Here is a 57,671-nt window from a genome sequence, read left to right as displayed (position 1 = left end):
GTCGCACGAGGCGGGCGGGACCTGGGTGCTGGCCTTCGCCATGCCGCGGCACGCCAACGAGACGCTGGCGACGATGCGCACGGCCCGGCGCATCGGGCTGCGCGTCGTGCTGATCACCGACCTCGCCTTCGGGCCGCTGGTGGACGAGGCCGATGTGGCGCTGATCGCGGGCACCGGCTCACGTCTCGTCTTCGACTCGTACGCGGCTCCGGGCGTTCTGTCCGCGGCCCTCCTCCAGGCCATGGCGGACGCCGACCCCCAGCGCACGCAGGTCCGGCTCGAGGGCTACGAGCAGGTCGCCGATCAGCACAACTTCTTCCTCGAGGACTGAATCCTGGGGCTGGACCCGGGACTGGCCCCGGGGCACCAGCCGCCGTCCGCGCCGCGTCGCGCCCGCGTCCGCGCCGCCGTCGAGGAAGCTCGCAGACCAGGCGTTTTCACCTTTATTCATGCATGAAATTTTTCATACCCTTGCTTACTCGACGGTATATATATTTACTGCTCCGGTGGCCCCGGGTTTCCCGGAGCCGCATGCCGGAACCACGGCCCTCACGGGCCACAGAGCCGGACACCGTGGGACGACGCCTCCTCTCGTCGGCCCGGGGTGATCCAACAGGGCGCTCCGTTTCCCCTCGGACGCCCGTCCATCGGCGGCCCCGGTCAACCCCTGGGCCGGGGCCGCCGGAAATCCCCTCGACCAGAGCCCACGCGTACGACATCCGCACGAGATCCCAAAAGGACGACGATGTCCCAGACGACCTACTCGCCGATCAACGCGGACTGGCCGTGCCAGGTCAAGGCTCCCGGCAGCCATGACTGGGAACGAACTGCCGCCCGCTGGCTGCGAGACCTCCTGCCGGCCCGCTACTCCGGCTACTCGCCGCTCACCCGCAACCCGATCCTGCTCGCGCGCCACGCACACTTCCAGGTGCAGCACGAGATGCGGGCAGTGCGGACCGCGTTGCAGACCTGCAGGGCCGAACTGCCGGCCCTCGGAGTGGCCGAGACGATCATCGAGAGCACGATCAGGATGTACGCGATCGAGCTGGAGCAGCTGAACCGCCTGGCCCGCGGCGTCCGGCTGATCACCGAGGCCCTTCAGGCGGGCAGCGCGGTACCGCGCAGACGGTCGCACGTCTAGGGCCCAGGTCCTGTCCGGTCGCTCCGACCGGGTTCGGCCCACGGTTGGCCCAATGGTGCGGTCGGTGGCACGCGGATGCGGACACTGGCCCGACACCCCAGCCGCGGCCGCAGCCGAGGAGCGCGCTTGCAGACGAAGCCCGGGCACGGTCTGACGTCCCTGATGGCGGCGCTGACGCTGACCACGGGCATGGTCGAAGCCGTCAGCCTTCTCGCTCTCGGTCCCGTCTTCACCGCGATGCAGACGGGCAACACGCTCTTCCTCGGTTTCGCGCTCGTGGGCGAGGGCCCGGTGTCCGCCGTGGCAACGTCCGTGTCGCTCGGCGCATTCGCCGTCGGAGCGCTCATCGGCGCACGGATGGAGTCCATGGCCGAGGCCCGCGGCTACCGCTGGTTCGTCCTCGCACTCTTCGCGGAATCGGCGCTCGTCGCGGGCGCCGCCTTCATCGCCTGGGGTCTTGAGCGGACGGCCGGTTCACCGTCCGCGCGGCATATCGCGACTGCGGCCGTGGTGGCGATCGCGATGGGCATGCGCAATGTGACAGCGATGCGTGCGCGCGTACCGGACCTGCCCACCACGCTGGTGACGCGGACGATCACCGCGCTGGTCAGCGGGTCGCCCCTCGGTCACGACACGTCCCTGGGCTACGGCAGCCGTGCCTCCGTCCGCAGGAGCGTCGGCGTGCTGGCGCTGTTCGCGGGCGGCGTTCTGGGTGCGTGGCTGATCCGGCTGGAGTGGCCGCCGACGGGGGTACTGCTTCTGGTGGCCGCCTGGATCCTCGCCATCGCGTCCGCGACGACGGCCACCCCCCGGCGCGCCCAGCCGGTCGGGACGTAGCCCGCGCCGTCAGCCCTGCTTGGCCGGCTCGATGTTCTGGTTCGCGCGGAAGAGATTGTGCGGGTCGTAGGTCCGCTTGATCTCCGCGAGCCTGTCGTAGTGGTCGCGGTAGGTGGCCCTGACCCGCTCCTGGCCCTCGCCCGCGCCGATGAAGTTCACGTACGAGCCGCCCATGGAGTACGGGTGCAGCTCTTCCCAGTAGTCCACGGCCCACTGCCTGATCGCCTCTGCGTTGTCGGGCTCGGGGTCGATGCCGCCGATCACGCCGGACCAGACGGCGTCCCGGTACGCCCACGCGGTGTCGCCGGCGGCGACCCGGCCCGCGGCGCCGTCGACCGGGTAGAGGTGCATGGTCGACAGGTCGGTGGGGAGGTTTTCGCCGTACTTGAGGTGGACGTCCATCGCTTCGTCCGTGATCCGGTCGAAGAAGTCTCCGCGCCAGTACCACTGAAGTCCGGTGGGAATCAGCTCGTCGAACAGGCTCTGGAGCGCGGGGTAGGGCATCGGCGTCGTGAAGTGGAAGGCCGGCCGGCCGGGCTCGTTCACGGCGGTGAGGGCTTCGTCCACCTGGGCCAGGTCCCCCGTCCAGCACCACACCACGCCACACATCTTGTGTCCGTGGAGCTCTTCCGGGAACGGCGGACCGGGAGGCACGGTCAGCAGCGCGAAGAAGCCGTAGAGGTCATCGGCTGCCTGCGGCAGGAACTCGCGGTACCAGCGCAGCACTTCGCGTGTCTGGTCCACCGGCCAGACGGTGATCCCCACACCCACGGTATGCACCGGGTGCAGCCCGAAGGTGAAGGAGGTGACGATGCCGAAGTTCCCGCCACCGCCGCGCAGCGCCCAGAACAGGTCCGGGTGCTCGGTCTTGTTCGCGGTGACGAAGCTGCCGTCCGCGAGCACGACGTCGGCGGAGAGCAGATTGTCCACCGACAGGCCGTACTTGCGGGTGAGGTAGCCGTGACCGCCGCCGAGGGTGAGGCCGCCGACGCCCGTCGTCGACATGATGCCCGCGGGGGTGGCGAGACCGAAGCCGTGAGCGGCGTGGTCGAGGTCGCCGAGCTGTGAGCCACCGCCGACCGAGGCGGTCTGGGTGGCGGGATCGACGCGCACCCAGCGCATGGGAGACAGGTCTACCGTGACCGCGTCGTCCACGAGGCTGAGGCCCGCTCCGCTGTGTCCGCCGCCCTTGACGGCGAGTTCGAGACCGTGGTCGCGGATGAAGTCGACCGCGTTCATGACGTCTGCCGCGTCCGAGCAGCGCAGAAGGGCGGCCGGGCGCCGGTCGATCATCGCGTTGTAGATCTTGCGGGCCTGGTTGTAGTCCGGGTCCGTCGAGTCGATCACCGGACCGCGCAGGGCGGACCGCATCGCTTCCAGGGTTGTGCCGTCCATCGCCGTCTCCCACGCGGGGTGCGGACCGCAGCCCACCCGGCCTCCCGGCCGTTCCGGCCGCAGCCTCCAACGCCTCGCCGCCGCAGTGTCCCCCGTCGGCGGAGTCTTGGCGCCCGGGCACTTCACGGGCCGCAGGCACAATCGGGCGCCGCGGGGCTGATACATCCAGCCTCATGCCGGGCCGGGGACTGCGCAAACGCGGGGCGCGCCGCCCGGTAAATCGGTTGCCCAGCGGGGCGGTCGTCTGCTGGACTCGCGATGACAGCTGATCGACCAAGGAGATGATTATGCGCGGAGCGTTCACGTCCATCCAGAAGGCAATTGACACCTATCTAGAGGACCTGACGCTCAGTGGATGCGTTGAACCTGGGAATTCTGGCGCATGTAGACGCCGGTAAGACAAGCCTGACCGAGCGGCTGCTGCACGCCGCCGGAGTCATCGACGAGATCGGCAGCGTCGACGACGGAAGTACGCAGACCGATTCACTGGCGCTCGAACGACAGCGCGGAATCACGATCAAGTCCGCGGTCGTGTCCTTCGTCGTCGACGACATCACGGTCAATCTGATCGACACACCCGGTCACCCGGACTTCATCGCCGAGGTGGAGCGGGTGCTGAGCGTGCTCGACGGTGCCGTGCTGGTCGTCTCCGCCGTGGAGGGCGTGCAGGCGCAGACGCGTGTGCTGATGCGGACGCTGCAGCGGCTGCGGATCCCGACCCTCATCTTCGTGAACAAGATCGACCGCCGTGGAGCACAGTACGAGCACGCACTGCGCGGCATCGCCGAGAAGCTGAGCCGGGACATCGTCCCGATGGGTTCGGCCGCCGGCCTGGGCACCCGTAGCGCCTCGCCCACGCCGTACACCGCAGCCGACGCGGGTTTTGTCTCCGCGCTGGTCGATCTGCTGTCGGGCCACGACGACGCGCTGCTCGCCGCCTATGTGGACGACGAGACCACCCTCTCGTACGCCCAACTCCGCGGCGAGCTCGCGGCGCAGACGCGGAAGGCGCTCGTGCATCCCGTGTATTTCGGCTCGGCCATCACCGGCGCGGGCGTGGACGCGCTGGTCGCCGGTGTCCGGGAGCTGCTGCCCGCGAGCGAGGGCTACAGCGAGGGCCCGGTCTCGGGCACCGTGTTCAAGATCGAGCGCGGCCCGTCCGGCGAGAAGATCGCGTACGTCTCCATGCTCTCGGGAACCGTCCGCACCCGAGACCGGCTGCGCATCCGCGGCGAAGACGAGGAGAAGGTCACCGCGATCAGCGTCTTCGACCGTGGTGCGGCCGTCCGGCACACCTCGGTCACCGCCGGGCGGATCGCGAAACTCTGGGGGCTCGGGGATATTCGGATCGGCGATGGGATCGGCGACGCGCTGACGCCCGCACCCGAGCAGGCACCCGGGCAGCGGTATTTCGCTCCGCCGACACTGGAAACGGTCGTGGTTCCCTGCCGCGCCTGCGACAAGGGGGCGCTGCATCTCGCGCTGGCTCAGCTCGCCGAACAGGATCCCCTGATCAATCTGCGGCAGGACGATATCCGCCAGGAAGTATCCGTCTCGCTCTACGGAGAGGTGCAGAAGGAAGTCATCCAGGCGACGCTGGCGAACGACTTCGGCATCGACGTCACCTTCCGCGAGACGACGACAATCTGCTTGGAGCGACCCATCGGCACAGGGGCTTGTGCCGAGATCATCGACAAGGAGCCCAATCCGTTTCTCGCCACGGTCGGGCTGCGTGTCGAGCCCGCTCCGATCGACAGCGGTGTGGAATTCCGGCTGGAAGTCGAGCTCGGGTCGATGCCGTACTCCTTCATCAAGGCGGTCGAAGAAACCGTGAAGGAGACGCTGCGGCAAGGGATTTACGGATGGCAGGTCACCGACTGCGCCGTCATCATGACGCACTCCGGTTACTGGGCGCGGCAGAGCCATGCACACGGCACCTTCGACAAGAGCATGTCGAGCACGGCCGGGGACTTCCGCAATCTGACGCCGCTGGTCCTGATGAGCGCACTGCGACAGGCAGGGACCACGGTCTACGAACCGATGCACCGCTTCCGGTTCGAGCTTCCGGCAGACGCGCTCGGGCCGGTTCTGCCCGTGCTGGCTCGGCTGGGTGCCGTTCCGCAGACACCGGTCGTGCGGGGTTCCGCCTGCGTATTGGAGGGTGAGATTCCGGCGGATCGAATGTATGCACTGGAGCAGCAACTGCCGGGACTCACACGCGGCGAGGGCGTACTTGAATACGCCTTCGAACGCTACCAGCCGGTCCGGGGCGCGATCCCGAGCCGGCCGCGGACGGACCACGATCCCCTCAGCCGCAAGGAATATCTGCTGCATGTCGTGCGCCGGGTCGGTGGCAACCGGGAAGGCGCGTAGTCGCACCTCGGCAGGACCATCGCGGGCCCGCGACAGTCTCGTCCGAGCCCGCGCCGCCCGGCGTGCGGGCCGGCCGGGCTCAGTGGTGAAGGATCTTCGAAAGGAAGTCCTTCGCACGGTCGCTGCTCGGATTGGTGAAGAACTCCTCCGGCGTCGTCTCCTCGACGATCCTGCCGTCCGCCATGAAGACGACACGGTTGGCGGCCGAGCGGGCGAAGCCCATCTCGTGAGTGACGACGACCATCGTCATGCCGTCACGGGCGAGTTGCTGCATGACCTCCAGCACCTCGTTGATCATCTCGGGGTCCAGGGCAGACGTCGGCTCGTCGAAGAGCATGACCTTCGGATCCATGGCCAGTGCACGCGCGATCGCGACGCGCTGCTGCTGGCCGCCGGAGAGCTGCGCGGGGTACTTGTCGGCCTGGTTGGCGACCCCCACCCGGTCGAGCAGCGAGCGCGCCTTGTCCTCGGCGGCCTTCTTGTCCTTCTTGCGGACCTTGAGCTGGCCCAGCATCACGTTCTCCAGCACCGTCTTGTGCGCGAAGAGGTTGAAGGACTGGAAGACCATTCCGACGTCGGCGCGGAGCCGGGCGAGCTCCTTGCCCTCGGCGGGCAGCGGCTTGCCGTCGACGGCGATCTCGCCGGAGTCGATGGTCTCCAGGCGGTTGATGGCGCGGCACAGAGTCGACTTCCCGCCGCCGGACGGCCCGATGACGACCACGACCTCGCCGCGGGCGATCGTCAGGTCGATGTTCTGGAGCACGTGCAGCGCGCCGAAGTGCTTGTTGACGTTGCTCAGCGCGATGAGGGCGTCGCTCCTGGCCTGCGTGGCATTTCCCTTGGTCACTGTTGCTCCGCTCATCGGCTTCATACTCCGTCCGCCGCCGGTCGGCCGCATACCGAGCGCCCCAGGGCGTACGCAGCGTTGTGCCTGTTGCCAAGCTACGCGGTCAGGCCGTTGTGATCTGGTACGCCTTCCGCAGTGTCTCGTGGACGGTCCAGGTCGTCCGGTCGCCCTCGCGCAGGACGCATGCGTCGCCCGGGCCGACGTCGAAAGTGGGGCCGCCCTCGACCGCGATGGTTGCCCGGCCGCTGACGACGACGAAGAGCTCGTTCGCCTCGGTGTCGGTCACCACGCCGGGGGTGATCTGCCAGATTCCCCGGATGTTCTTGCCGTCCTCCGACTCCCAGAGCACCTTGCCCGACACCTCGGGGGTGCCCCGGACGATCTGTGCGGGGTCGAGGGGGTCCGGCTCGAGGCCGGCGTCGGGAATGTGTACGGCGAAACTGTTGTACGTCGTCATGATCGCGACGTTAGGCCATGGCGGGTGGCGCGGGGCAGGGACACAGTGCCGCTCTCCCCGTGCTCCGGGACGACAGAACGTTCGTCCCCGGTACGCCGTATTCTCGGACTACAGAGAGTAGGTGCATCTTGACGCCGCTGCCGACGGTTCGCCACGGGCTCCGGCGGGTGACTCGAAGGGGCGTCCGCCATGCTCGCGAAGACGAAGAAGAGATCGGCCGCAGCCGTCGCGATGGTGTTCGTGACGCTCGCCCTCGCCGCCTCCGGGTGCCAGGGCGGCGACGGCAGCACCCCGCCGGACCATGACCGTACGCCGTCCGCGAGCGCGTCCGTCCCGGGCGCGCACGTACTCGCGGTGAAGATCGACAACGTCGTTCCCGCCCGGCCCCCTACGGGGCTCGAGAAGGCTGACATCGTCTACGTCGAGCGGGTCGAGGCGGGCCTGAGCCGGATCCTCGCCGTCTACTCCTCCCAACTTCCGCCCGTCGTCGGCCCTGTGCGCAGTGCCCGTGAATCCGATCTGGAACTGCTGAGGCAGTTCGACCGGCCGACCCTCGCCTTCTCCGGAGCGCAGAGCAAGCTCCTGCCGGTCATCAAGGCAGCCCCGGTGAACGCGGTTCCGCCGGGAAAGGCACCGGGGGACGCGTACTTCCGCAGCCAGGACCGCGCCGCGCCGCACAACCTCTATCTACGACCCGAGCGCGTTCTGCGCGACACCTCCGGCGTGAACGCGGCCAAGTCCGCCGGCTTCACCTTCGGTCCCGAGCCCGCGGGAGGGAATCCGACTGCCAAGTACAGCGTCCGCTATCCGGCCGCACGCTTCGCCTTCACATGGTCGCCACAGAGGGCTCAGTGGCTGGTGGCCATGGACGGCACCCCTTCCCGCACACAGGCGGGGCAGCAGCTGGGGGCCGCCACCGTCGTCGTGCAGTACGTGACCGTGCGCCAGTCGAAGTTCCACGACCGGTCGGGAAACATCTCTCCGTACACCGAGACGGTGGGCTCCGGCACGGCGCTCGTCCTGCGTGACAGCAAGGCGCACAAGGCCGAGTGGAAGCGCCCGACCGCCGAGTCCGGGACGACGTTCACGACACCGGACGGCACGCCCATGGCATTCGCCCAGGGACAGATCTGGATCGTGTACGTGGCTCGCTGATCCTGGCTCGCGACAGGTCTGAGGGCGCGACAGGTCTTCCGTGGCCGGACCGTAATGCTCAAGTTCCGCTCAGATGTGATGACGATGCGAGCACTCAGGCTTATCGTCCTCCCAGCTGTCTTCCCATCGAGAAGGCCGGAGCAATGCACCGATGACGGACATTTCGATGGCCTGAGGGCGCCGTCCCGTCATTCAGCCTCCTCGCGCACTCTGCTCAGTCTGTTGATTTTTGAGGATGTTCCACCATGAAGTCGTGCAAGTCCGCCGCCGTCGCGGCGATCACTGTGCTGTCGGTCGCCCTCACCGCCACCGCCTGCAGCGGCGAGTCCGGTAATGCCTCCGGTGACGAGCCCACCAGCAGCTCGAACGGGAACCACCCGAGGCTGCCCACGTACACGGTCGCCAAGGACGTCAAGATCGACTCCCCGACGCTGAAGAAGGCGCAGCGGGCCGGCAAGCTCATCATCGGCGCGAAGAACGATCAGCCGTTCCTCGGCTTCGAGGAGAAGGACGGCAGGCGGTCCGGCTTCGACATCGAGATCGCCAAGATGGTCGCGGCGGATCTCGGGTTCTCGCCCGACAAGATCGAGTTCAAGACGGTCGACACGAAGAACCGTGAGGCCGCCATCTCCAGCGGCCAGGTCGACCTGTACGTCGGCACGTACACGATCAACGACGAACGCAAGAAGAAGGTGGGCTTCGCCGGCCCGTACTACACGGCCGGCGCCGACCTCCTGGTCCGCAAGAACGACGGCACGATCGGGGGCCCGTACTCCCTGGAGGGCAAGACGGTCTGCTCGGTCAAGGGATCGACCGCCCTCCGGGAGATCAAGAAGCCCGACTACAACACGAAGACGGTCGAGACGTCCAAGTACTTCGAGTGCGTCCAGAAACTGCTCGACAAGAAGGTCGACGCCGTCACCACGGACGACGCCATCCTCATGGGCTACGCCGCCCAGCGCCCGGACAAGCTGAAGGTCGTCGGCAACCCGTTCACCGAGGAGCCCTACGGCATCGGCATGAACAAGGACGACGAGGCGCTGCGTGAAGCGGTGACGGACGCGCTTGAGGCGCACGACGAGAACGGCGACCACAAGAGGGCGTACGCGGCGACGCTGGGCCTTTCCGGCTCGAAGTACGGCGGGGCGCCGGTGGTCGAGCGCTACTGACACCTCATGCCGAACCGGCTTCCTGACCGGAAGCCGGTTCGGCGCGTCGCGGAGCGCGGTAGCGCCCTGCCCCCGGCTGGCCCAGGCTGGAGGGCATGAGACTGCTGCTTCTCGGCGCGACCGGCCCCACCGGCCTCCAGCTGGTCGGTCAGGCCCTTGACCAGGGCCATCACGTCACCGCGCTTGTCCGCAGTCCGGAAAAGCTGCCCCGGGTGGACGGCCGGCTGACCGTGCTCGTCGGTGATGTCGCCGACGAGCAGGAGCTCGCGAGTGCCGCCGTGGGCCAGGACGCCGTGCTGAGCACGATGGGGACGGGGAGGAGCCTCACGTCCGACATCGTCAGCCGCACCGTGGACGCGCTTGTCCCCGCCATGCACGATGCGGGAGTCGACCGCCTGATCTTCCTCTCGGCCTTCGGCGTCAACGAGACCTACGCCCAGGCTTCGCTGCCGCAACGGTTCTTCTACCGCACGATGCTGAGGAAGATCTACCCCGACAAGGGGAAGGCGGACCGCAAGCTCCTCGCCGCCGACCTCGACGTGACCCTCGTCTATCCGGTGACGCTGACGAACCGGCCTTTCACCGGCACCTACCGCGTGGGTGACCATTTCGACTTCAAGGGCATGCCCAAGATCAGCCGGGCGGACGTCGCCCACTTCATGCTCACGCAGCTCACGTTCCCGACCTGGTCCCGGCGCACCGCAATCCTCACCAACTGACGTGGGTCAACCTCCACGGTCGCAGGCTCCGGCACCTCTTTCGAGCACCGGGCAGCGAACACCAGCCGGCGACCGCGACCCGTACCACCGCGCCTGGTCAGAGGCGGAGGCGGCCGCAGTGGATCAGTCCGTCACGAGTACGGCCACGCCCGTGATCCGTCCGGCCGCCAGGTCCGCCAGGGCCCGGTCGGCCCGTCGCATCGGGTAGCGGGTGACCCGCACAGTGGGCCGCAGACGCGCCGCCTCGGCCAGGAAGGAGCGGCCGTCCTCACGGGTGTTGGCGGTGACGCTGCGCACGGTCCGTTCCTGGAAAAGGTGCCGGTCGTAGTCGAGCGGCGGGATCGTACTCAGATGAATCCCGGCGATCGCGAGGGTGCCGCCGCGGTCCAGCGCCGCGAGCGCGACCGGCACCAGGCGCCCGGCAGGGGCGAACAGGATCGCCGCATTCAGGGGTTTCGTGGGCGCGTCCGCTCCGGCCGATGTCGCTCCCAGCTCCAGCGCCAGCCGCTGCGCACCCTGCGAGCGGGTGACGACATGGACCTCGGCGCCCCGGGCGATGGCCAGTTGGGCGGTCAGGTGCGCGGAGGCGCCGAATCCGTAGATGCCGAGCCGGCCACCGGGAGGCAGGTCGGCCCGCTGCAGCGCCCGGTAGCCGATGATGCCCGCGCACAGCAGGGGCGCGGTGTCCTCGTCGCTCCACCCTTCCGGCAGGCGGTAGGCGAAGCGCGCGTCCACGAGCAGGTGGCCGGCGTAGCCGCCGTGGATGTCCCAGCCGGTGTAGCGGGAGTCGGGGCACAGATTCTCCCGTCCGCTTCGGCAGAAGCGGCACTGCCCGCAGGTCTCCGCAAGCCATGCCGCGCCCGCCCGGTCGCCGACGCGGAAATCCTCGGCATCCGGCCCGGTGGCGATGACCTCGCCCACGACCTCGTGACCCGGCGTACACCGTTGCTTATGGGGTGGCAGGTCGCCCTCCGCCAGGTGCAGGTCGGTCCGGCAGACCCCGCAGGTGCGTACGCGCAGCAACAGCTCGCCCGCGCCGGGCGCGGGCGTCTCGCGCTCGACAAGCCGGAGCGGGGCGGACGTGATCGGTCCGGGGTGCTCGACCACCCACGCGGATGTGGCCGCGGGGCTCGGGGATGCCATGATCACCCTCCTGTCCGCGCAACGTACTCTCTCGGCCGTCGAACCCCGGCCGGACGACGACGCAGGCGTGGACTCCTGCTCACTGTGAACCGGCGGCTCACGGCACGATGTTGTGGTTCAGGCGGAACAGATTGCCGGGGTCGTAGCGCCGCTTGATCGCCGTCAGGCGGTCGTAGTTCTGACGGTAGTTGGCCCGGACCCGGTCCTGGTCGTCGCTGTCCATGAAGTTCACGTAGCCGCCCTCCAGGGAGTGAGGCGCGAGCGCCGCGGCGAAGGCCCGCGCCCAGGGGACGTTGGCCTGGCAGTCGGGGCGGGTCATGAGGGTCGGGCTGAGTGCCGTCGCGAAGTCGGCGTCCCGGTAGGTGAACGCGGTCTCCTCGGGGCCCACCCGGTGGCAGGCGCCGTCGATGGGGAAGATCACCGTAGCGCTCTGGATGGTGGGCGTCGTGGCGCCGTACTCGACGTACGCGTCGATGGCTCCGTCCGGCAGACCGTGGCTGAATGTGCCCTTCCAGTAGTGGAACAGACCCGCGGGGAGCAGTTCGTCGAACAGCGTGTTGATCACCGGATACGGCATGCGTTCGACGTACCGCCCCACTACCGGACCGAGGTCGGCGAGACGGGCACGGATCTGGTCGTCCTCGTCCTCGGCGCCGGTCCAGCAGGTGACCACTCCGCAGAGCGGCCGCCCGTGCCAGCGCTCCGGCAGGAACGGCACGGGCGGGCCGAGCGCGACGACGAGCAGAGCACCGAGCTTCTCGTCGGAACCGGCGATCAGCTCGCGGTATCGCCGCATGACGTCGCCGTCGAGGGGATAGAAGGTCGGACCGCCGAGAATGTCGGCCACGGGGTGCAGCCGGTACTCGAAGGACGCGACGACCCCGAAGTTCCCGCCTCCGCCGCGTAGCGCCCACAGCAGGTCGGCGTTCTGTTCCCGGGTACAGGTGCGGAAGGACCCGTCGGCCGTGATCAGGTCGGCCGAGATCACGTTGTCGCAAGCCAGCCCACAGCGCCGGGCCAGATAGCCCATGCCGCCTCCGGTGGTCAGCCCGCCGATACCGGTACTGGACACGACCCCGCCCGTGGTGGCCAGACCGAAGGCATGCGTGGCGTGGTTGACATCGGCCCAGGTGCAGCCGCCCTCGGCCCGGGCCGTACCCGCCTGCGGGTCGACCCGGATCCCGCGCATGCGGCCGAGGTCGAGTACAACTCCGCCGTCGCAGGTGCCGTAGCCGGGGACGCTGTGGCTGCCGCCTCGCACCGCCAGCAGCAGGTTCTGCTCCCGGGCGAAGTCCACGGTGGCGACGATGTCGCCCACGTCGACGGCCCGGACGATGATCGCCGGGCGCTTGTCGTGCATCGCGTTGTAGACCTTGCGGGCCTCGTCGTAGTCGGGGTCGGCAGGCTGGATGATCTCGCCGCGTACGGCCCCCTGCAGCCGCTCCAGAAGCTTGCCGTCGAGGGCTGGTGTGTCGGTGGTCATGACCGCCACCCGCTTTCCACGTCGTCGGGGATCTCAGGGGATGGGTACAGCTCGGTTGTAGGCACGGGGCCGGGCACGTCTCATCGCCGGAACCGCCCATGTCGGCTGTCCCGGGCATGGGCAGAACAGCCCATACGCCGCACCGTGCGGGGGTCATGCGAGGCCGTGTGTGCACGCGTACGCCCCTCGGGCATCGACGCACACCAGGCCATGGCCGCGTCGGTCCACTCGGCTGCGCGTTCCAGGTCGGCGGAGGCCATGCACTGCTGGAGGCCGAGGCAGTAGATCCACCCGGTGGAGAAGGAGCTGAGCTCGCCCGCCATGGCCGAGCACATGGCGTCGTCGAGCAGTGCGAGCCCGCCTGCGATCCGCCCCTTGGCCAGCAGCACGCTCGCCTGCGCCTGGGTGCTCATGGCGAGGAGATCCGGGCTGCCGCAGCGCCGGGCGATACCGGCCATGCGGCGGGCACAGCTCATGGCCTCGTCGAACGCGCCACGCCGCTGCGCCTCTTCTGCCTCCACCCAGGCGAGATAGCACTGCTCGACGCATTCGGGCTCGCCGCTGAGGTGCTGCCGCGCCCGGCGCAGCCAGCCGGCGGCCGCGGCCGTACGTCCTGCGAGCTGAAACTCGTAGAAGCACATCCAGGCGCTGAATCCGGCCCGGCGGGCGGCACCGGCGGCCACATACCCGGAGTAAGCCTTGGTCCGCGCGGCGATCGATTCCTCGACGCGGCTGGTCCACCAGGCGGCGTCGGCAAGTGCGGCGAAGTCGTCCGGGCTCATGCGGTCGTGGCCGAGTTCCCGCAGGGCGGCGTACGCGTCGGCCCAGGCCTCCCGCGCCACGGCATCCATCGCCCGCTCGATCGCCTGATCGACGGCCTGATCTCTGCCGGTGATCTGCTCAGCCACGGCGGCTCCCTTCTCGCTCTCCGCGAGCCGGACCACCCCTCACCAGCATAGGAGCGCGCAGCTCCGAGGGGTGCGGCAGGGACCGGACGGCGCCGCTCCGGGCGGATCGCGCACCTGGCCCGCCGGGGGCCCACCACGGCTCACAGCCGCCGTCCTGTGCGCATATATAGACTTGACGCTGACCGTTTTGGTCTCAGATCACTCTTTGGTGCTCTCCATGGCGACACAAGAGCCCGGCCCGTCGTCCGCCACGCAGCCGGACGATGCCCACCTCCTTCAGCAGGCGCTCGACGCGGTCAGGGTCGGGGCCTGGAACTGGGACATCCGCACCGGCGACCTGACCTGGGACAAAGAGATGCCACTGGTCCTCGGCATCGGCCCGGACGTCTTCGACGGGCGGATCGAGACCTGGCGGAGCCTGATCCACCCCGATGACCTGCCCGTTGTGCTGGCGCAGGCCGAGCATGCCCTGCGGGAAGGCGCCGAGTACAACACCAAACACCGGGTGCGCCGACCGGATGGCACCGTCGGCTGGGTTGCGGTCCGCGGCCGGATCGTCGTCGGCGAGGACGGCGCACCCGCCCACATGGTGGGGCGGCTCTGGGAGACCACCGAGAGCCTGGCCGCCCTGGACTCGGTCGGTCGCGCCCTGCGGCACATGAGCGACGGATTCCTCGCCGTCGACGCCGACTGGAGGGTCCTCTACGTCAACGGACTGGCCGAGCGACTCCTCGGCCCTTCGCGGGAACTCGTCGGCCGGACGCTGTGGGACATCCCGGAAGTCAGTGCGCCCGGCCTCGAATCGGGGTGCCGCCAAGCCGTCGCCGACCGCAGGCCGACGGGGCTGGATCTGCGGTTGCCCGCCGACGGCCGCTGGTATCACCTGCGGCTGATCCCGGTGCCCGACGGACTGACGGTCTATCTGACCGATGTCACCGAGAGACGCCAGTTGGAGGAGGAACGTCTGGCGGCGGAACACGCGGCCGCCGAACGAGCCGCACGCATAGGGGAGCTGACAACGGCGCTCGCCGAGGCACTCACCGCGGAGGACGTGGTGGCCGCGGCCGCCGAGCGGGTGCTGCCCCTGTTCGGCGCGACCGGGCTGATCGTGCAGGCCCGTGAAGGTGGCCGGGTACAGCCCGTCGGGTCGGTCGGATACCCGCGCGCATTCCTCGACCAGCTGGCCAGGGGCGGCATCCCCGCAGGCTCCCTCAGCGAACTCGCGCTGCAGGACGGTATCCCGAGGTTCATCGCCTCGCTGGAGGAGATGGAGGCCGACTACCCGGGGATGAGCGGCCTCCCGAGCATGAGCGGGAAGCAAGCCTGGGCATTCCTGCCGCTGATGGTCTCCGGCCGCGCGGTCGGCGGCTGCGTGGTCTCCTTCGACCGGCCCCGCCGTCTCACCGGGGAGGAGCGCACCCTGCTGGTCGCGCTCAGCGGACTGGTCGCCCAAGCTCTGGAACGGGCCCGGCAGTACGACGCCGAGCACGGCCGGGCACAGGCGTTGCAACGCGGCCTGCTCCCCCGGGCGCTGCCGTCCCTGCCGGCCGTCGCCGCCGCCGCCCGCTATCTGCCGGCCAGCGAGGGCACCCTCGGCGGCGACTGGTACGACGTCATTCCGCTCTCCGCCGACCGCGTCGCGCTGGTCATCGGCGACGTGATGGGCCACGGCCTCCCCGAGGCCGCCACCATGGGCCGACTGCGCACCGCCGTACACACCCTGGCCGGTCTCGAACTGCCTCCCGACGAGTTGTTCTCCCACCTCAACGACCTGGTCAGCGAGCTGGGCGACGATTTCTACGCCACGTGCCTGTACGCCCTCTACGATCCCGCCTCCGGCCTCTGCACGTTCGCCGGTGCCGGACACCCTCCACCGGCTGTCGTCCACCCCGACGGCACGGTGCACTTTCCCGATGTCGCCGCCAACCCTCCGCTCGGCGCGGCCACTCCGCCCTTCGAAACCACGGAGCTGAAGCTGCCAGAGGGAAGTCTCCTGGTGCTCTACACCGACGGTTTCGTGGAATCCGCCCGGCGCGACATCGACAGCGGCATCGAGCAGTTGGCCAAGGCACTCACCGTCGGCCTCGACGGCGCGCGGGACAAGGGACCGGCCGAGGTCCGGGAGGCCTCACCGAGTCCCGAGTGCGGAGCGCCCCACCGCCACTCCGAAGCCGGGCATCTCGACCGGCTCTGCGATTCACTCGTCTCGGCTCTCCTGCCCGCCCAGGAGGAGACCAACGACGATGCCGCTCTGCTCGTTGCCCGCACCCACACTCTCGCGGCAGAGGACATGGCCACCTGGCCCCTGCCCGAGGACCCCGTCGCGGCGAGCCTGGCCCGCGACCATGTCCGGCATCAGCTGGCCGAATGGCAGCTCGACGATCTCGTCATGACCACCGAGCTGATCGCCAGCGAGCTGGTGGGCAATGTGGTGCGGCACGCGAAAGGCCCCGTCCGGCTGCGCCTGCTTCGGAGCCGGACGCTCATCTGCGAGGTCTCGGACGGCAGTCTCACCACGCCCCGGATCCGCCGTGCCCTCGACACCGACGAAGGCGGCCGCGGACTCCAACTGGTGGCCGCACTCAGCCATCGTTGGGGCACTCGTTACACCTCCGACGGCAAGTGCATCTGGACCGAGCAGCCATTGCCCGAAGCCGTGCGGTGACGGCTCAGTGCTGACTGGGGCCTGACATTGCATCATGACAGCCCACTGCTGACACTCAGCCAGCCAACCTGACCCGCACCTCGCTGCACGTGAAGAACCATGCTGGCCGTCCATCGCGCAGAGACACTGGGGCAACGTGATCGACTCCTTTGCAGCCGCAGATCCATGGCTGGCGCACCCGGACGCACAACGCGGCGCCGGGCGTTCAAAGTCGGCTTCACCGTGAGTTATGGACGACTGTGCAGTCCTTCCACCACGCCGCCCAGGCGTTCATACCCGTGGACCTTGCGGCTGACATGGCCTCGCTGTCGCCTCGTTCATCGGCGTCCGCGAATGCGTTCTCGTCATCCGCGTTGTTCTGAAGTTCCCTCGCGATCTTTGGGTCTCGCACAGAACGCGCGGCCTCACTCAGTTGTTGAGCGTACCTTCTCCGCAATTGGATGGATGCGCTGTCGCTGGAGCCGGCAGATGCTGTTGCGTGGTCAGACCACGCTTGTTGCGCCTGCCTGCAGGCCGAGCGTGTCGCGTCAAGCCGGGCCTGCTGGTCAAGATGATCGTGCAACCACCAAGCTCCACCGCTGATGAGGGCGATCACGACCACAACGCCCGGCCCCTTTTTCTTCACCGCCGAGAAGATCTTGCTCCACGGAAGAGTCCCCATACTTCGTGCTGGAGCATAGAAGTGGTTGTTCTGGACGCTGCGGGGTCCGCCTTGAATTGCGGTCGGGCCGTGGAATTCAGTGTGCCCAGGCTCATTCTCTTCGGGGACGCCGTGGCCTAGGTGGTCATGCACTGTGACCGAAGTGGTTGTCCTGGCGGCTGTCGCTGCCGGTCTGGACCGCAGTCGGGCCATGAAAGACGTTGCCCGTGAGGTTCCCTCCGCCATCCCGGTTTCGGGCGGTGCTGCCTTCGACCAGCGCGCGGAGCTCTGCAATCGCAGAGTCGCGCTCAGCGCCTTGCAGGCGATCCAGCAATGCCTCGAAGTGAGCCTGCCAGGCAGCGACCTGGCCGATCTCCGCTGCTTCGTCACACTCGGCTGTCAGCAGAGCCGCAGTCCGGTCCAGTCGTTGCAACTCTACGAGCTCACGCTCGCGACTTCCCCGGGCGATCAGGCGTGCCACACGGTTTCGGAACTCAGCCCATGCATCGGTGCTGGCGACTTGTACCACTGCTGTCCCACCGGCTGCGGCCAGCGCTGCCAACGCCTCCGAGAGCATTCGCCGATCTCCCTTGTCAGTCCCCGTTTGCCAACGACAACGATACTCTCCAACTCCTCACTCCTATAGGCAAGTTCCACGCGCGAGCCCCGCGGAGGGCTTTCTGGAATTTCCACTTCTTTCTGTTCGCACTGCGCGCCGCTTCCCGTGCGTCCGGCATTCGGCATTGGCAGGGCACGAACGCCCCGTCGCTTCAGGTGCCGGCGAATGGTTTGGTGAGTGGGCCGGCGGCGTTGTCCAGCATGTGACGGAGGCGTGCGGCGGTGGGGGCGATCGCGGTGATGAGGACTGCGGGACCTGCCAATGGTACGAGTGTGCCTTGGCCCTTGGCCGGATTGTCGCCGAGTACCTGTGGTGTGGGGGGTGTTGTGGCGAAGAGCGGGTCCACGATGAGGATCTGGCCGGTGACGCGGTAGTTGCCGAGTACGGCGGGGCCGTCCCAGCCGGGGGCGCTGGGGCCGTAGACGCTGTGCTGGTCCAGCAAGGGGCTTCCGTCTCGGCGGACGGTCAGTCGGGTGGCCAGGCGGCCGGGGGGCTCTGCGGCGCGTCCGAGGATCTGTTCTTCGCGCAGGACCAGTCGGGCGGTGGGGGCGAGATTCACGGTGTAGGTCTGGTGCAGGTTGCTGTTGTGGGTGCTGATGAGCGGCTGGGGGAGCCAGTGCACAGCCGCGTGGTCTGCTGCCGTGAGGTTCACGTCGTAAGTGGCGTGGTCGGTGGTGGGGCCGCGCAGGGCGATGGTGGCGGTGGCGGTGGTGATGCTCAGATCGGCGTGGGCTTCGGCGGTGACATCGATGGCCAGCCGGTCTCCGCCTAGGGGCGCGCTCATGGCGCCGATGACGCACACCCGGGCCTGGGTGCCGTGGGGACGCAGTTGGCGCAGGTGGAAGGGGCCGTCGCTGCGCAGCAGGGGAAGGGTGGTGAGGCGGCCATTGAAGGCGGCCCGGATGCGGGCTGTGGCGTGGACGCCCACACCTGCTGGTGACGGCGTCCACGCCGGGCTGGAAGCGGTGGTCATGCCGCAGTGCCGACCGTCGTCCACGCGGTGAGGCGTTCGCCGACCCAGTCGGCCACCGGCCGGATGCCGTCTTGGGCTGTGAGGCTGGTGAAGGCGACGGGCAGGTCGCCGCGCTTCGCCTTGGCATCGGTGGCCATGCGTTTCAGGTCGGAGCCGACGTGGGGAGCGAGGTCGGTCTTGTTGACGACGAGGAGGTCGGCGGTGGTGATGCCGGGGCCGCCCTTGCGGGGGATGTCGTCGCCGCCGGCGACGTCGATGACGAAGATCTGCGCGTCGACGAGGCCCTTGGAGAAGGTGGCGGTGAGGTTGTCGCCACCGGATTCCACCAGGATCAGATCGAGGTGGCCGAGCATCTGTTCCAGTTGCTCGACGGCTTCGAGGTTGGCGGAGATGTCGTCGCGGATGGCGGTGTGCGGGCAGGCGCCGGTCTCGACCGCCTGAATGCGCTCGGGCGGCAGTACGGCGCTGCGGAGCAGGAATTCGGCGTCCTCGCGGGTGTAGATGTCGTTGGTCACCACCGCGATGGACAGCTGGTCGCGCAGGGCCCGGCACAGCGCCGCGACCGTGGCCGTCTTGCCGGAACCGACCGGCCCGCCCAGGCCGATGCGCAGCGCACGGCGGCTGCCGTCGACGCGGGCCGGCTGCGCGGCGCTGTCGGTGTGGCGGTGGGGGAAGACGCCGGCATGGTCGAGGTGCATGAGGGGCTCCGAAAGGGGGGTGCGCGGTGCGGGTGGGTCAGGAGGCGAAGAGGCGTACCGGCCAGGCGGCGTGCTGCTGGGCGGTGATGTCGAGCAGGGGCGCTGAGGCGGCGGGCAGGGCGTCGGTGCCTTCCTGCCACACCCGCGCTGCCGCCTCGGCCGCGAGGTCGGCCACCTGGTCGAGATCACCGGCGAGGGCGGCGAGGACTGCGGTGGCGTCAAGGGGATTGAGGCTCAGCAGGCGCACCGCCGCGGTGGCCGGGCCGCTGGTGTTCTCGTAGCCGACCGCGTAGGCGGCGTCCAGGGGCGTCAGCTGGGCCGCGCGGGCGGCCAGGCCCAGGACAACGGGCTGGTGTGCGCCGTGCGGCCGGTCGCGGGCGAGCTGGTCGAGTTCGGGAGCCGGCCACGCGGCTCGTGCGGCGCGCATCATCTGCCGTCCCAGTCTGCGGGCGACTTCGCGCAGGGCAGGCGCGGGTGTGCGGGCGTCGGCGGCCTCGTCCAGCGCCAGCGGGTCGCAGCCGGCGGCCGCTGCGGCGGCGAGGGCGGACGCGACGAGTCCGGTGGTGTGCAGCCTGCCTTGGCAGAAGTCCTTCAGGGTGGCGGCGTCGTGGACGGTCCCCGAGGCGACCGCGCCCTCTACCCCGCCGGAGTGCGCGTGCCCTCCGGCGGGGAAGCGGCCGTCGGCCAGGACGAGCAGAGCTGCGCGGTTCATCGCGTGACCACTACCTCTCGGATTCTGTCCTGCTGGAGTCGGGCTGCTGCAGGGGCTCAGAACAGGAAGTAGCGCTGAGCCATGGGCAGTTCGGCGGTAGGGGGGTCCCAGTCCACCGGATCCTGATTCACCTGCGTCTTCACGTCGGTCACCTCGGCGCCGCCGATCTTCACTTTGAAGGTGTTCGGGTCGACGAACACCTCAGGCATGGCGTGGTTCTCCCGCATGTTCGTCTTCTTGAGACCGCGGGTGTCAGTGATGGCCCGGAACTGCTTGCCCAGCCCGTGGCGGCCGGCCAGGCCCTGGTCCAGGGCCCGCTGGGTGACGAAGTTGAACGAGTTGGCCTGCGGGGCGCGGCCACGGGCTCCCCACACCGGGCGGGGAAGGACCGGTTGCGGGGTGGGGATTGAGGCGTTGGCATCGCCGACCTGCGCGTAGGCGATCTGTCCGCCCTTGATGACCAGGTGCGGTTTCACACCGAAGAACTTCGGCTCCCACAGCACCAGGTCGGCGAGTTTGCCGACTTCGACGGAGCCGACCTCGTGACCGATGCCCTGGGCGATGGCGGGGTTGATGGTGTACTTGGCGATGTAGCGGCGGACGCGGTGGTTGTCCGAGCCGTTGTCCCCGGCCAGCTCTCCGTAGCGCGCCTTCATCACATGCGCGGTCTGCCACGTCCGGATGATCATCTCGCCGATGCGGCCCATGGCCTGGGCGTCCGAGGACATCATGGAGATGGCTCCCAGATCGTGCAGAAGATCTTCCGCCGCCATGGTGGAGGGGCGGATGCGCGAGTCGGCGAAGGCCAGGTCGGCCGGCAACTGCGGGTTGAGATGATGGCAGACCATCATCATGTCGACGTGCTCCTTGACGGTGTTCAGCGTCAACGGCCGGGTCGGGTTGGTCGAGGCGGGCAGCACGTTGGGCAGGCTCACCATGGTGATCATGTCCGGCGCATGGCCGCCGCCGGCGCCCTCGACGTGGAAGACATGCAGGCAGCGTCCGTCCACCGCGGCGATAGTGTCCTGCACGAAGCCGGCCTCGTTCAGTGAGTCGGCATGCAGAGCAAGCTGGACACCGGTGTCCTGGCACACCCGCAGGCACGCATCGATCACGGCAGGAGTAGCACCCCAGTCCTCGTGGATCTTGAAGCCGAGGACTCCGGCATCCACCTGGTCGTGCATCGAGGCCTGGGACATGGTGCTGCCCTTACCGAGCAGGCCGATGTTCACAGGAAACGCGTCCAGTGCCTCGAACAGGCGCGAGATGTGCCACGAGCCGGGAGTGACGGTGGTGGCGGTGCTGCCCTCCGCCGGGCCGGTGCCGCCGCCGATCAGCGTGGTCACGCCCGCGGCCAGCGCCTCGCCGATCTGCTCCGGACAGATGAAGTGCACATGGGTGTCGACCCCGCCGGCGGTGAGGATACGGCCGTTGCCCGCGATCACCTCCGTCTCCGGGCCGATCACGAAGTCCGTCGCCTGCGCATGACCGTCATGCAGCCGGTCCATCGTCTCGGGGTTGTACGCCTTGCCCAAGGCCATGATCCTGCCGTCGCGGACGGCCACGTCCGCCTTCACCACACCCCAGTGGTCCAGCACCACCGCACCGGTGATGACGGTGTCCGCGGGCGTGCGGGCATAGCCCGCAGCCGGATTGCGCGGCACGCACGACTGGCCCATCGACTCACGGATCACCTTGCCGCCGCCGAAGACGACCTCGTTCCCGCTGTGTGCGGGACCGCCGGACCAGTCCTCCGTGATCTCGATCGACAAATTGGTGTCCGCAAGCCTGATCCGGTCCCCGGCCGTCGGACCGAACAAGTCGGTGTAGTCGACGCGCTCGAGCGGCTCAGCCATTGATCGGCCCCCCGACTTCCTTGCGCAGGCCCATCACGACCCGCTCACCGGCGATCGGCACCAGTTCGACCTCACGTCCCGGCTCCTCCTTACTCACCGGCTCCGGCTCCGGCTCGAAGCGTTCGGAGGTGCCGGCCGGCACATTCAGCCGCTTCCCGAACGCCGCCGCACGATCGAACTGCAACCCGGGGTTGGCCTCGGCGAAGTGATAGTGCGAGCCCACCTGGATGGGACGGTCCGTCGGGTTGTGGACCCACAGCTTCGTCACCTCGAGCCCCTTGTTGAAGGCCACCGGTTGGCCGTTGGGGTGGTCCACCTTCCCCGGGTGGACCACCGGCGGCTTGGTTGCGGCCTCCGGAATGGGACTGTGGATGGTCACGAGCTTGGTGCCATCGGGGAAGGTGGCCTCCACCTGCACGTTCTCGATCATCTCGGCCACGCCGTCCATCAGGTGCTCGCGCTTCAATTGCTCGCGCCCGGAGGTCATGATGTCGTGGACGGTCTGTCCGGCCCGCGCCTCTTCGAAGACGTACGCCGTCAGCAGCGCCACCGCCTCCGGATAGTTCAGCTTCAGTCCGCGATCCTTGCGCCGTTGGGCCACGTCCGCAGCCACACGGATCAGCAGGCGTTCCTGCTCATGGGGGGTCAGATGCATGTCGCCCTTCCTCACTCGGGCCACGCCCGCACGGCACAGGTTCGATGCACTCAGGACTGCACCGGACGCGGCTAGTCGATCATCACCTGACAGGCGGACCGCCCCCATGACGCTCACCGCGCGACAACCCAGAAGAATGATGAAAAATACGGAAGTTGACACCACTCGCGGACATGCCGCACCTCATCAGCCTCAAGACCCGATTGCAGCGACCCGGCACTGTCCGCCGCACGGCACCGCGGAGTGGCTCCGCGCGCCACCGTCACCGGCCAGGTACACGAGGTTCAGCTGGGCCGGCGACAGGCGGGGACACGAAGAGCGGCCGCCCCGATCCATGCCGAATGCCGAAGTTCAACGCTGCGTAGTCAGCACCAAGTCAGCAGGGGAATCAGCACCGAGCCGCCAAACACACGCGAAATAGCGCAACTCCGACAGGCTCCGTCCCAACTCCCATTCGACTCCGACTCAGCCCCCGCACTTCCATCATGGTGGTCGCGCGCACACTGACCCTCCGAACTGTGGTGTCCCACCACATGTGCCCTTGATCTGCGTCTTCCTACGGTGGGGCGACACGCAACGTTCCCGCCACCTGTCCGGAAGTGGTTTCCATGGCCGCCCCCGCAACGGGCGCCACCTGCGTGGCGGTCGATGCCACGGCCGTTCCACCACCAACCCGGAGATCACTGTGCCTGACGACATGAGCGGGCGGCCCAATCCTCGCGATGGCCTACTCCCAGCGCGAAGACAAGCCACGCCGCTTGTGGACCGGGACAGGGAGACGGCGCGGCTGTGCGCAGCCCTCGATGCGTGCGCCCATGGCGGTTCGTCGGTGGTCGAGATCACCGGGGACCCGGGGCTGGGCAAGACCAGGCTGCTGGCGGAGCTCGCCTCGCATGCCCGTGCCGCGGATTTGACTGTGCTGTCGGGCCGGGCCTCGGAGTACGAGCAGGAGCGCCCGTTCGGGGCCGTCGTCGAGTCGCTTCGCACCTGCCTGGAACACGCAGCAATCCGGGCAGAGCCCGCACTGGACGAGGAAACCCTTTCCCTGTTGGACCTGGTGATGGCACGGTCCTCAGAGCCTGTCCATCGCACCTCACAGCTGCTCGACGTCGAACGGTTCCGGCTGTTCGGCGCGGTCAGTCGGCTGTTTGAGTCTGCGGGCGGGGACGGTGGTGTCCTGCTGTGTCTGGACGACCTGCACTGGGCCGATGACGGCACGTTCGAGCTTTTGCACTACCTGCTCCGCAATCCTCCTGCGGTGCCGATTGTCCTGGCCTGTTCGTACCGGCCGAGGCAGGCCCGGCCCCGGCTGCTGGCGTGCTTTGCGCAGTCGGTCGACGGCTACCGGATGGAACGACTTCGGCTCGCCCCCCTCGATCGGTGTGCCGGAGACCTCATTCTCGGCACAGAGTTGGCGGCCGAGCATCGTGACCGGCTGTACGCCGCGAGCGCAGGAAATCCCCTCTACCTGGAAGTGCTTGCGCGGCTGGCGGCCGATTCGCCGACAACGTCGGCGCAAGCCCTGGCTCAGTGCCCAAGCCAGTTCGTCGATCTTCCGGGTTCCCTGCGAGCGGCGCTGGTAAGGGAAGTGGCGCTGCTCAATCCGGAGCAGCTGTCAGTACTGAGGGCGGCCGCCGTGCTCGGTGACCCCTTCGATCCGAACCTGCTGGCGGCGGTGGCAGACCTGGCGCTCGGGCCGGCCCTGGAGGCACTTGACGTACTGGCCGAAATGGATCTGGTCCGCCGTGGCGAACCGTCCGGCCGGATGCTGGAGTTCCGGCATCCGCTGCTGCGGGAGTTGATCTCGGGTGAATCGCCGCCCGGCTGGTGGCTGGCCGCGCATGCCAGGGCCGACCGGGCCCTGCGTGAGGCCGGGGCCGGTCCGGTGGAGCGGGCCCCTTATGTCGCACGGTCGGCCGAGGCCGGCGACGTGGACGCGGTACAGCTGCTGCGCGAGGCTGCCGAGCGCACCATGTACTCGGTGCCGGCGACCGCTGCGTCCTGGCTCACGGCCGCATTGCGGCTGCTGAAGTCTGCGGATGCCGGATCGGGGGAACCAAGGCTCGGCGTGCTGCTGGCGCTTGCCCGCGCGCTGGGGTTGACCGGCGACCTGGTGGGCTTTCGAGCGGCCCTCAAGGAGGCGTTGGGCATGCTGCCGTCCGACCAGCGCAGCCGGTGGGTGGGTGTGGTCGCTTTGCAGGCGAAGGTCGAGCGGATTCTGGGCAGTGTCAGTGAGGCAAGGGCGGTCCTGGAGGCGGAATTGGCCGCATGGCCCCAGAGCAGCGGCGTGGCCAACCCGTTGAGGCTGGAGCTTGCGACCGTGCGCATGATCCAACGGGCGTACGACGAGTCGGCGAGCTACCTGGACACCGCTCTGCAGCACGCGAACGACACCGGCGACCGGGGCACACGAATCGCCGCCGCCGCGTGCCGTGCCCTGGGCGCTGCCTACAACGGGAAGACGGAAGCGTTACGGGCCCACGCCTCGGACGCCGCGGCGGCCGTGGACGACATGGAGGACGGGGAGCTGGTCGCCTTCCTCGATCCGCTGAGCCAGCTCGGCTGGGCCGAGTTGCTCGCCGAACGCTACGACAACGCCGTCCGGCACGTAACCCGCGGAATCCGGATCGCCCGGGACACCGGACAGAGCCATGTCATGCCCTACCTTCTCCTCAGCCATTCGTGGGCACACCGTGCGGTCGGCCAACTTGCGGAGGCGGTCGGCTCGGCGGAGGCCGCGGAAGAGATGGCCTACCTGCTCGGCCAGTCCGATCTGCTCGGATACTCACTGGCGCTGCGCGCGCGAGCCATCATGATCCGTGAGGATCCGGTGACGGCGGCGCCACTCGCCGAACGCGCCCTGAGGACGGTCCGCGCCCGTGGACGGCTGTGGTGCCTGACCGCCGGGGTGCTTTCCGCCATACGTTTCGAGCAGGGGCGCCTGGACGATTGTGTCTCGCTGGTGCAGGACATCATCGATCAACCGCGGCACTCGGGGCCGACGCACTCCATCAAGGCCACCTATTTCAGCACGGCGGCACAGGCAGAGGCGGCGCGCGGTCGGTTGGAAGCGGCGCGTACGTGGGCGCAGCGAGCCGCGGACGCGGCGACGGCGGTGGGACTGCGAGGGCAGCTGGGGCACGCGGCTGTGGCGCAGGCGTGCCTCGTGGGCCACGACGCACAAGCGGCCGTCGAGTTGCTCGGCTCGGCGGTGGCGGACTTCGCCTCCACGGGTCAGGTACTGGTCGAAGGCAGGACCCGGCTGGCGCTTGCTCAGGCGCAGGCCTCGGCCGGGCAGTTCGGCGCAGCGATGGAGAACGTCGGCCAGGTCAAGCAGAGCGCGGTCGCGTACGGTGCCGGCCACCTGCATGTTCAGGCAGTCAACGCGCAGCGCCGGATCGGAGCACTGAGGCCTCGCGCGCGATCTGCGGCCACGTCCGCGCTCTCACCACGCGAGAGCTCCATTGCTGAGCTGGCGACTCAGGGTCTGTCCAACCGGGACATCGCGGAAAAGACGTTCCTGTCAGTGAAGACCGTCGAGGCTCACATGACCCGGATCTTCCGCAAACTCGGTGTTGAATCCCGATGGGCCCTGACCCAAGTCTTCGGGGAACGTCAGCTGGGCGGCACGGAAAGCCGGCCGCACGAGCGGATCGATGGCGCCGGCCGCGGGCGCGGAACCGGCGGACAATGAGGGCGATGCCGTCAACGGACGCAGAGGTGGGCGCGGATCGCGCGTACTCCACGCATTCGATCCGCGCCCGTGCGGCGCAAGTACTCAGGTCACGCCCCGCAGCCGGATGGCACGCGGGCCGTGATCCGGGTCAGAACGCTGCGACGTCCGTTCCTGGGTCAAAACCCGGAGTCAAAGGAGCCCGAGTCGCTGAAGCCCGAGTCAAAGGAGCCCGAGTCGCTGAAGCCCGAGTCAAAGGAGCCCGGGTCGCTGAAGCCCGGGTCGGCGAAGCCCGGGTCGGCGATGGGCTCAAGCACAACTGGGTCCGGCATGACGGGGTCGGTGAAGCCCGGGTCGGTGAAGCCCGGGTCGGTGAAGCCCGGGTCGGTGATGGGCTCGGGCATAACCGGGTCGGTGAAGCCTGGGTCGGCGATGGGTTCAGGCACAATCGGGTCCGGCATGACGGGGTCGGTGAAGCCCGGGTCCGGCATGCCTGGGTCGGTGATGGGCTCGGTCACAACCGGGTCCGGCACAACCGGGTCCGGCACAACCGGGTCAGGCACAACCGGGTCGGTGACGCCCGGATCGGTGACGCCCGGATCGGTGATGGGGTCGGGCAGACCCGGGTCAGGTGTACCGGGATCAGGCAGACCCGGGTCAGGTGTACCGGGGTCAGGCACACCCGGATCCGGTGTACCGGGGTCAGGCACACCCGGATCCGGTGTACCGGGGTCAGGCAGACCCGGATCCGGTGTACCGGGGTCAGGCACACCCGGATCCGGTGTACCCGGATCAGGCGCACCCGGGTCCAGCGGTGCCGGAGGGTTCTCCGGCGCCGGGTCGACGGGGGGAAGCGGGTCCGGCTCCGGGGCCGGCGGGCCGACGAGCCCCTGGTTGCCCAGCTCGTGAATGACGGCCTGGTTCACCGTCGGAGTCAGAGTATTGGCGATGAGTGCCTGGCCGAGATCGTTGGGGTGGTACGAACCCTGAACGTTGAGGAAGTCGAGGCCGTTCAGCCCCTCCTGCGGTGAGAAGAGCTCATGCCCGGACAGTGCCTGTGACACATCCGCGTACGTGACGTTGGCACCGGACTGCTGCGCCGCCAGCTGGGTCGCTTGCTGGTTCAGCGAGTTGATGGTCGACCCGAACTCGTTGACCAGCTGGGCCTCACGGTTGCTGATCAGCATCTCGCTCACCGGGGAGGGAGAGCCGCCGGGGATGGCGTCGGGCATGACCTTCGGGTAGCCGAGGGTGACGATCGTGGCGCCCGGAGCGGCCCGGGAGGCGATGTCCTGGTAAACCGCCGCCTGCTGGCTGAGGTAGGTCCCGTCCTGCAGCGGCCCCATCATGTTCGGGAATTCCTGCTCCGTGGTCGACTCCCTGGAGGTGACCACGGTCCGCGCCAGATTGCCGAACCCCGCGTCGTTGCCGCCGACGCCGACAATCACGATGTTGGCGTCGTTGACCGCGTCGATCTGAGGCGAATGCTCGAACTCTGTTCCCGGCCGTACCGTCTCGTACAACGAGCCGCGGGTCGCTCCCGAGACCGGGACGAACGTCACGTCGAACGTCACATTGGGATTCTCCTGCGCGATCTTGTCGATGGCTCGGAGAGTAGGGGCGGTCGCGGACTGGTGGGCAGGGTCGATCTGGTTCAGGACGGAGCCCTCGGCTCCTGTCACCTGCACAGTCTTGTAGGTACCCGCCGAAGCACCCTCGCCACTGGTGTAGGAGTCACCGATCACTGTGATGCGTACGTGCCCCGGGTCGCCGGGCGCCGCATTGGCTGTACCGGCGAGTGACCCGAGGAGAGCGGAGACTCCGATCGCCTGGCCGCTGACGATCGCTGCGCGACGCACGACCGGGCTGTGGCGTTTCGGTCGGGCGTGGCGCCCTTGACGTTTGGTCACAGAACAGACCTTTCGTGGGGGGTTGGTAGGAGTGGGAAGCCTCGCGGGACACGGTCCGGCCCGGCTCAGGCAGAGTTTCGTCTGCAAACCAGGCCCGTAGCATTGGGGAAGACCCCACAACTTCGGCTGTCACCCATGCCATCGGCCTCGTGGTTGTCCACTCGCCGTCAGGGTTCGCTCGCGGGCCGGGAAGCGCGCCGATGTCCAGCTGGTGCGTGGGGTTCAGGTCAGCACGGAACCAGCACGGGAATCAGCACCGAGCGACCAACCCGTGGCGAATCACGTACTCCGACAGGGCCCCTTCCCCACTCCAATTCGCCCCCTGACCCAGCCCCCCGGCTCCCGTCATGGTGGTCGCGCGCACCCTGACCGGCCCGAACCCGGCCGGCAACCTCACGCGGCACATCCCCGTCACCCAGGCCCTGGCCGGCAAGCGCTCGACGTATCGGACGCTCTGCGCACCGCGGGAGTTTGGAATCAAAGTCAACTGAAAGGCCGTCAGGACTCCTGCCTGAGCTGGTTGGATTCGTTTTCCGATGCTGGGTACGGATGACGGCCAACTTGGCCCTCGGTACGGGAATCAAGTGTTCACCCGCGTTACCGGCCAGTTTCTCGCAGATGGCCCGACGGCGGCCGGTGAAGGATCAAGTGCACGACCTGATCAGGCCGGTTGGCGGCAAGGAACGCCTGACGGGCCGTCGCGAGTTTCCACGAAGGCACTCTGCGGCGCCTCCGACTTATCAACGCGTGTTGATTCCTCAGTAACCTCAAGAAAAGCTCAGGGATCCCTCAGGCAACGCGTAATGGCGGTTAGTGTAAAGGCGGTTGGAGGCTCGCTGATCTCCGAATCGAAGGAAGAGCAGGTCACCCGCTGTCATCAGACGAGAGGTGCGCATGCGAAACCGTCCGCGGCTCGCCGACCTACCCCCCACCGCCCCCGACGGTGTGCGCCGCGACCCCCCCGGGTCGCCCATGACCACCACCCCCGCTTTCGTCCCCGCTCAACTCGTCGGCCGGCGGGCCGTACTCGACACCCTCGACGGACTCGTCAACCGGCTGCAGGACGGTGTCTCTGACATCGTTGTCATCAGCGGCCCCGTAGGCTCCGGCCGCAGCGCCGTCCTTGAACGGGCCGTCGACCGGGCCCGGGCCTCCCGTCTCGCCGTCGGTGTCGCCCGCTGCTCACCGCGCGAGTCCCAGCTCCCCTACGGCGCCATCACCCAACTGCTGGGCACCCTGTGCCGTCCGTCCCGGATCGGTGCCCTCGCCTCCGGTATCGGCCCCACCAGCCGGCCCACGGACACCGTCGCCCGTATGTGCGACACGCTCCTGGCGCTGTCGGGGGGACGGCCCGTGCTGCTGGCCGTTGACGACCTGCACCTCGCCGACCCCCACTCGCTGCGCCGGCTCGTCGACCTCATCCACCGCGCCCGTCAGGGCGCCGTCCTCGCCGTCGTCACCTCCCCCGTGCCCGTCCGACAGGTTCTCGAAGCGGCCGGAGCGCAGCCGGCGGGTCCCTGCCCGGTGCGCACCCTGCGCCTCGCCCCGCTCACCGCCACCGAGGCGCGAGGTCTGGTCGAGTCACGCGTCGGCCACCCCGTGGAGCGGTCCGTGCTCACGGTGGCCGACGTCGCCGGCTGGTCCCCCGCCGTTCTGCACGCCGTGGCCGACCGGATCACCGCCCTCGGCCGCCCCCTGGATACCGATGCCGTGCCGCAGCTCATCGCCGCCGCCCGCACCACCTGGTCCAGCCGCGCCCTGACCGCCGTGCACGGCTTACCCAAGAACGTCGTCGCCCTGTTGCGCGCCACCGCCGTCTGCGGCCACCAGGCGGAGCCGGCCCGGCTCGCGTCCCTGGCCGGCCTCGACGCCACCGCCTTCACCGACGCCGTGGACGCCCTTCGGTCCTGCGGACTCCTCGCCGACACCGACACCCCCCGGCTGCGTCACCCCTGGTTCGCCGACGAGGTAGTGGCGGGCATGACCGGACCCGAGCGAGACCGCCTGCACCGTCGCGCCGCCTCGCTGCACGGGCAGGAGGGCGCCGGCGTCGGCACGGTCGCCGAGTTACTCGGCGACGTCACCGCGCTCGTGCGCCTGTGGACCGCCTCGGACATCGCCGCCGCCCCGCCCCTGCGGCACGCCGCCGACCTCGCCACCGCGACCCTCAGGCACTCGCTGTCCGAGCCGGTGACCGAGACCGAGCGGGCCCGGCGTCTCATCCGGCTGGCCGCCGCCGAGGCCGTCACCGCCCCACAGGCCTCGGACGGCCGACTGCGCCAGGTGATGCTGCGCCACCTCGGCCGCGAGACCTGGCCGCACGTGCTCAGCGCCGCCGATCTGCTGCTCAGCCGCGGCGACGCCGAGACCGCCCGCTGGGTGATCGCCGACGTGCACCAGCGGGCCCTCACCAAGATCCCCGACGACGAGCTGCATCCGCTGCGCGCCCTCGGCCGGCTCGCCCACAAGGAGAAGGGCGGCCTGCCGCTCGTCGCCCCGCCGCCCGTGCACTCCGACCGCCTCGGACACCCGGCCCAGTCCGCCGTGCACGCCTGGACCCTCGCCACCCGCGGCGACGACCGGGCCCGGGCTCTCGACCTCGCCCACGCGGCGCTGGCCGCGCCCGCGTCCGTACCGTTCATGTGTCGCACGGCAGCGGCCCGGGCCATGCTGTGCGCGGACGACGTACCCACCGCCCTCGACCGCCTCGACGCCGTCGCCGCGGACGCCCGCCGCGACAACGCCCTCGCGGCGGCCGCCCAGGCCCTGCTCTGTCGCGCCGAAGCGGATGTGCGCCTCGGTCGTGGCGAGGAGGCGCTGCGCCATCTGACCGCCGCCACGCGGGCCCTCCCGCCCGCCTCGTGGCACAGCCTCCTCGCACCTCGGCTCGCCGCCGCCGAGATCCTCGCCCTCATCCGCTGCGGCCGCGTGGAGGAGGCCCGGCGCGCCTCGGAACGCGCCCCGAGCCGGTCCGAGGGCCACAGCGTCACCACGGCGTTCCTGCTGTACGCGCGCGCCGAACTCGCCCTCATCGACGGGGACGCCGCCCGGGCCCTGCTGTTACTCGAGGAATGTGGCCGCGTGCTGCGCGCCAAGCGCTGGCGCAACCCGATGCTCATCCCGTGGCGCGGAGTCGCGGCCGTCGCCCACCATCTCCTTGGCGCCCCCGGCACGGCGGACGGACTCCTCGCCAAGGAGCGCGATGTCGCGGAGCGTTGGGGAACGGCGATCGCCTTCACGGCGCAGCGTGCCCGCACGCACGAGGCGCTGGCGCTGCACGGCGTCGAGATCCCCTGGACGCAGGACCGTGAAAGGTCCCCTACGGCGCCCGACGGGATCGCCCCGGAGCCGGACCTTCTCACGCCCTCCGAGCGCGACGTGGCCGCCCTCGTCGTCGAGGGTCTGGCCAACCGTGAGATCTCCCGGCGGCTGGGCCTGGCCACCCGCACCGTCGAGCTACGGCTCACGCACGTCTACCGCAAGCTCGGCGTCAAGGGGCGCGTCGCCCTCGTCGCCCACCTGCGAGCCCGGCAGCAGGACGGCTGATCCGTGCTGCTGGAGCGCGAGAAGGAGCTGGCCGTCCTGGACGAGGCGGTGGCCCACGTCCAGTCGGGCACCGGAGTCCTCGTCCTCGTCGAGGGCGGCGCCGGCACCGGCACCACGGCACTGCTCAACCAGCTGGCCGACCGGGCGACGACGGCCGGTGCCCTGGTACTGCGCTCCACCGGCACCCCCGGCGAACGCACCGTTTCCTTCGGTGTGCTGCGCCATCTCGTGCTCCCGCTGGTCGCCGAACGCGACCTGCTCGCCCCGCCGCCGGCCGCCGCGCCGCCCGTCGCCACCGGCACGGGCCACTGGGGGCCAGGCGTCGAGAGCGGCGCCGCCGTCCGCGCCGACACGCTCCACTGGCTGCACATCCTGTTCGCCGGCCTGAGCGCCGAGCGCACCGTGGTGCTCGCCGTCGACGACCTGGGCTGGGTCGACGACGCCTCGCTGGAGGCGCTCGCCCACCTCGCCGCCCGCCTCGACGGACTGCGCCTGCTGCTGGCCGTGGTCCGCAAGGACGGCCTCGGCGCGCGGAGTCCGCTCGTCAGCGAGATCGCCGCCGCCGCCACGCACCGGGTCCGGGCCCGCGGCCTGTCGCGCCGGGCCACGGCAAAGCTGGCGGCCCGCCACTTCGGGCCGGGCTGCCCGCACGAGTTCGGCCGGACCTGTCACGACGTCACCGGGGGCCGGCCCAAGGACCTGAGGGCGCTGTGCGGCCGGGCCCGGCTCAGGCGGCTGGGCGCACCCCACTGGGACACACAGCGGCTGCGCGCGCTCGGCGAGTCCCTGCGCCGTGAGCGGCTGCTGTCGCTGCTGCGCCGCGAACCCGTCCTGGACGCCTTCCTCAAAGCGATGGCCGTGCTCCCCGACCACGTCGGCGACGATCTCGTCGCGCGGCTCGCGGGGCTGAGCCCGGTGCAGTGCGAGCAGGCCCGCGAGGCCCTCGCCCACGCGTGGCCGCCGGCGGACGTCCAGGGCGAGGCCGCCCACACACGCGCGACCCGCGCTGTCGTCCTGCAGGCCATGGGGGACGAGGAGAGCTCGCGCCGCCACCGGGAGGCGTCCGCCGTGCTCGACGCGTTCGGTGCCGGACCGGAGGAGGTCGCCCTGCCGCTGCTGCACGTCGACCGGCTCGGCGACCCGTGGGAGATCCACCAGTTGCGCGCCGCGGCGGCGGCCGCCCGGCGCCGGGGCGCGCCCGAGACCGCCGTGCGCTATCTCAGCCGTGCCCTGGTCGATGTGTCCGCCGCCAGCCATGTCCGCGCCGAGTTGCTGTACGAACTCGGGGTCACCGAGCTGGACCTGAGGTCCCCGGTCGCGGGCCGCCATTTCGTGCAGGCCGCGCGGCTCATGCCCCGGCTGCGGCGCCGCGCCGAGGTCGTCTCCAGCACGCCGATGGACATCGTGCGCAGCGATCCCGAGGTCGCCGCCCTCGTCCGGGAGACGGCCGCCCGTCTCGGCACGCCGCGCGAGGCCGACCGGCAGGGCGGGTACCTCGCGATGCGACTGGAGGCCAGGGCCCGGTACGCCGGCCTTGAGGATCCCGGCCTGGTGACGTCGGCGGCGCGTCGGCTGCGCGAACTCGGCGAGCAGCACTGCGGCGCCTCGTCGGCCGAACGTGAACTGCGCACCGTCCTCGTGTTCACGGCGGCCATGGGCGGACAGACCGACCACGGCACCGTGGCCGGCATGGCCCGGCAGGTCCTGGAGGAGGAGCCCACGCACACCGCGCTGTCCGGCCTGGTGCTCGAACTGCTGCCTCCGGTGCTCTACTGCACGGACAGCCCGCACATTGCCGCGTCCTGGCTGGACGCCGCGCACCTGCACGCCGCGCAGGAGGGAAACCGCGCGATGCTGTCCCGGATCGAGGCGATGCGCGGTCTGACCCAGGCGGCGCGAGGCGAGGTCGGTCTGGCCCGGGAGCACGGCGGCCGCGCACTCGCGCTGGGTGAGGGCACGGCGACCGGGGACAGGGTGCACGCCACCCTCCTCCTGGGCTTCGTCGCGCTCGAACTGGGCGACGGCGAACTCGCCGGGCAGGTGCTCGACCCCGCCGAACCCCCCACCGACCTGCGGCTGTTCACCCTGCACGGGGCGCTCAACGGCATGCTGGCGGAGGCACGGGGAGATCTGCCGGTGGCGCTCGCGCACTATCTGGACTGCGGGCGCGTCATGGAACGCGCCGGCTGGGTGAATCCAGCGTTCGCCCACTGGCAGGTGCGGGCCGCGCTGGTCCAGCACCGGATGGGCCGGTCCGCGCAGGCCCTCGCGGTGGCGCGAACCCATCACGAACACGCCCTTCGCTGGGGAGCGCCGACCGCCCTGAGCCGCTCGCTGCGCCTGCTCGGCGTCGTCACCGACGGCGCGCCGGGCGTCGCGTTGCTGCGGCAGGCCGTCGACACCGTCAAAACGCAGGGCAGCCGCCTGGAGTTGGCCCATGCCCTCACCGAATTGGGCAGGCGCCTGCAACGGGAGTCGGTCCCGGAGGGCAACCGAGTATTCAGGCGTGGGCGCCGAATGGCCGCCGAATTACTGGACGCGCCGGCCGACACGGGGCACGGCACCACGGCCCGCCCGGCGCGCGCGGTCGCGGCCGGACTCACCCCGGCCGAGACGAGGGTGGCGGAACACGCGGCACGCGGTCTCAGCAATAGGGAGATCGCGGCGGAACTAGAAACGAGTCTACGGGCCGTGGAAAGACACCTCACCAGCTCCTACCGCAAATTCTCTATTACTGGCCGGGAACAACTGGCGGAAGCCATGGGAATGGACGGAACCCGCTAGCCTGCCCAGCACGGCCCACCCATGCACGCTGAGCTGCGCAGAATTTTGTTCTTTGTGTTCACGGCATACGGTGACACAAAGTCCGCACATTCTTCACGAGCTTCGCAGCCGCACACTTCAGCAGCCCGCTCCGGAGCCGGGCACCCACACTGACGTGTGCAAGTCCTGACTTCAACGTCACCCGAGGGTGAACATTCGCAGGCTACCGAACGGTACTCGGAAAGCCCCGGCATACGGGACCGCAATGCGCACCGAACCACCGCCGGTGGGCACCGCAGTCTTAGCGGTAAATAGGGACCAGTGAACCTTGTTTGCCTTGACATGCATTTTCATTCGCTGGCAATGTCATGAGGAAGGAACACTCCCTGCCGCGGGATGCACCACTGGTCATGATCACTGAGAGAGAGTGGCCCACCCCCCATGAAGAACGCCTGCCTGAAATCCACAGAGATCCACCCCGACGCACCGCGAAACTGGTCTCCGGAACCATATCGCGACAGCCATTTGGCGCTTTTCGAGCAGTCCCTCGCCTGCTTAGCGAACCTTGATCTGGAGTTCCGGATAATCGAGGCCAACCGATCCTTCGCCCGCCAATTCGATTGGCACCCCGGGCACGGTAGGGGAAAGGACTTCTGTGAACTCCTGCACCCCAGTGTGCAGGGCAAGCTGAAGAACGAGCTGAGCCGGCTGGCGGACGGGCAGAGCCCTCGGTTCGCCGACCACTTGGTGGCGGTGGGCGCGCACGACGCCGTATTTTGCGGCGAGATGACCGGAATCGCCGTACGCAGTGGAGTCGGCCGGGTCGATCGCATCCTGGTGCTGGTCGACCCGGAGGAATCCGCGAACGGTCCGCAGATCGCCAACGCACGGCGCAAGCTGTTCAGTCCGATGCACGCCCGCATTCTGGAAGGTGTGGCATCAGGTGAGTCGACGGTCCAGCTGGCCACGAAACTCTTTCTCAGCCGCGGCGGAGTGGAATACCACGTCTCCTCGCTGCTGCGGAAGATGAAGGTGACCAACCGGCCGGCGCTGATATCGAGGAGCTATTCCCTGGGTGTCTTCGCCGTCGGTCAGTGGCCGCCGCGGGTGCGCCCGGAGTTCGTGTCCGACTGACCATGGTCATCCGAACCCCTCGAAGGCCCTACCGTTCCCTGCGGTGGGGCCTTCGGCGTTGTGCGTCGGACCTCCCGGCGGTTCAGGCCCCGGCCGCGCGGGCGGCGTCGAGCTCCGTGTCGATCTCGGCGTACACCTCGTTCAGATCCCCGGTGAGGCAGAAGTGGCCGCCGGAGAAGACCCGCATGCGGAGAGCGCCCTCGGTGTGGTCCCGCCAGGCCTCCGCCCTCCGCCAGGGTCGTGCACAGGTCGGCCTCGCCCGACAGGGCGGTCAGCGCGGCGCGCACCCGGCGCCCGGGCGGGCAGGTGTAGGTCTCGATGGCCCGGTAGTCGCCCAGTACCGCGCCCATGCTGTGGCCGAAGAACACCGTGGGCTTCTCGCTCAGCTCGCGGATCTCCTCCCACAGCAGATCCGCCAGCTTCCCGATGTCCTCGACGCACGGTTCCAGACGCCGGTCCTGGCGCCCCGGGTACTGGAGCGCGACCACGTCGGCCTCCGGGGCGAAGCGCATCGACACCAGGTGGAAGAAGCCGGCCGAACCGCCCGCGTGCGGAAGGCAGATGAGCCGTACGGCGTCAGCCGACGGGTCTGGGTTCGCCGGCGAGGACCGCGGCCAGTTCGCGGCGCCCTCGGATGCCGAGCTTGCGGTAAACGCTCGTGAGGTGGAACTCCACAGTGCGCTGGGTGAGGAACAGGGCCTCGGCGATCTCCCGGTTGGTGGCGCCGGCGACGGCCCGCTCGGCGACCTGGCGTTCGCTTCCGCTGAGGGCGTCGGTGGGTGACTCGGTGCCGCGGCGCAGCCGGCCGCCGGCCGCGCCGAGGGCGGGCACGGCCTGGTCGAGGAGAAGTCGGTCGCCACAGAGTACGGCGATGTCGATGGAGCGGCGCAGTCGTTCGCGGGCGCTCTCGGCGTCGCCGCGCTCCAGCAGCCGCCGGCCGAGCAGGTACTCGGCGCGGGCGTGCTCCAGGCGGCCGGGGCTGTTGTCGAGGAGCCGGGCGGCCTCGGTCAGTTCGTCGATGCCGCTGTCGCCCGGGGTCAGGACACCGCCGGCGAGGGCCAGCATGCCCCGCGCCCGGGACGTGCCCCAGCGCCGCACGGCCGGGGCCACGCGGTCGACGACGTCGCGTCCCTCGCCGTGCCGGCCCAGTTCGGCGAGCAGTCGCGCGGCGTCGTACCACCAGGGGGCGAGGACGGGGTTGCAGATGCCCGCCTCGGCGAGGCTGTCACCGCACCGCACGAGGTGGTCGAGGGCTCCCTCCAAGTCGCCGAGGGCGGCACGGGTCCGGGCCCGGCTCATCATGTAGGTGTGCGACTCCAGCGCGAACTGGTCCAGGCGGGGCCGCCGGATCAGGTCGAGCACCTCCTCGGCGCGGCGGGCGTCCCCACGCAGGACGAGGACGTCGGCGAGGGTGCAGTGCGGTCCGACGGCGCTCTTCACATGCAGGTCGCGGTGGACGAGGTCGAAGGCGAGCTGCGCGTCCGCCAGCGCCAGTGAGATGTTGCCGGTCCACATGTGCACCTGGGCCCGGGTGGTGGAGGCGAGGGCGCTGTTCCAGGCCTGGCCGCGTTTCTGGGCGTGCTCCAGCAGGGCGGTGAGCACGAACTCGACGGGCTTGATCTCATCGGCGAGATAGAGGGTGAGGGTGGCGCCCAGGGCGCCCCAGCCGCCCAGCGAGACGTCCCCGACCCGCAGGACCCGCTCGGCCATCGGGACCAGCTCGGCGGCGGGGCGGCCCTCCAGGGTGCCGAGCGCGCACAGCATACCGAGCAGCAGGCGCTCCTCGGCGGTCTCGCCGGGCGGCGCCACATGGTCGCGGAACCGCTCGCTGACGCGGCGCACGGTGGACTTCTCGTCGAGCCCGGAGACCAGTGCCATCGCCTCGACGACGGTGCGCAGCGCCTGTTCCTCCGGGGAGTCGCCGAGGTCGGACTCGACCATGGGCAGCGTTTCGCCCACCAACTCGAAGGCGCGCAGCGAGTTCTGGGCGCCGAGAGAGGTGATGACGTACTGCAGGACGAGGCGGCAGCGCAGACGCGGGTCGGTGGCGAGGGACAGCGCGTGTTCCAGCCGGCTGAGCGCGGTGGGGTGGTCGGTGTGGGCGAGGACCCGGGCCGAGGCGGACAGCAGTTCGATGTCGTCGAGGTCGTGCCGCAGGGCGCGGGAGAGGTACTGGCCGGCGGTGGCGGGGGCGCCGCGCTGCTCGGCGCCGAGGGCGGCGGAGCGTAGGACGGTGACCATCCAGGGCTCAGGCACCTCGGGCAGGTGCATCAGCTGGACGGCGACCTGGTCGCTGGGGCGCCCGGAGTCGTTGAGCAGGCGGGCGGCGCGCTCGCGCAGCGCGAGAATTTCCCCGGCGGGTGTGCCGTCGAGGACGGCCTGGCGCATGAGGTCGTGGCGGTAGGCGAGAGAGTCGGGGTGCAGCAGTCCGGCGGCGCGCAGGGCGTCGACGGCGCCGGCGGCGGGGCCGGGGGTGGTGCCGGCGAGGGCGGCGGCGGCTTCGATGTCGTCGGACTCCAGAACGGCGAGGGCCTTCGCCATGGCAAGCCGTTCGGGAGTGAGCCGGTCGAGGTGGAAACGAGCCACCGCGCCGTGCCCGAGGACGTCTCCGAGCGCGGCGGCGCCGAGTCCGGCGACCGGAGCGGACTCCCTCAGCTCGTGCACCACGAGTTGGACCAGGAACGGGGTGCCGCCGGTGAGCTCCATGCAGCGTTCGACGAGGGACGGGTCGGGCGTGATGGCGAGGGCCGCGGCGAGCATGTCGCGTACGGCGTCGTCCGTGAGCGGCTCGACGTCGACGGTGAGGCAGGATGCGACGTCCGCCATCTCGTCCAGCATGTCGGGACGCGCGTGCTCGACCTCGGAGCGCAGGGTGAGGAGCAGGGCGACCGGCAGGCCCTCGGCCCGGCGCAGCAGGAAGCCGAGCCAGCGCAGCGATGCCTCGTCGCACCACTGGAGGTCGTCGACGGCGAGGATCAGGGGCCGTTCGGCGGCGAGGGAGGCGGTGAGCCAGTACAGGCCGTGCATGACGCCGTACATGTCGGCCGGTTGGCCGTCGGCGGCGCCGTCCGCCGAGAGGGCCGGGAGGGCGAGTGCGGCACTGTCGGCGAGTGTGGCGCTCCCGGCGAACAGGGGGTGGCTCGCGGGGTCGCCGTCGGTGAGGCCGAGCGGGGCGAACAGTCCGCGCACGGCCTCGTAGGCGGCGCCACCGCTCTCCTGGCACTTGACGGTGAGGACGCGGGCGCCGGCGCCCAGTTCGGCGAGCGCGGCGGACATCAGCCGGGTCTTTCCGATGCCGGCGGCTCCGCGAAGCAGGACCGCGCGCCCGTCGCCCGTGCCGCGCAGATGCTCGCGGATCAGGGCGAGTTCCAGATCTCGGCCGACGAGCTTAGGCTCGTCCTCCGCCTTCAGGCCGGGAGTTAAGGCCACCGCTCCTCCTGTTACTGCCCCGCCACGCAGAGGAGTTGGCGGAATGGCACGAATCGAACAACTCGGTCTTGTCTGATCATACGCATCAACAGGGGCGTTCCTCGATTGTGCGCGATCCCATCGCGAGCGCTCTGCAACGGCCTTCACGCGTTCCCGATCGCCAACACGCAACCGGTTCCGCAAGCCTCGCCGCCGGTCAGCGGGGCCCACGCCGACAACCCGGCCCGGTGCGGTCCGTGTCCGCCGCGGAGAAGGCGAAGAGGACTCACCTCTAGATGTGGCGCACTCCACAAAGACGGCTTCGCCGGGAGACGCCGAACTCTCGGGAATTCGTGGGTCGGCCCGCAGTTCGCGGCGCGCCGTATGCAGACCCTGGGGGCCACGCGTGGCCGCCGCGGCGCGGGCACTCACCGAGGACTTCGCCGGCCTGGAACAACCCGCCGATCTGCACCGCAACTTCGCGCTGGCGTACTCGCTGAGCATCCTGCACGAGCTGATCGGCGTGCCCGCCGAAGAGCGGGAGCGCGCGGCCCAACTGCTCGCCGACATCGGCCGGGGCGGGACGGACGGGGCGGCCGCGCCGGGGCCGGGCCCGCTGTTCGCACTGTTCGGCGCGCTCGCCGAGACCGAGCGCGCCGCACCGCAGGACGACGTACTGTCCCGGCTCGTCACCGCCGGTCCCCACGGACCGGGCCGCCGCGCTCGCCGCGACGCTGCTGATGGCGGGACTGGTTCGCCACCCTCGACCCGCCCGAGCACGACCGCTCGCAAGATCCTCATGCAGGGACAGGGACCCGGCCGCCGGGACCAGGGCCTGTCGTTTGGATCAGGCCGGATCAGTGAGCGGGGTCTGGTGCGTGCGATCGCAAGGCGGAGGAAGGAGCCGACGCGGAGCGTCGGCGACTGACGACAACGCAGCGAGCGTGCGTGCCAGGGCACGCGAGCCCGGCAAGATCCGAACGACAGGCCCTAGCTCCCAGACCTCGTCCTACACAGGAGCGGGACCGCCGCCGTCGGCCAGAGCCCTCGGATCCTCGCAGCGGGCGCCAAGGCCGCGGCGCTTGCTGCGGCGAAGTCCATTCTCCCGGGGTAGTTGTGGTGTCATCGCAGATTGCGACGGAGTTCGTGTGGGAGGGCAAAGGTGATGGACTCGTCGGCGGTCGTCACGGTATCGACATGGTCGTAGCCACGCTCGGCGAGCCATTGCAGTACGCCGTCGACCAGGACGTCGGGGGCGGAGGCGCCGGAGGTCAGGCCCACAGTGGTGACGCCCTCCAGCCAGGCTTCGTCGATCTCGTGAGCGAAGTCGACCAGATGGGCGGCGGGCGCGCCGGCGTCGAGGGCGACCTCGACCATGCGGACGGAGTTGGAGGAGTTCTTGGAGCCGACGACGATGATGAGTTCGGCGTCCTCGGCGAGTTTCTTCACCGCGGTCTGGCGGTTTTGCGTGGCGTAGCAAATGTCGTCGCTGGGCGGGGAGGTCAGGTTCGGGAAACGTGTCTTGAGGGCGTTGACGGTTTCCATGGTTTCGTCGACGGAGAGGGTGGTCTGGGAGAGCCAGACGACTTTGGATTCGTCGCGTACCGAGAGGTTTGCGACGTCGTGGGGGCCGTCGACCACGGTGATGTGGTCGGGGGCTTCGCCGCTGGTGCCGATGACCTCTTCGTGGCCTTCGTGGCCGATCAGGAGGATGTCGTAGTCCTGCTGCGCGTACCGGACGGCTTCCCTGTGGACTTTGGTGACCAGCGGGCAGGTCGCGTCGATGGTAGCGAGGTTGCGCGCGGCGGCTTCGGCGTGGACGGTTGGGGCGACGCCGTGGGCGGACAGCAGAACGATGGCTCCCTCGGGTACCTCGTCCGTGCGTTCGACGAAGACGGCGCCCTTGTTCTCCAGGGTCTGCACGACGTGTTTGTTGTGCACGATCTCGTGGCGGACGTAGATGGGCGGCCCGTACTGTTCCAGGGCCTTCTCGACGGCCAGCACGGCGCGGTCCACGCCCGCGCACCATCCGCGGGGAGAGGCGAGCAGAACGCGGCGGGGGTGTGCAGCCGGTTCGGATACTGCGGGCGGGTTGGTCATGTGGTCCTCGACGTTGTGGTGAAGGCCAGGGAACGCAGTACGGCTGTGATGTGGAGTGGAAGGGCGGCGGTGTCCAGGGTGGTGAGTGAGTGCGCTCTGGCGCCGCTGGGCGATCATTTCTAGGGCCTGTCGCTCACGCTTGGCTCTCCTCCTCCGCGGTTTCCAGGGCCAGTTGTTCGCCCAACCGCATCGCTTCCTCGACGAGGGCGTCGACGATCTTCGACTCGGGGACGGTTTTGACGACCTTGCCCTTGACGAAGATCTGGCCCTTGCCGTTGCCGGAGGCGACGCCGAGGTCGGCTTCGCGTGCTTCGCCGGGCCCGTTGACTACGCAGCCCATGACCGCGACGCGCAGCGGGTATGGGAATCCGTCCAGGGCAGCGGTGACGCGTTCGGTGAGCGCGTAGACGTCGACTTGGGCGCGGCCGCAGGAGGGGCAGGAGACGATCTCCAGCTGGCGGGCGCGTAATCCCAACGATTGCAGGATCTGCAGGCCGGTCTTGACCTCCTCGACGGGGGGTGCGGTGAGGGAGACGCGGATCGTGTCGCCGATGCCCTCGCTGAGGAGGATCGCGAAGGCGGTCGCGGATTTGATGGTGCCCTGGGGTGGCGGGCCGGCTTCGGTGACGCCCAGGTGCAGGGGGTAGTCGCAGGCGGCGGCGAGGTGGCGGTAGGCGGCGACCATGGTCATGGGGTCGTGGTGTTTGACGGAGATCTTCAGGTCGGTGAAGCCGTGCTCCTCGAACAGGGAGCACTCCCACAGCGCGGACTCCGTCAGTGCCTCGGGGGTGGCTTTGCCGTACTTGGCCAGCAGCCGCCGGTCCAGACTGCCGGCGTTGACGCCGATGCGGATCGGCACCCCTGCCGCGGTGGCAGCCTTCGCGATCTCTTTGACTTTGTCGTCGAAGGCTTTGATGTTGCCGGGGTTGACCCGCACCGCGGCGCAGCCGGCGTTCAGGGCGGCGAAGACGTAGCGGGGCTGGAAGTGGATGTCGGCGATGACGGGGATCTTCGACTTCGCGGCGATCGCCGGCAGGGCGTCGGCGTCGTCCTGGGAGGGCACCGCGACGCGCACGATCTCGCATCCGGCCGCGGTCAGTTCGGCGATCTGCTGCAGCGTCGCGTCCACGTTCGCGGTGGGGGTGGTGGTCATGGACTGGACGGAGACCGGTGCGCCGCCGCCTACTGGGACATCGGCGACGTGGATTTGCCGACAGCGGCGGCGCACCGGCGCAGGGGGAATGGTGAGAAGGGGGAGGCCGACGGCGGTCATTGAGGGCTCCAGGCGGTGGTGGCAGTGTGCAGAAGAGGTTTTCCGGCGCGGGCGCGCAGGACCGCGTAGGCGATCTGCTCGGCCGTCAGGCCGGCATCGGCCAGCAGTTGTTCGCGGGGGCCGTGTGTGAGGAAGGCGCGCGGCAGCCCCAGATTGTGGACGGGGGTGGTGATCGCGTTGTCCCGCAAGGTCTGGGCGAGGGTGCTGCCGAGGCCTCCGGTGCGGGAGTTGTCCTCCACGGTGACGACCAGCCGGTGCCGGGCGGTCATGTCGCGCAGTTCGGGTGCGACTGGTATCGCCCAGCGGGGGTCGGCGACGGTCACTCCGATCCCCTGCTCGGTGAGCTGGGTGGCGGCCTGCAGGCACGCGGGGGCCATCGGTCCGTAGGAGACCAGGAGGACGTCCCGGATCCCGGACTCCGACAGGACATCCACACTCCCGGCGCGGCGTATGGCCTCCAGGCCCTGCTCGGCTGTTCCTTTGGGGAAGCGAAGAGCGGTGGGTCCCTCGTACGCGGTGGCTTCACGCAGCAGCGACCGCAGTTGGCCGCTGTCGCGGGGCACCGCCAGCCGCAGGCCGGGCACGATGCCGAGGAGGGAGGCGTCCCACATGCCGTGGTGTGAGGCGCCGTCGGGGCCGGTGATGCCCGCCCGGTCCAGGACGAAGGTGACCGGCAGCCGGTGCAGGGCCACGTCCATGAGGACCTGGTCCGCGGCCCGGGTGAGGAAGGTGGAGTAGAGGGCGACGACGGGGTGGAAGCCCCCCATGGCCAGACCGGCCGCGGAGGTGACGGCATGCTGCTCGGCGATTCCGACGTCGAAGACCCGCTCGGGGTATTTCACCGCCATCGGATACAGGCCGGTGGGGCGGAGCATGGAGGCGGTGATGGCCACCAGGTTCTCGCGTTCACCGGCCAACTCGAGTAGGGCCTGGCCGAACTGGCTGGTCCACGACACGGCGGGCGGACCGGAGGCGGGGGCGGGCCGGCCGGTGACAGCGTCCACGGTGCCCACCGCATGCAGGCAGTCCGCCTCATCGCCCTCGGCCGGCCCGAATCCCCAGCCTTTGACGGTCACCGCGTGGACGAGTACAGGCCGCCGCAGGATGCGGGCCTGGTCCAGGACAGCCTGCAGGGCTTCGGTGTCGTGGCCGTCGACGGGACCCAGGTAGGTGAAGCCGATCTGGGTGAACAGATTCGCACTGGCCTGGTCCGAGACGGTGGTGTGGGCGCCGGGATGTTTCAGGGCGTGCAGCTGGTTGGTGAGGGCCCCGGTGGTGGGGGCGTAGGAGCGACCGTTGTCGTTGAGGACCACGACCACCGGACGCTCGCCGGCGCCGATGTTGTTCAGCGCTTCCCAGGCCATGCCGCCGGTCATGGCTCCGTCGCCGATGACGGCGACCACCGACCGGTCCCGGTACCCGCGCAGTTGGTGGGCCTTGGCCAGACCGTCGGCATAGGAGAGGGAGGCGGAGGCGTGGGAGTTCTCGCTCCAGTCGTGTACCGACTCGGCGCGCGAGGGATAGCCGGACAGTCCTCCGGCCTGGCGCAGCCGGTCGAAGTCCGCGGCGCGTCCAGTCAGGATCTTGTGGACGTAAGCCTGGTGGCCGGTGTCGAAGAGGATTGCGTCGCGGGGCGAGTCGAAGACGCGGTGCAGGGCGATCGTCAGTTCCACTACACCCAGGTTGGGACCCAGATGACCGCCCGATGCACAGACCTTCTCGATCAGGAACGTGCGGATGTCCTGGGCCAGGGCCGCGAGCTGTCCGGTCGGCAGGGCACGCACGTCCTGCGGGCCGCCGAGCGTGGTCAGGTGTACGCCCCCGAGTGCGGTGGGCTGCTCGTTGGCGGGGGCCTCGGAGAGCTCAGTCATGATGCCCCCCGGTCCGGGCAGCGCTGCGCACGGTATGCCTGCCTATTCGGTCCGGGCTTCGAAGGCGGCCGCTCCACGGAGAGGGCGCGGGCGGTGCTGAGTGGGTGTCGTGGCAGGACAGTTGCAGGGGGGGGCATGAGCATCCTTCCGCCGCAGACAAGCGCAACAGGAGTCGCAAGGACCGTTGTGGCTGCGTGGCTGTTATGGGGGTGAGGCTTCTTCAGGTGTCCCTGTTCGGGATGTGTCAGCACCACAGCTGCGGGCGCACTGGGGGCACTGGGCGAATCAGCCCCGGTCCGCGCGTCCTACGCTCGTGAGGGCACCTGTGCAAGACGCCCGCCTGGCGGTTGCGCTACCAGCCGGTCAACCCCGACACGACCGTGATCGACACGCTGCCGGCTGAGCTGAAGGCCAACGGCCAAGTCGCCCACTGGACCCGCCACTTCTACGAGCCCGCGACCCTCGCCTTCGGCAGTGCCCGTAGGGTCGCTTCGGCCTTGAGGAGCATCTCCTCGTACTCTGCGTCGGGGTCGGAGTCAAGTACAATGGCGCCACCCGCACCGATGGTCAATTCGCCGTCGTGGCTTACAGCGGTGCGGATGGTGATGCTGAGGTCGGTGGTTCCGGTGTATCCAATGAAGCCAAGGGCTCCCGAGTAGACTCCGCGAGCTTCACCCTCCAAAGTGTCGATGATCTCCATAGTGCGTAGCTTCGGCGCTCCTGTCATGGATCCGCCGGGAAAGCATGCCTGTACTGCGTCCACGGCGGACGTGTCATCGCGCAGCGTCCCGGTGACCGTGGAGACCAACTGGTGCACGGTGGCGTATGACTCCGTCACCATGAGGGAGGGGACTGCGACGCTGTCGATCTCGCAGATCCGTCCGAGGTCATTGCGGAGCAAATCCACGATCATGAGATTCTCCGCGCGCGTCTTGGGATCCATCGGCAAAGAGCGCCGTCTCTCATCGTCGGTTCGCGGGTCCGGGTGGCGGGGCGCTGTTCCTTTGATCGGTTTGGTCTCCACTGTGCGAGCGGCGTCCACCTTGAGGAATCGCTCGGGTGAGGAGCTGAAGACCGTGACCTCGTTGAGGCGCAAAAGCGCGGCGTAAGGTGCGGGGTTCAGCCGGCGTAGGCGCTGGTAGTAGGCGAAATCGTTCGCTGGCGCGGGCAGGCGGAGTTTGTTGGTGAGGCATATTTCGTAGCTCACCCCCTCCCGCAGACGTCGATCGCACTCACGGATGTCGGCCAGGTATTGGGTGCGCGAGCGGACCAGCCATCTCGACGCGTCATGGCTTTCGGCACGGGGTGAGGGAGACGTTTCAGGCTGTGCTGTGGGCAGGTCGGCCAATGTGGGGACTACTGTGCTGATCCACTTCTGGGCGGCGTCCAAGTCCTGCTGCTCGCACACGGCGACGACATAGGTACGGTTCTCGGCGTGGTCCACGGCGATGAAGCGGTCGGCTTGAAGCCACACGGCGTCCGGGGTCTTTGACGGGTGGGTGCGATTGGCGCCGAGATCGGCCTTCAACTCGTAACCGAAGTAACCGACGTAGCCGCCGACTAAATCGAAGGGCAACTCCTCGGCACCAGCGACGACGCGGCCGGTGCGGCGGTTGAGGGCGTCAAAGATGGTGCCGTCTTCCAGACGAGAAATACCTCCCGTGGGCTCCACGACGACATGCTTGTCCTCCACACGGTAGGTCAGCATCTCGGCTCCGGGCGCTTCCGCGGAGCCGAGGAAGGAAAAGCGGGCCAGGCCCGGCTCGACGTGCGAGCTGTCAAGCCAGAAGGAGCGTGCGCTGGCACCGTACAGAGCCAGGAATGCAGCCTCGGCGTCGACGGCTCTGTCCAGGATGCTGAAGTGCGCCTGGAGTCGCGCGGGGTGTGGGTGCGGAGTCGACGGTGCGACAGACACAGACACGCCATTGGTGCCGGTGCTGACTCGGCGGCCACGGCTGCTGGTACTGACCTGGTGTGAGCCCGAGGCGAGTGCCAGGTCACGGAAGTTCGCCACGAGGCGGGCACCGTGCTCCGTGCAGATCGACTCGGGGTGGAATTGAACCCCCCACCAGGGTCGATCGCGGTGGGCCAGGCCCATGACCACTCCGTCCTCAGCGCGCGCCGTGATCTGAAGGTGGGCGGGCCCGGGTTCAGCGATGCTCAGTGAGTGGTAGCGCACGGCAGTGAACTCTTGCGGGATGCCGGCGAAGAGTCCGTCAGCGCTGTGCCGGATCGTGGACAGGTGTCCGTGTCGGGGCTGCGGGGCGGGGATGACCCGCGCGGCCGACAAGAGTCCCATGCCCTGGTGCCCGAGGCACACGCCCAGGACCGGAAGCAGGGAGTGCTCCAGGACGTCGCGAGAACGGCCGAAGTCGCGAGGGATGGCCGGGTGCCCCGGTCCCGGCGAGATGACTGCAGCGTCGAAGCCGTTCAGATCGAGGTGGTCCCAGGCTGCGGCGTCGTTCCGTACGACGACGGGCGTGATGCCGTACACCTTTGCTAGGAGCTGGTACAGGTTGTAGGTGTAGGAATCGTAGTTGTCGATGAGCAGGACGCGCATGGGTCAGCACCAGGTGGTTGTCGGAAGCGGTCCATTGGATCGCTGCTTGGCGAACTTGGCTTAGACATCAGGGGCAGCGCGGTCGGTGGTCGTCAGGGGCCGTCGGTCTTCACCGTTGACCAGTCGAAGGGGAGGGAGTCGAGGACATCCAGCTCTTGGCACAGTTGCCGCAACCCGCTGAAGTCCTGAAGGAGCCGGCCACCGCCGGAGGTGTTCTTGATGTCTTGCAACATCTGATCGCCCCCCTCCACTCGGAGTAGTTCCATGATCCTCGCCCAGGTCGTGAAGTCGTGGGCGGCGAACGCCTCCATCCCGTCGGCCAGCGCGGCGAGGAAGTAATCGCGTTGATCGGCAGTGAAACGTATCCATGCCTCCTGAGCGACGGTGTCCGCGATTGAGGCGTGGCAGTATTCGTCACGGTTGTGCAGGACGGCCGTCATGCGGTTGACGGGCTGGATCTCGTGATCCTCGGCGATTAGGTCCAGGTGGGCGTTAACTGAGATTTCCGCGACTGTGGTGAAGGCGAGTGAGACCAGAGCCTGATGCTCCGGTGTCTTGGCGGTGGCGAGCCGGTGCGCGTGCTTGCGTGCTTTGTATCCGAGTGGAAGTGCGGACTCGGGCATTCGCCAGCCACGTTGCCGACGCGTTACGGCGCTGGCGTTCAGGTGCATCAGCGTGTGGTATTGCTCATCAACCATGGCTTGCGTAACCGCGATTGCCATGGACTCGCCGTCCAGCCCTGTGTCGAAGGCGTCTTTGGCGACCAAGCTGAACCCCGGGTTGACCACGCACTGCTCGATGTCCATGATGTTCTTGTTGAACGCCACCCAGCCCCACGCAAGGAGCTTGGCCTTGACCTCGTCGTCGAGACCGAGATATGTGGGGTGATTCCGGAAAGGCAGCAGGGCTACTGGGAAGTCCGGCCTATCCCGCTCGAACACGTCGTCCAGAGTCTCCTCACGCCGCTTGACCGTGGCGCGCCGGTACCAGTTGTCGGCGAGCCTGCTGAGGATCGCGTTCTCCACTGCATCATTCGGATCGTGTTCCGGGAGCGACCGCAGCCGTTCCGCCACGGGTAATACTCCGAATTCCGATCCATTGGGCATCTCGTCCATATTGATCCTTATGATCTCGCCTACTGCCGATGGACGGGCCGGGCGGACTCTCGGTCCAGGTCAGTGCCGAGCGGCCGCCGCCATGCCGGCCATGGTCTTGAGGGACTGGACATCGCGCGGTTCCAATGTGATCCCGAAGATCTTCTCGGGAGCAGAAAGCGTCTCGTCCTCGTCAAGTTCCCGGTGAGTTGCCGGCTCTCCAGGCAGCATTTCTGTGAGAGTGTTGCCGATGAGGACGTGCCTCACTGCGGACTGTGTGCGCTGGAGGATCATCCGGTGGTTAAACGGTGAGCGAGGGTGGGTCAGGCAGTAGTGGTTAAGGACCTCGAAGTCCGCCGGATAGCGCGCGTCCGTGGTGAAACCGTAGAGCTCCGCCGGTCCCTCGGCCCGCAAGAACCGCAGTACGTGTTCGCCGTGCGGTTCCCGCACTATGTCAAAGGGCCAGTCGCCATCCAGCCGTGAGGTCTCAGCGAGGCGGATCGGCTCATGCAGCCCGTATCCACCAAAACTCACATCGAAAAGCCAACGTTCGTCGTCCAACTCAACGCACAGAGCAATATGGACGGCGGGACCCACTTTGTTCCCGGTGCGGATCCGGGATCTGGCCGCGAGCGCCGAGAATGTAAACCCGATTCGGTCCAGCACGGCTGCCATCAGGACGACCTGTTCCAGACACAAGCCGCCACGGCCACGTCGCACGATCTTCTCCTGGACACTGTCCAGGTCCAACGGCACCGCCCGCCCAAGCACCGCGTCAATGTTCTCGAAGGCGATCGCCTCGACGTGGGCGGCATGCAGGCCCCGCAGCGTAGCGAGATCCGGAGCCACGTCGGCCAGGTATCCCACGCGAGACAGGTAAGCGTCCAAGTCGACGCCGGTACCCTGCCATATCGAATCCGTCATTCGTATCCCATCCTTCAATCCGCCTGCCTGGGCCGCGACATCGCGGCCGAGTAACCACGCGGTTTCGGCTCTGTCAGGTGAACTGTCCAGCGACCGTGGCCGCGAGAATGATCCAGCCAAAGTAGCGGTTGGTAACGAAGGTGTCCCAGCAGGATTTCGGATCATCCAGGTTCACGCGTATGACCTGATATGACAGCAGGCTCCCCGCAAACGCGACGAGCACGTAAAATGCCCAACCTGTCTGCGCCTCGACACCGGCCCACAACGCGCCGGCGACGCTCAGCACGATGAAGATGGCCAGCGCCACCTTGCTGTACTTGCCGAACATCAGAGCAGAAGACGTGACACCGATACTCCGGTCGTACTCCTTGTCCTGGTGGGAGTAGACCGTGTCGTGAAACAGGGTCCAGAAGAATGCGCATGCGTACAGGCCGACCACCGTCGGCGGGAAGTCGATGCTCCCGGTCACTGCTGTCCAGCCGGCCAGCGCATAAACGCTGATCACCAACGCCAGCCATGCCGAGGGCCACGGAAATGCGCGCTTCATGTAGGGGTACGCGGCAAGGAACGGGTACGAGGCCCCGACGACCAGGGCTGTTTCCTTGTTGACCATCGCCAGAATCACCAGTGAAGCCACAGCCTGTGCGGCGCCGAACAGGAGTGCCTTCCCCACGCTGATCGTCCCCGCTGCGACAGGACGCGACGCCGTGCGGGCAACTCGGGCGTCGATGTCTTTATCGACGACGTCGTTGACTGCGCAGCTTGCGCCGCGCACCAGTGCGGCCGCTATGGCGAGCAATACCACGGCCGGCAGGTCTGGTCGTCGTCCGGAGGCGAGGGAAAAACTCCACAGCCCCGGAAGAAGGTAGAGCACGATACCCGTGGGTGCGTGCAGTCGCATCAATATGAGATAGGCGCGGATTGAGTCAGGGCTCTTCTGGACCATGCGCTGAGATATTCGTTGCAGCATCGGGGAATTATCGCGGCCCACTGCCGCCGGCATGCCGGTCACCACGTCACCGGAAGTTCGACCAGCCCGCCGAGCAGTGTGTCGTGACGCAGTTTCAGTTCCTTAACGTCGACAGCCAGACGCATGGTCGGGAATCGCGCAACAAGTCGGGCAAGCGCCACCTGCAGCTGCATCCGAGCCAGCGGCGCGCCGACGCAGTAGTGTGTGCCGTGTCCGAAGGTGAGGCTGCCTGCGGTTTGGCGAGTGACATCGACCCGCTCGGGGTCGGTGAAGACCGCCTGGTCATGGTTGGCCGCGATGATGTTCAGCAGCACGAGGTCGCCGGCTCGGATGGTGGTTCCGTCGATCTCCAGGTCCGTCAAGGCATAACGGGGCATTCCGCCGTTATGCGGGTTCGGCATCGACATCCGCAGGATTTCCTCCACCCCGCTCGGGATGAGGCTCGGGTCGTCCAGCAATGCCTGCCGTTGCTCAGGGTTGGCCAGCAACAGCAATGCACCCGTACCGATTCGGGCCACCGTGGTCTCATAACCACCGAACAGCAACAACGCGGTCAGCCCCACGACTTCTTTGTCGTTGATGCCTTCGGTCGCGCAGATCCTGGAGATCACGTCAGCGCCAGGATTTTGCCGCTTGTGAGCTACGAGTTGTTGGCAATAGCCGAACAACTCGGCCATCCCCTGCTTGGATCGGACCCGGTCCCGTACGTTAGCGGCGTCCTGGGTCCACATGCCGAACTGGTCCTTGTCCTGATGGGGCACGCCGAGCCACTCGCACATCACCAGAATCGGCAGCGGTAGTGCCAATGCCAGGCGTAGATCCACCGGTGGCGTCTGCCCGGCCATCTCGTCCAGCAATTGCTCGGTCAGTGTTTCGACGTGGGATCGCAGCCCCAGCATGCGCTCGGGTGAGAAGTGTGGCTCCAGCAGCGAACGCAACCTGGCGTGGTCGTTGGCGAAGCTGCCCAGCAGGCTGTCGAGAAGCGCGGACCCGCTGTCACGAGCTGCCCCCGGTTCGGGATTGGAGCGGCTGAGCCGGTCATCGTCCAACAACTGCTGCACCTGAGCATGACCGGTGACCAGCCATGCTTCGTCCCCCTCGGGGGTACGGACCCGATGGACCGTGCCCTGGGATTGGAGCGTGCGCAGCAGTGGCGCGACGTGCAGCAGATGCGTCTGTTCGAAGGGCAATTGAGCTGGGGCGTTCACTGACAACCTCCACGTCGTTATGACCCGTGACAACCTCCGTCGAAGCCGGCGCCGTGCAACGAGGCAGCCGCCCCCGCGCTACGAAACCCGCTCTCACCGAAACGCCCCACCGCCGCACCAACGATCCGATCGGTGATCACCGGAAGAACCCGGCCGGCTGGCGTCTTTGCGGCCTTGGCCACCCAGGTGGGCAACCGCGGCGGGCACCACTCGAACACCGAGCATCTTCTCGAGGGCACCCGCCGCGCGCGGTGAGGGCAACTCCGGCCTGGCCCGGCGACAGTGACCAGGTAGTTGAGTTCGTTGCTCCTGTGTGCGTCGAGGAACGGCTGCTCTACGCCGGCGGTGTGTATTCGGCAACCACGACTATGTAGTTGAGTTCGTTGCTCCTGTGCCCGTCGAGGAACGGCTGCTCTACGCCGGTGCGCAGTCCCCACTGGGATCGCAGCTCCCAGTGGGGGATGGCCTCCTGGGTCAGGTCCCAGACCTGCGAGGGCACGAGGTGGTTGTCAGCGAGTGCCTTGAAGTAGTCGCTGCGGTTGTTGATGTGGCACTCGTAGTGGTCGTCGATGGCCTTCACCGCCTCGCTGGTGGTCGACACGGCGTCGTTGGCGCACCAGGTGACGCAGACGTAGCGGCCTCCCGGGCGCAGCAGCCGGGCGAACTCCGCGAAGGCCTCCGCGGGGTCGACGTACATGGTGGTCTCGTTGGTGTACACGGCGTCGAACGATCCAGCGGGCAGACCGGTGTCGCACATGTTGGCGAATTTGAAGGAGACCTTGTCGTCGCAGCCGTGCTTTTCCTTGGCGAGGCGCTCGGCGAACTCGATGTGGTGGGCGCAGAAATTGACCCCGACCACCTCGCACCCGAACCGCCGGTTGACGAGGAAGGACGTTCCGCCGCGACCCGAACCGCCATCCATTACCCTCGCGTCGGGCGAGAGCGGGGCCAGCCCCCGGAGCACCAGTTCGACCTGCTCGTTTTCCATTCGGGCCATTTCCGCGAGGATCGCCGCATCCCGCTCGGGCTCGGGAACCTCCAGCACGGACTTGTCGTACGGGCCGACGGCATAGTGGTGGTGGTACAGACCGTCTTCCTCGCCCAGCAGCAGGTTGATCGGGTCCTGGGTCTTGGTTTCATAGTGGGCCTGCGCCCGGCGCTCGAATTCGGTGCGGACGACAGGGGGGGCCGGGTGGTCGTGGGTAGTGGTCATGATGGTGTACTCCCCTTCATATGCCGCCCCTGTCGGGCGGCGCGGGTCATGCTGCGCGATTGACGATGCGGTTGAACAAGGTGGTCAGTTCGGCGGTCGCGGTCGGGGACAGTCCTGCTCGTCCGAGGTGCTCTACAGCCGAGTCCAGGTGGCGGCGGGACAGCCGCTGGGCCGAGTCGCGGCCGCCGGCCTCGTCGATGAGGTCGGCCAACGCCTGCAGATGCGCCGCCGTGATGCTGTCGGCATGCCACAACCGGCTCAGTTGGTCGCTGGCCGGGTTGTCGGCGGACCAGGCGGCCAGCACAGGGAAGGTCAGGTTGCGCCGCTTGATGTCTCCCCGGATAGGCTTGCCGGTCACCGCAGGATCGCCCCAGATATCCTCCACATCATTGGAGATCTGCAAAGCGATGCCCAGGTGCCGACCCGCGTCGCGCAGGGCGGCCAGGACATTCTCCGGTTTGCCCGCCCGCATTGCCGGCGTCGCCAGTGAGAACTCCAGCAGTGCTGAAGCTTTCTCCTTCACGATTTGCTCGTACGCCGCAATGCTGGCGCCTGGACCCGGCCGGAGGGTGAGCTCGCGAGCCTGGCCCGCGTGAACCAGACCGAGGGCCTCGGCGAACGAGCTGGCGATTTCCTTATGGCCGGGGCCGGAGTCGTCCACGACTATCCGCAGCCCAAGAGCCTGTAGCGCGTTCCCGGCGTGTATGGCCAGACTCACGCCGAATACCTTCCACGCGGCCGGGCGGCCGCGACGCAGCTCGTCCGCGTCGGCGATGTCGTCGTGGAGCAGGGTCGCGTTGTGCAGCAACTCCACCGCTGCCGCCTGGGACTGCACGTCCTCCGGCCGCAGGCCGACTCCATCGGCCACCGCCATCATGAGGCTGGCGCGGGTCAGTTTGCCGTCCCCTCCACTGCTGGGGTCACCATGTTCGTCAATGAAGCCCAGGTGGTAACCGCAGATCCGGACCAGGGTCGGTTCCAACACAGAAACCTGCTGCTGAATAACGGGCAATACCGTGGATCGCACTACCCTCGGCGACAGGAGGGCTTGGGACCCAGTAGACAGGGTGACGTGTGTACTCATCGCGATTCTCCTCCAGCCGCGCGAGTAAGGCACCTGTCGTTCGCGAATTGAACCACTAGACACTCGTCAATGTGGTGAACATGCTGCATACACGTCATCACACCTCTTCACCTCCTGCTTCACTTCGCCGTGCAGTGAAATCTCGATGCATGGAGGCTTATACAAAAGCCCATGAGCACCCAGCATCACCGCAGGCCGCCGGTATGCCGCTCCCGAGTTTCGCATAACACGGAATCCAGAGCTGCCCAGGGATTCAGTGGCGGCACCGGATTTGAGTCTGGGTGATCTCTCCCAGTCGTGTCAACGATGTGGCAATGGGAACTAGGGAAATCACTAGGGAACGATGCATTTCGAGCCCAGCACCCAGGAGCGCCGGCAGATGTGCGACCCGCTCGAGATCCGGTTGTCGACAATCAAGTTTTTCCCCAGCTTGGGCGGTTTGAGCTTCATGTAATTCCCCATCCCGAATTCTCCTCATTGGCCATGGGCAAGCGTTGTCCCGTAAATGATCTACGGCACGCCGGTTGACCAGCGCCACTGCCCCTCATCCAGCCAGCGTGAGGTTGTGCAGGCGGGCGATGCCTAGCATGGCGTGGTGAACGCCGTCGTGTTTCAGGAGGCAGTCACGGAGGATTTTCCAGATGCTCAACGCGGGCACCGAACGGGCCAGCCCGCTGCCTTATTCGGGCGCCATCCGCGCCCGATCGGTTGTCCTCCTCTTTTGGAGTCTGGCTTAATCGCCTGCCCCAGCACTTCGCAGGCCGCCGACGCCCGCTTCCTTTTCGAGGACAAGAACGCCCACTACATCGCCGTGATCAAGGCGAATCAGCCACGCTGGTGCGGCAATGGCTCAAATGCCTGCCCTCGCGGGATGCGTCATGGTGGCGAGGTAGGCGTCGCGCAGCCGGTGGTACCAGGCTTTGGCCGACGGCAACGAGCTTGCGCCCTCCGCCCCCGAAAGCCGACACCTGAGCGAAGGCCGTTCGTGCCGGGTTCGGAGATCAATCAGACGTCGACGTCGACGGGTCAGACGTTGGAAATGGCGAATATGTGCAGCCCACTCGGCCGGATGTTCCGGAAAACCGCGCCCTAGGTCTGGTTGAGCGGCAATGCGGAGTGGTTCCGGGGCTCGAACTCCTGATACTCCGGCCCGCCAGGCAGCGACCGTCCGCCCGGGATCGTCTGCGCTTCCCGGTCCATCCATGACCCGTCGCCCGACGCGGTGGGGCGGACATCCGCGTGGGACCAGGCGGAGACCAGCGAAGCAGCCTGTTCCGGATTGAGCCGGGGGTCGCACAGGCTGGTGCGGCGGACGGCCTTCCCCTCGTACACGGAGACGTCCGCGGCACATTCGAGGACGTCGTCGGGGGTGGTCTCCAGGTGCAGTCCGCCCGCCGTGCCGCCGACGTCGGTCACGGCCCGAAGGAATCCCCGGATCTCCCGTGCCATGGTCTCCAACAGGCGGGTCTTGTGTCCGTCCGGGCCGACCATGGTGTTGCCGTGCATGGGGTCGCTGAGCCAGATCACCGGATGACCGGCCACCCGGACCGCCTCCACGAGCGCGGGCAGCCGGTCGGCGACCATCTCGGCCCCCATCCGTGCGATGAGAGTGAGCCGGCCCGGTTCCCGCAGCGGATCGAGCCGTTCGCACAGGACGGTGATCTCCTCCAGGGTGGCGGTCGGACCGACCTTCACGGAGACCGGGTTGACGATGCCGGCGACAAGGTCCAGGTGAGCGCCGTCCGGCTGGCGGGTCCGCTCGCCGATCCACGGCCAGTGCGTGGAGCCGAGCCAGCGGCGCCCGTCCCCCAGCTCACGGATCATGGGCACTTCGTAGTCGAGGACGAGGGCCTCATGGCTCGTCCACAACCGGTGCTCGATCAGGGGCTGGTGGCCCAGGGCCGCGGGCCCGCGCCAGCCCAGGTGCTCCATGACGTCGCAAGCCGTCATGTACGAGGTCAGCAGGCGCAGCGGATCGTGCCGACGGCTTTCCGGGTCGTACTCCGGGCCGTTGACCATGTGGCCCCGGTAGACCGGTAGTTCCAGATCCCCGATGCGTTCGAAAGGCCTGGACCGCGGCTTGGCGAACTGGCCCGCGATGCGTCCGACCCGTACGACAGGCTTGTGGGTGGCCATCTTCAGCGTCGCGGCGAGCAGGTCGAGCACCGCGGATTTGCGCGACACGTACTCGGCGTCGCACTCACCCGGGTTCTCGGCGCAGTCCCCGCCCTGCACCACCAGGGCTTCGCCCCGGGCCACCTGGGCCAGCAACGTCCGCAGCACGCGCACGTCCTCCGCCTTGACCAGCGGCGGGCGTGCGGCCAGTACCTCCCGGATGCGCCGTACCTGTGACGGGTCGCCCCAGTCGGGTTGTTGCAGAGCCGGCTTACGCATCTCGGTCACGACTTTTCACGTCGACGAGCGAGTCCACGTCCTCGGCTCCGGCCCGAGCGAGGGCGGAGTCGCCCAGCACGTGGACGCTCTCGTCGGCACGCAGCTGGCCGTGCACCGGGACCGCCACGGCACCGAGCGCCGGCACGCGTAGTACACCATCGGGAAGTGCGGTGTGTTCGGCAGCAGCAGGGCGATCCGGTCGCCCGGGCGCACACCCGTCGTCCCGCAGCGCCGTCGCGTACCGGCGGGTGGCGTTCCAGAGCCCGGCGTAGGTGATCCGTTCGGAGCCTAAGACGAGCGCGGGGTGGTCGGGGCGCCGCTCGGCGGACTCGGCCAGTACGGGCGCGACGGTGAGTGTCATGCCGCACCGCTGTGCTGTGCTGCCAGCCTCTGCTTGTCCGGCTTGCCGGCACCGGTGAGGGGCAGCGCGTCGTGGAACGTCACCACGGCCGGTACGTGCTTCGGGGACAGCTCGGCAGCGACGTGACCGATCAGCGTCCCGGAGTCGGCGGTGCTGCCCGGCCGCACCACGACGGCGGCGTGGATGTGCTCCACGCGGTCGTCGTCGACCACGCAGTACACCGCGGCCTGGGCGACCTCCGGATGGGTCAGCAGCGCGTTCTCCACATCCATGGGACGGACCTTGATGCCGTTGGTCTTCATCACCTCGCCCATCCGGCCGTGCAAGCGCAGACAGCCGTTCTCGTCCACGGAACCGAGGTCGCCGGTGTGCACCCAGCCGTCGCGGATGGTCTTGGCGGTCAGCTCCGGTTCGCCCCAGTAGCCGAGCATGGTGGACGGGCTCCGCACGCACACCTCGCCGATCTCGCCGGGCGGGACGTCACGGTCGTCGTCCAGGTCGCGGATGCGTATCTCCGCGGCCGGGCGCCCGGCGGTCCCGCGGAGTTCCGGGTCGAGGTGGTCCGGCGGGGTCAGGATGCTGATGGGGCTGGTCTCCGTGGTCCCGTAGATCTGGACCAGCACCGGGCCGAACACCTCGATCGCCTCGGCCAGGCGGGCGGGGGCCGCGGGAGAGCCGACATAGGTGATGTTCCTGATGCTCGACCGGTCGGTGGTGGCGATGTCGGGGTGGTCGACCAGCATGTACAACTGCGGCGGGGTGATCGTCAGCGTGGAGACGCGGTGCTGTTCCACGGCCCGCAGCACTTCGCCCGCCTCGAACCCGTCGTGCAGGACGACCGTTCCGCCGGAGGCGAGCGCGAGGTCGACGACGGTGCCGCTGGAGTTGCTCACCGGCAGGGTCGACAGGTACACGAGGGGATCCGGGGACTGGAAGCCCGCCTTGAGGCCCACCTCGAGGTAGAGGCTGCGGACGCGGTACGGCATCGTGACAGCCTTGGGGCTGCCGCTGGTCCCGCTGGTGCAGATCACCACGGCCGGCTGTTCGGGGTCGGCCTCGACGGCGTCGAGGTCGAAGGCGTCCGGGTCGCCCGACGAGAGGTCCAGGACATCGGGACCGAGGGTGCCGAGCGCGGCCAGGCGCGGTGGCTCGGGCAGCCGGTCGGACAGCTCGCGGGCCGCGTCGAGGTTCTCCTTGTCGACGGCGAGGAAGCTCGCCCCGGTCCTGCTGAGGATCTTCTCCCGGCCGGCGGCGGCCAGCTGATCGGTGGGATCCACCGCGTTCGTGGAGTGCAGGTGGACCAGGGTTGCCCCGGCGAGGTTGGCCGCGTAGCGGAGGATGATGGTCGCCGGGCTGTTGGTGACGGTCAGCACCGCCACAACCGGATCCTTGCCTTCCGTAATCGGAGCTCGGTGTTCCGTAAAGTGCCGACGCAGGAGTTCCGCCGCCGTGAGAACCGCCTTGGAGAACTGGCCTGCGGTGAACTCCTCGCCTTCCCGCCACAGGGCAATCCGGTCGGGATCGGACGCCAACGCCTCAAGCACCCGGCGGGCGTAATTCTCGTTCGAAGACATCGGAATTCCATTTCGTCGGCCCGTTTATCGGTCGGTGCAGGACTCTGAATGACAACTAGATTCGGTAGCCGAAAGCCACGGCGCGTACGGCGAGGTACCTGGCCGGCGCGGACTTGCCCATGCCGATGATCCCGGCCAGTAGAATGTTGGGGTTGGTGAAGCCTTC

At 68.6% G+C, this 57,671-nt stretch carries 41 protein-coding genes and 3 pseudogenes (2 of these 44 running past the window's edge); 14 read left to right on the top strand and 30 right to left on the bottom strand.

All coding sequences use genetic code 11. The features are described from left to right. The 3 genes from OG905_RS35585 to OG905_RS35575 all read left to right on the top strand — a co-directional run. Window positions 1-331: the final stretch of a MurR/RpiR family transcriptional regulator gene (locus tag OG905_RS35585; protein WP_328680898.1), read on the top strand. 593 nt of this gene lie to the left of the window's left edge; 331 of the gene's 924 nt are visible here — the last part of the coding sequence; its start codon lies off the left edge, out of view; the stop codon is at window positions 329-331. A gap of 414 nt (window positions 332-745) precedes the next feature. Then, window positions 746-1,141 (top strand): hypothetical protein, encoded by a 396-nt coding sequence (locus tag OG905_RS35580; RefSeq protein WP_328680897.1) that lies wholly within the window; start codon window positions 746-748, stop codon window positions 1,139-1,141. A gap of 126 nt (window positions 1,142-1,267) precedes the next feature. Further along, window positions 1,268-1,978, top strand: coding sequence for a YoaK family protein (locus OG905_RS35575; protein ID WP_328680895.1), 711 nt, complete (start codon window positions 1,268-1,270; stop codon window positions 1,976-1,978). 9 nt (window positions 1,979-1,987) lie between these two features. Here the strand turns inward: OG905_RS35575 and OG905_RS35570 are convergent, their stop codons facing one another. Next, window positions 1,988-3,373, bottom strand: a complete 1,386-nt coding sequence (locus OG905_RS35570; protein WP_328680894.1) for an FAD-binding oxidoreductase — start codon at window positions 3,371-3,373, stop codon at window positions 1,988-1,990. Window positions 3,374-3,724: 351 nt separating this feature from the next. Between OG905_RS35570 and OG905_RS35565 the strand changes: the two genes are divergently transcribed. Beyond that, a complete protein-coding gene (locus OG905_RS35565; protein ID WP_328680892.1) occupies window positions 3,725-5,746 on the top strand; it encodes a translation factor GTPase family protein in 2,022 nt (673 codons plus the stop codon). 79 nt (window positions 5,747-5,825) lie between these two features. Here OG905_RS35565 and OG905_RS35560 read toward each other — a convergent pair whose 3' ends face one another. Together OG905_RS35560 and OG905_RS35555 are read right to left on the bottom strand one after the other, a co-directional pair. Continuing rightward, complete coding sequence (locus tag OG905_RS35560; RefSeq protein WP_328680891.1) at window positions 5,826-6,608, bottom strand: amino acid ABC transporter ATP-binding protein; 783 nt, start codon at window positions 6,606-6,608, stop codon at window positions 5,826-5,828. Between the two features lie 88 nt (window positions 6,609-6,696). Then, complete coding sequence (locus OG905_RS35555) at window positions 6,697-7,050, bottom strand: cupin domain-containing protein (protein ID WP_324991101.1); 354 nt, start codon at window positions 7,048-7,050, stop codon at window positions 6,697-6,699. A 189-nt stretch (window positions 7,051-7,239) separates the two neighbouring features. Here OG905_RS35555 and OG905_RS35550 point away from each other — a divergent pair, with 189 nt between their 5' ends. From OG905_RS35550 to OG905_RS35540, 3 genes are all read left to right on the top strand, one after another. Continuing rightward, window positions 7,240-8,205 carry a DUF3048 domain-containing protein gene (locus OG905_RS35550; RefSeq protein WP_328680884.1) on the top strand — a complete coding sequence of 322 codons (966 nt, stop codon included), beginning with the start codon at window positions 7,240-7,242 and terminating at the stop codon, window positions 8,203-8,205. Window positions 8,206-8,450: 245 nt separating this feature from the next. Next, window positions 8,451-9,374 carry a glutamate ABC transporter substrate-binding protein gene (locus tag OG905_RS35545; protein ID WP_328680883.1) on the top strand — a complete coding sequence of 308 codons (924 nt, stop codon included), beginning with the start codon at window positions 8,451-8,453 and terminating at the stop codon, window positions 9,372-9,374. A 95-nt stretch (window positions 9,375-9,469) separates the two neighbouring features. Then, entirely contained in the window at window positions 9,470-10,093 is a 624-nt protein-coding gene (locus tag OG905_RS35540; RefSeq protein WP_328680881.1) for an NAD(P)-dependent oxidoreductase, read from the top strand. 123 nt (window positions 10,094-10,216) lie between these two features. Here OG905_RS35540 and OG905_RS35535 read toward each other — a convergent pair whose 3' ends face one another. The 3 genes from OG905_RS35535 to OG905_RS35525 all read right to left on the bottom strand — a co-directional run bounded on the left by OG905_RS35535 (window position 10,217) and on the right by OG905_RS35525 (window position 13,627). Then, complete coding sequence (locus OG905_RS35535) at window positions 10,217-11,239, bottom strand: zinc-dependent alcohol dehydrogenase family protein (protein ID WP_443044107.1); 1,023 nt, start codon at window positions 11,237-11,239, stop codon at window positions 10,217-10,219. Window positions 11,240-11,333: 94 nt separating this feature from the next. Beyond that, on the bottom strand, window positions 11,334-12,719 hold the full coding sequence (locus tag OG905_RS35530; RefSeq protein WP_328680877.1) for an FAD-binding oxidoreductase: 1,386 nt from the start codon (window positions 12,717-12,719) through the stop codon (window positions 11,334-11,336). A gap of 80 nt (window positions 12,720-12,799) precedes the next feature. Next, complete coding sequence (locus tag OG905_RS35525) at window positions 12,800-13,627, bottom strand: hypothetical protein (protein WP_328680875.1); 828 nt, start codon at window positions 13,625-13,627, stop codon at window positions 12,800-12,802. A 217-nt stretch (window positions 13,628-13,844) separates the two neighbouring features. Here OG905_RS35525 and OG905_RS35520 point away from each other — a divergent pair, with 217 nt between their 5' ends. After that, complete coding sequence (locus OG905_RS35520; protein WP_328680873.1) at window positions 13,845-16,292, top strand: SpoIIE family protein phosphatase; 2,448 nt, start codon at window positions 13,845-13,847, stop codon at window positions 16,290-16,292. Between the two features lie 785 nt (window positions 16,293-17,077). On the opposite strand, the gene OG905_RS35515 is transcribed toward OG905_RS35520, so the two are convergent. From OG905_RS35515 to OG905_RS35490, 6 genes are all read right to left on the bottom strand, one after another. Then, the gene (locus tag OG905_RS35515; protein ID WP_328680871.1) at window positions 17,078-17,509 is read right to left on the bottom strand and encodes a hypothetical protein; all 432 of its coding nucleotides are present in this window, start codon (window positions 17,507-17,509) and stop codon (window positions 17,078-17,080) included. A 193-nt stretch (window positions 17,510-17,702) separates the two neighbouring features. Beyond that, a complete protein-coding gene (locus OG905_RS35510; RefSeq protein ID WP_328680869.1) occupies window positions 17,703-18,524 on the bottom strand; it encodes an urease accessory protein UreD in 822 nt (273 codons plus the stop codon). Then, the gene (gene ureG / locus OG905_RS35505; RefSeq protein ID WP_328680867.1) at window positions 18,521-19,222 is read right to left on the bottom strand and encodes an urease accessory protein UreG; all 702 of its coding nucleotides are present in this window, start codon (window positions 19,220-19,222) and stop codon (window positions 18,521-18,523) included. Before ureG ends, OG905_RS35510 begins: the two co-directional genes overlap by 4 nt. 37 nt (window positions 19,223-19,259) lie before the next feature. Beyond that, window positions 19,260-19,934 carry an urease accessory protein UreF gene (locus tag OG905_RS35500; protein WP_328680865.1) on the bottom strand — a complete coding sequence of 225 codons (675 nt, stop codon included), beginning with the start codon at window positions 19,932-19,934 and terminating at the stop codon, window positions 19,260-19,262. Window positions 19,935-19,990: 56 nt separating this feature from the next. Further along, window positions 19,991-21,790, bottom strand: coding sequence for an urease subunit alpha (locus OG905_RS35495; RefSeq protein WP_328680863.1), 1,800 nt, complete (start codon window positions 21,788-21,790; stop codon window positions 19,991-19,993). Then, window positions 21,783-22,445, bottom strand: a complete 663-nt coding sequence (locus tag OG905_RS35490; protein ID WP_328680861.1) for an urease subunit gamma — start codon at window positions 22,443-22,445, stop codon at window positions 21,783-21,785. The genes OG905_RS35495 and OG905_RS35490 overlap by 8 nt, the downstream gene beginning before the upstream one ends. A gap of 760 nt (window positions 22,446-23,205) precedes the next feature. On the opposite strand from OG905_RS35490, the gene OG905_RS35485 reads away from it, so the two are divergent. Beyond that, window positions 23,206-26,139, top strand: coding sequence for a helix-turn-helix transcriptional regulator (locus tag OG905_RS35485; RefSeq protein WP_328680858.1), 2,934 nt, complete (start codon window positions 23,206-23,208; stop codon window positions 26,137-26,139). Between the two features lie 158 nt (window positions 26,140-26,297). Here OG905_RS35485 and OG905_RS35480 read toward each other — a convergent pair whose 3' ends face one another. Then, window positions 26,298-27,977 carry a GDSL-type esterase/lipase family protein gene (locus OG905_RS35480; protein WP_328680857.1) on the bottom strand — a complete coding sequence of 560 codons (1,680 nt, stop codon included), beginning with the start codon at window positions 27,975-27,977 and terminating at the stop codon, window positions 26,298-26,300. A gap of 398 nt (window positions 27,978-28,375) precedes the next feature. Between OG905_RS35480 and OG905_RS35475 the strand changes: the two genes are divergently transcribed. The 4 genes from OG905_RS35475 (at window position 28,376) to OG905_RS35460 (ending at window position 35,471) form a co-directional block, all read left to right on the top strand. After that, on the top strand, window positions 28,376-28,519 hold the full coding sequence (locus OG905_RS35475; protein WP_328680855.1) for a hypothetical protein: 144 nt from the start codon (window positions 28,376-28,378) through the stop codon (window positions 28,517-28,519). Between the two features lie 481 nt (window positions 28,520-29,000). After that, window positions 29,001-31,574 carry an AAA family ATPase gene (locus OG905_RS35470; protein ID WP_328680853.1) on the top strand — a complete coding sequence of 858 codons (2,574 nt, stop codon included), beginning with the start codon at window positions 29,001-29,003 and terminating at the stop codon, window positions 31,572-31,574. A 3-nt stretch (window positions 31,575-31,577) separates the two neighbouring features. Continuing rightward, entirely contained in the window at window positions 31,578-34,358 is a 2,781-nt protein-coding gene (locus OG905_RS35465; RefSeq protein WP_328680851.1) for an AAA family ATPase, read from the top strand. A 420-nt stretch (window positions 34,359-34,778) separates the two neighbouring features. Next, entirely contained in the window at window positions 34,779-35,471 is a 693-nt protein-coding gene (locus tag OG905_RS35460; protein ID WP_328680850.1) for a LuxR C-terminal-related transcriptional regulator, read from the top strand. 395 nt (window positions 35,472-35,866) lie between these two features. Here the strand turns inward: OG905_RS35460 and OG905_RS35455 are convergent. Then, window positions 35,867-35,983 (bottom strand): annotated as a pseudogene (locus OG905_RS35455) (thioesterase); the annotation flags it as partial. A 64-nt stretch (window positions 35,984-36,047) separates the two neighbouring features. After that, window positions 36,048-38,900: an ATP-binding protein gene (locus OG905_RS35450; RefSeq protein WP_328680848.1), complete on the bottom strand. Its 2,853-nt coding sequence runs from the start codon at window positions 38,898-38,900 to the stop codon at window positions 36,048-36,050. Between the two features lie 385 nt (window positions 38,901-39,285). On the opposite strand from OG905_RS35450, the gene OG905_RS35445 reads away from it, so the two are divergent. Beyond that, complete coding sequence (locus OG905_RS35445) at window positions 39,286-39,807, top strand: hypothetical protein (protein WP_328680847.1); 522 nt, start codon at window positions 39,286-39,288, stop codon at window positions 39,805-39,807. A gap of 194 nt (window positions 39,808-40,001) precedes the next feature. Here the strand turns inward: OG905_RS35445 and OG905_RS35440 are convergent, their stop codons facing one another. The 15 genes and pseudogenes from OG905_RS35440 to OG905_RS35370 all read right to left on the bottom strand — a co-directional run. Next, window positions 40,002-40,979 (bottom strand): 4-hydroxy-3-methylbut-2-enyl diphosphate reductase, encoded by a 978-nt coding sequence (locus tag OG905_RS35440; RefSeq protein WP_328680845.1) that lies wholly within the window; start codon window positions 40,977-40,979, stop codon window positions 40,002-40,004. 133 nt (window positions 40,980-41,112) lie between these two features. Then, window positions 41,113-42,252 carry a flavodoxin-dependent (E)-4-hydroxy-3-methylbut-2-enyl-diphosphate synthase gene (gene ispG, locus OG905_RS35435; RefSeq protein WP_328680843.1) on the bottom strand — a complete coding sequence of 380 codons (1,140 nt, stop codon included), beginning with the start codon at window positions 42,250-42,252 and terminating at the stop codon, window positions 41,113-41,115. Further along, window positions 42,249-44,123, bottom strand: coding sequence for a 1-deoxy-D-xylulose-5-phosphate synthase (locus tag OG905_RS35430; RefSeq protein WP_328680842.1), 1,875 nt, complete (start codon window positions 44,121-44,123; stop codon window positions 42,249-42,251). The genes ispG and OG905_RS35430 overlap by 4 nt, the downstream gene beginning before the upstream one ends. Before the next feature lie 445 nt (window positions 44,124-44,568). Continuing rightward, a complete protein-coding gene (gene pabB / locus OG905_RS35425) occupies window positions 44,569-46,683 on the bottom strand; it encodes an aminodeoxychorismate synthase component I (protein ID WP_328680841.1) in 2,115 nt (704 codons plus the stop codon). Window positions 46,684-46,775: 92 nt separating this feature from the next. Next, complete coding sequence (locus OG905_RS35420; protein ID WP_328680840.1) at window positions 46,776-47,798, bottom strand: diiron oxygenase; 1,023 nt, start codon at window positions 47,796-47,798, stop codon at window positions 46,776-46,778. 60 nt (window positions 47,799-47,858) lie between these two features. Continuing rightward, window positions 47,859-48,701, bottom strand: a complete 843-nt coding sequence (locus OG905_RS35415) for an arylamine N-acetyltransferase family protein (RefSeq protein ID WP_328680839.1) — start codon at window positions 48,699-48,701, stop codon at window positions 47,859-47,861. 73 nt (window positions 48,702-48,774) lie between these two features. Beyond that, a complete protein-coding gene (locus OG905_RS35410) occupies window positions 48,775-49,704 on the bottom strand; it encodes a 4-hydroxybenzoate octaprenyltransferase (RefSeq protein WP_328682770.1) in 930 nt (309 codons plus the stop codon). 5 nt (window positions 49,705-49,709) lie between these two features. Next, a complete protein-coding gene (locus tag OG905_RS35405) occupies window positions 49,710-50,879 on the bottom strand; it encodes a cytochrome P450 (RefSeq protein ID WP_328680838.1) in 1,170 nt (389 codons plus the stop codon). Between the two features lie 334 nt (window positions 50,880-51,213). After that, on the bottom strand, window positions 51,214-52,092 hold the full coding sequence (locus tag OG905_RS35400; RefSeq protein WP_328680837.1) for an SAM-dependent methyltransferase: 879 nt from the start codon (window positions 52,090-52,092) through the stop codon (window positions 51,214-51,216). A gap of 46 nt (window positions 52,093-52,138) precedes the next feature. After that, window positions 52,139-53,176: a polyprenyl synthetase family protein gene (locus tag OG905_RS35395; RefSeq protein WP_328680836.1), complete on the bottom strand. Its 1,038-nt coding sequence runs from the start codon at window positions 53,174-53,176 to the stop codon at window positions 52,139-52,141. A 544-nt stretch (window positions 53,177-53,720) separates the two neighbouring features. Continuing rightward, window positions 53,721-53,825: pseudogene (locus tag OG905_RS35390) on the bottom strand (IS5/IS1182 family transposase); the annotation flags it as partial. A gap of 440 nt (window positions 53,826-54,265) precedes the next feature. Further along, window positions 54,266-55,570: a 3-deoxy-7-phosphoheptulonate synthase gene (locus OG905_RS35385; RefSeq protein WP_328682768.1), complete on the bottom strand. Its 1,305-nt coding sequence runs from the start codon at window positions 55,568-55,570 to the stop codon at window positions 54,266-54,268. Next, complete coding sequence (locus OG905_RS35380) at window positions 55,563-55,931, bottom strand: AMP-binding protein (RefSeq protein WP_328680833.1); 369 nt, start codon at window positions 55,929-55,931, stop codon at window positions 55,563-55,565. Before OG905_RS35380 ends, OG905_RS35385 begins: the two co-directional genes overlap by 8 nt. Continuing rightward, window positions 55,928-57,505 (bottom strand): class I adenylate-forming enzyme family protein, encoded by a 1,578-nt coding sequence (locus tag OG905_RS35375; protein ID WP_328680832.1) that lies wholly within the window; start codon window positions 57,503-57,505, stop codon window positions 55,928-55,930. Before OG905_RS35375 ends, OG905_RS35380 begins: the two co-directional genes overlap by 4 nt. Window positions 57,506-57,563: 58 nt before the next feature. After that, window positions 57,564-57,671, bottom strand: a pseudogene (locus OG905_RS35370) (ATP-binding protein); its annotated part runs 207 nt beyond the window's last position; the annotation flags it as partial.

Origin of the sequence: Streptomyces sp. NBC_00322, assembly GCF_036147535.1 — a bacterium.
GTDB lineage: Bacteria > Actinomycetota > Actinomycetes > Streptomycetales > Streptomycetaceae > Streptomyces.
The sequence above is the reverse complement of the archived record's forward strand: the minus strand, read 5'-3'. Positions and strand labels throughout refer to the sequence as shown.

What these genes read in the sequence shown, in the direction of transcription:
- OG905_RS35530 (WP_328680877.1), bottom strand. Translation starts at nt 12,719, where the DNA reads ATGACCACCGACACACCAGCCCTCGACGGCAAGCTTCTGGAGCGGCTG.
- pabB (WP_328680841.1), bottom strand. Translation starts at nt 46,683, where the DNA reads ATGCGCGTCCTGCTCATCGACAACTACGATTCCTACACCTACAACCTG.
- OG905_RS35470 (WP_328680853.1), top strand. Translation starts at nt 29,001, where the DNA reads ATGACCACCACCCCCGCTTTCGTCCCCGCTCAACTCGTCGGCCGGCGG.
- OG905_RS35430 (WP_328680842.1), bottom strand. Translation starts at nt 44,123, where the DNA reads ATGACTGAGCTCTCCGAGGCCCCCGCCAACGAGCAGCCCACCGCACTC.
- OG905_RS35385 (WP_328682768.1), bottom strand. Translation starts at nt 55,570, where the DNA reads ATGCGTAAGCCGGCTCTGCAACAACCCGACTGGGGCGACCCGTCACAG.
- OG905_RS35550 (WP_328680884.1), top strand. Translation starts at nt 7,240, where the DNA reads ATGCTCGCGAAGACGAAGAAGAGATCGGCCGCAGCCGTCGCGATGGTG.
- OG905_RS35495 (WP_328680863.1), bottom strand. Translation starts at nt 21,790, where the DNA reads ATGGCTGAGCCGCTCGAGCGCGTCGACTACACCGACTTGTTCGGTCCG.
- OG905_RS35515 (WP_328680871.1), bottom strand. Translation starts at nt 17,509, where the DNA reads ATGCTCTCGGAGGCGTTGGCAGCGCTGGCCGCAGCCGGTGGGACAGCA.
- OG905_RS35415 (WP_328680839.1), bottom strand. Translation starts at nt 48,701, where the DNA reads ATGACGGATTCGATATGGCAGGGTACCGGCGTCGACTTGGACGCTTAC.
- OG905_RS35395 (WP_328680836.1), bottom strand. Translation starts at nt 53,176, where the DNA reads ATGAGTACACACGTCACCCTGTCTACTGGGTCCCAAGCCCTCCTGTCG.
- OG905_RS35460 (WP_328680850.1), top strand. Translation starts at nt 34,779, where the DNA reads ATGAAGAACGCCTGCCTGAAATCCACAGAGATCCACCCCGACGCACCG.
- OG905_RS35570 (WP_328680894.1), bottom strand. Translation starts at nt 3,373, where the DNA reads ATGGACGGCACAACCCTGGAAGCGATGCGGTCCGCCCTGCGCGGTCCG.
- OG905_RS35420 (WP_328680840.1), bottom strand. Translation starts at nt 47,798, where the DNA reads ATGGACGAGATGCCCAATGGATCGGAATTCGGAGTATTACCCGTGGCG.
- ispG (WP_328680843.1), bottom strand. Translation starts at nt 42,252, where the DNA reads ATGACCGCCGTCGGCCTCCCCCTTCTCACCATTCCCCCTGCGCCGGTG.
- OG905_RS35475 (WP_328680855.1), top strand. Translation starts at nt 28,376, where the DNA reads ATGGTGGTCGCGCGCACCCTGACCGGCCCGAACCCGGCCGGCAACCTC.
- OG905_RS35580 (WP_328680897.1), top strand. Translation starts at nt 746, where the DNA reads ATGTCCCAGACGACCTACTCGCCGATCAACGCGGACTGGCCGTGCCAG.
- ureG (WP_328680867.1), bottom strand. Translation starts at nt 19,222, where the DNA reads ATGCACCTCGACCATGCCGGCGTCTTCCCCCACCGCCACACCGACAGC.
- OG905_RS35540 (WP_328680881.1), top strand. Translation starts at nt 9,470, where the DNA reads ATGAGACTGCTGCTTCTCGGCGCGACCGGCCCCACCGGCCTCCAGCTG.
- OG905_RS35375 (WP_328680832.1), bottom strand. Translation starts at nt 57,505, where the DNA reads ATGTCTTCGAACGAGAATTACGCCCGCCGGGTGCTTGAGGCGTTGGCG.
- OG905_RS35520 (WP_328680873.1), top strand. Translation starts at nt 13,845, where the DNA reads ATGGCGACACAAGAGCCCGGCCCGTCGTCCGCCACGCAGCCGGACGAT.
- OG905_RS35510 (WP_328680869.1), bottom strand. Translation starts at nt 18,524, where the DNA reads ATGACCACCGCTTCCAGCCCGGCGTGGACGCCGTCACCAGCAGGTGTG.
- OG905_RS35545 (WP_328680883.1), top strand. Translation starts at nt 8,451, where the DNA reads ATGAAGTCGTGCAAGTCCGCCGCCGTCGCGGCGATCACTGTGCTGTCG.
- OG905_RS35400 (WP_328680837.1), bottom strand. Translation starts at nt 52,092, where the DNA reads ATGACCACTACCCACGACCACCCGGCCCCCCCTGTCGTCCGCACCGAA.
- OG905_RS35555 (WP_324991101.1), bottom strand. Translation starts at nt 7,050, where the DNA reads ATGACGACGTACAACAGTTTCGCCGTACACATTCCCGACGCCGGCCTC.
- OG905_RS35410 (WP_328682770.1), bottom strand. Translation starts at nt 49,704, where the DNA reads ATGCCGGCGGCAGTGGGCCGCGATAATTCCCCGATGCTGCAACGAATA.
- OG905_RS35380 (WP_328680833.1), bottom strand. Translation starts at nt 55,931, where the DNA reads ATGACACTCACCGTCGCGCCCGTACTGGCCGAGTCCGCCGAGCGGCGC.
- OG905_RS35440 (WP_328680845.1), bottom strand. Translation starts at nt 40,979, where the DNA reads ATGACCAACCCGCCCGCAGTATCCGAACCGGCTGCACACCCCCGCCGC.
- OG905_RS35500 (WP_328680865.1), bottom strand. Translation starts at nt 19,934, where the DNA reads ATGAACCGCGCAGCTCTGCTCGTCCTGGCCGACGGCCGCTTCCCCGCC.
- OG905_RS35560 (WP_328680891.1), bottom strand. Translation starts at nt 6,608, where the DNA reads ATGAGCGGAGCAACAGTGACCAAGGGAAATGCCACGCAGGCCAGGAGC.
- OG905_RS35490 (WP_328680861.1), bottom strand. Translation starts at nt 22,445, where the DNA reads ATGCATCTGACCCCCCATGAGCAGGAACGCCTGCTGATCCGTGTGGCT.